Here is a 56431-nt window from a genome sequence, read left to right as displayed (position 1 = left end):
GGGCGATGCCGGAGCGGGTCGCGGGATTGGTGACGATTGCCGCCGCGCCGGATTTTACCGAGGATGGAATGTGGGCGGGATTCGATGCCGCGCAGCGGCGAATGCTGCTGGAGGACGGTCAGGTGGCGCTGCCTTCGGAATATGGCGAGCCCTATATTATCACGCGACGACTGATTGAGGAGGGGCGCGACAATCTGGTTATGCGCAGCCCGCTGCATTTGCCCTTTCCTGTTCGATTTCTGCAAGGCACCCGCGACGCAGATGTGGATATGTCGGTGGCCTTGCGGCTTTTGGACCATGCGTCGGGGCCGGATATCCGGTTGACGCTGGTCAAAGGGGCGGATCACCGGTTCTCGGACCCTGATTGTCTGGCGCTGATCGGGGCCTCGGTCGAGGACGTCTTGGCGCGGTCCGCTTTGGCAAGCCTTGGCTGAACCGCGCGGCCCTTGCTGTGGGGACGGATGTGGTGTCATGCTGCTGTCACTTGCGGTTTCATATGTGATCGGGTCAGAGGCAGGAGTGAATGATGAGCAGTGAACCGGTGGTGTTCTTGCCCGGGATGATGTGCGACGCGCGGCTTTTCGCGCCGCAATTGACCGCGTTGAGCCCCGATATGGCTGTGACCGTCGCTCCGATCACCGGTGGAGATCGTATTGAGGAGATCGCCTCGGACCTGCTCGATGTGCTGCCGCGACGCTTTGCCTTGGCGGGCCTGTCGATGGGGGGGATTGTGGCGATGGAAATCCTGCGCCGCGCACCGGACAGGGTGACACGCCTGGCGCTCATGGATACCAATTCCCTCGCCGAGACGCCGCAATCGGCCACGGCCTATGAGCCGTTCATCATCAAGCTCAAAACCGGGGCAATCGCAGAGGCGGCACAGATGCTCTTGCGGTCCGAGTATCTTGCATCGGGGCCACGGCGCGCCGAAGTGATGGCTGAGGTCGTGCGCATGGCCGAGGCCCTCGGCCCGGAGATCATCATCCGGCAGACCCGTGCCCTGCAAAGGCGGCGCGATTATCAGGCGGTGCTCAGGCGCTGTCAGGTTCCGGTTCTGGTGCTCTGCGGGGCTGAGGACGGGTTGACCCCAGTCAAGCGGCACAGGTTCATGGCCGATCTAATTCCCTACGCCAATCTGGTTGTGGTCGAGGGGGCCGGGCATTTGCCGGTGCTGGAGCAGCCAGACACGACCACAGCGGCCTTGCGTGGCTGGTTGCGGCAACCTCTGGTTCTGCAACGGCGAGTGGATGCGTGATGGGGCGGCACGACGGCGGGGGTGTCCCGCCGCCGCTTTGATCAACCGATAGCGCGTGCGTTCTTGTTCGCCGGATTGGGCTCCTTGCGCGCGTTTGCGTCGATAAAGTCAAGCACCAGCGGGCGGATGTTGTTGCGCCAAGAGCGACCGGCGAAGATGCCGTAATGACCAGCTTCGGGCTCCAGATAGCTGGCCTTGAGGTTGTCGGGCAGGCCGGTGCAAAGATCGAGAGCCGCGACGCATTGGCCAGGGGCCGAGATGTCATCCTTGCCGCCTTCGACCGTCTTGACCGCAACGCGCGTAATCTTGCCGAGATCCACCTTGTGTCCGTTCACGACAAAGCGGTTCTGTGCAATTTCCAGACCCTTGAAGATGCGTTCCACGGTCGAGAGGTAGAATTCGGCGGTCATATCCATGACGGCCAGATATTCATCATAGAATCGGTTATGGGCGTCATTGTCGCTTGCCTCACCGCGTGAGACACGCAGGATCTGGTCGGAAAAGGCCGAGGAATGGCGCTCGCCGTTCATCGACATGAAGGACGCGAGTTGCAGAAGGCCGGGATAGACCTGACGGCCAACACCTTTGTATTTGAAGCCGACGCGTTGGATCATCGTCTCTTCAAGCTGGCCCATCGTGACGCGGCGGCCAAAGTCGGTCACGTCAGTTGGGGTTGCATCGGGGTTGATCGGTCCGCCGATGAGCGTCAGCGTGCGCGGCTGTGCATCGGGGTCAAGTTCGGCCAGATAAGCGGTCGCGGCCAATGTCAAAGGCGCAGGCTGACAGACGGCGATCACGTTGATATCCGGGCCGAGCGCCTTCATGAAATCGACAAGATAGAGGGTGTAATCCTCGATATCGAATTTGCCCTCTGACACTGGAATATCCCGCGCGTTATGCCAATCGGTGATATAAACCTCACAATTGACGAGCAGAGACTTGACGGTCGAGCGCAGCAGCGTCGCGTAATGTCCCGACATCGGGGCAACAAGAAGAACCTTGCGCTTCTGCTCTTCGCGGCCAGAGATGTTGAAGTGAATGAGATCACCAAAGGGGCGGGACACGATGGTCTCGATGTTCACGAGATGGTCGCGCCCGTCCTCATGTGTGAACGTGCGGATGCCCCAATCGGGCTTCGACACCATGCGCTTGAAGCTGCGTTCCGTCACTTCGCCCCAAGCGGCCATCCATTGCAAAGCAGGATTTGGCACCAAACTGAAAAGCGGATAGGATGCGAGGGAGAGGGCGGAGGCACCCAGCCATTGATTGGTATTTCGGAGGGATTCCATCAGGTCGTATGTGGCCATGTAGCGCATGTTCGTCTCCTGTTCGGGCGCAAGGCCCGGTTTATTCGTCGCTCGGTCCCCTCCGGTTCGCGCGACGCTATGCTGCATAGCAGAAAATGTTAAGGGGAAATACTTAAAATGGCAACGCAAGACGATGTCGCAGGCGAAAACCTTGAAAAACTGAATGAGAACCTTGCCAAAGTCGAACATCTGTCGCAACGGCTGATCCAAGCACTTGCGGCGCGTAATCCTGCGAACCCGACTCTGAATGGACCCAATCAAGAGCTTTTTGCCAAGGCGGCGCAGTCCTATTGGGCCGAGGCGATTGAAAATCCCGGCAAGATCTATGAGCAGCAGTTGGAGTATTGGGGCAAGTCTGTGCGTCATTTCATGGAAGCACAGCAGGTCATGTTGCGCGGAGAGCCTGTGGCGGAAGAGGATGCGCCCGATCCGCTGGCGGGGGACAAGCGCTTTGCCAACCCTCTGTGGAACACCCATCCTTATTTCAAATATATCAAGCAGCAATACGCGCTGAACGCGCAGGCTATTGAGAATGCGGTGGGCGATGTCGAGGATTTGCCGCCCAAAGACAAGCGGCGTCTGGATTATTTCGCGCATCAGATCATCGACATGATGTCGCCCACGAATTTTCTGGGCACCAATCCTGATGCGCTCGAGCGGGCGGTGGCAACCGAGGGAGAGAGTCTCGTCAAAGGATTGGAGAACCTGATTGCCGATCTCGAGGCCAATCACGGCGAGTTGGTGGTGCGGCTGGCGGATGACAAGGCATTCGAATTGGGGGGCAATATCGCCACCACGCCGGGCGAGGTGGTGTACCGCAACCGGATGATGGAGCTCATTCAATACAGCCCCACAACCGAGCAGGTGCATGCGATCCCGCTCGTGATCTTTCCGCCGTGGATCAACAAATTCTACATTATGGATCTCAAGCCCGATAACAGCCTGATCAAATGGGTCGTGGATCAGGGCTATACGCTCTTTGTGGTCAGCTGGGTCAATGCCGATACCAGCCATGCCAATGTGGGAATGGAGGATTACATCGAAGAGGGTTTTCTGACCGCGATTCGCGAAGTCAAGGCGATCACCGGACAGGATCAGGTCAATACCGTTGGCTATTGTATCGCAGGCACGACGCTGCACATGACGCTGGCGCTGATGGCCAAGCGGGGAGACAAGTCGGTCAAATCCGCCACCTTCTTTACCGCGCTCACGGATTTCTCGGAGCAGGGGGAATTCACGCCGTTTCTTCAGGACGATTTCATCGACGGAATCGAAGAGGAGGTGACGCAGCAGGGGGTATTGCGGTCCTTTATCATGGGGCGCACCATGTCGTTCCTGCGCTCGCGCGATCTGATCTATCAACCTGCCGTGCGCAGCTACATGATGGGCGAAGCGCCGCCGGCGTTTGACCTGCTCTATTGGAACGGGGATGGCGCGAACCTGCCGGGGCGGATGACGGTGGAATATCTGCGCGGGCTCTGTCAGGGCAACAAGTTCGTGACCGATGGGTTTGATCTGTGTGGTGAGCGGCTGCATATCCGGGACGTCAAGATACCGCTGATGTCCGTGACCTGCGAGACTGACCATATCGCGGCTTGGAAAGACTGCTATCGCGGCTTTCAGCAGACGGGATCCAAGGATCGAACCTTTATCGTTTCGGAATCCGGGCATATCGCCGGGATCGTCAATCCTCCGACCAAGAAGAAGTATGGGCATTACACCAATGACGATCTGAGCGGTGATGCCGAGGCCTGGATGGCGGGCGCGCAGTATAGTCAGGGATCGTGGTGGCCGCGGTGGGAAACGTGGCTGGCCAAGCGATCCGGCAAGATGGTCGCGGCGCGGGAACCGGGCGATTCGGAGCATCCTGCACTGGCCCCGGCCCCTGGCACCTATGTGCGCAAGAAGGCAACCCTCTGATATTTAATGGCTTCTAGCCACGCCTATCTAAAAAATGCTGCAGTGCAGAAAAAACTTGAAATGCTGCAGCGCAGCATGTATATGTTGTTGCAGTTGCAGAAACGGCGGAACACCCCGCCAAAGCTAAGAGGACCGAACCAATGGCAAAAGCACAAGATTTCACCGCGATGTTCAAAGACGTCATGGGCACCTTCCCCGTCGACACCAAAGCGATGGAAGATGCATTCAAGAACCAAGCAACCCTGAGCGAGAAGCTCTCGGGTGTGGCTCTGACCGCAGCTGAAAAATCGGCTGAGATCTCGAACAAATGGACCAAAGACACGCTCGCCAAGCTGAGCGAAATGTCCAAAGCCAAGGCCGAGCCTGCTGACTATGCCAAAGCAATGACCGATTTCGCATCGGCCAATGCTGAAGTCGCCGCCGAGAACATGGCAGCCTTCGCCGAAGTGGCCAAGAAAGTTCAGATGGAAACCGTCGAACTGATGCTGGCTGCTGGCAAAACCATGCAGGAAGACGCCACCAAGGTTGTCAAGAAAGCCGCAGACGACGTGACCGCAGCGACCCAAAAGGCGACCGCAGCGGCCAAGTAAGGTTAGCAGAGCCATACCCTGATCCCCTCCCTTGAGGGGTATGGACTGCGAAGGGCGAGCCATGCGGCTCGCCCTTTCTTTTTGCTGCACTTGCGTCTAAGCTCTGCTGCAGCGCTGCATTATCCGGGAGGATACCCCTTGGCCGACTCCAAAAAACCGCTGTTGATCAAACGCTATGCCAGCCGGCGGCTCTATAATACCGAGACATCCGATTACGTAACGCTCGAGGATATCGCCGAATTCATCCGCGACGGGCGTGAAGTCCAGATCATCGACCTGAAATCCGGGGATGACCTGACGCGGCAATATCTGCTCCAGATCGTTGCGGAGCATGAGAGCCGGGGCGAGAGCGTGCTGCCGATCAATGTGCTCAATGACTTGGTGCGCAGCTACACCACCCAGGCGACCAGCATTGTGCCAGAGTTTCTGGCCGCCAGTTTCGATATGTTGCGCGACGGGCAATCCAAGATGCTTGAGAACATGACCAAGGCCAATCCGCTGGCCGCGATGCCCGGCATGGAGGCAATGCGCGCTCAGCAAGAGGCCTTTATGAAGGCGATGACCGGAGGGCTGAAAGGGATGGGCAGCACAGGTCCTCAGGGTGGCAAGCCTTCGGAGGCGAGTGACGAGGGTCTCGAAGAAATCAAGAAACAACTGGCAGAATTGCAGGACAAGCTGTCCAAAATGGGTAAGTAAGTTGGCATGGTCGAGAGCCCGGGGCGGATAACCCTCTGGGGCATCGAAGTGTTCATTGCCGCTGCTGATGAACGCTCGATCTCGGCCGCAGCACGGCGACTGGGGGCGAGCCCGTCTGCGGTCAGTCAGCAATTGACCAATCTCGAAGGGGCGGTAGGGGCCACGCTGTTGCAGCGCAACGCGCGGCCCATCCGCCTGACCCCGGCCGGTGAGATCATGCATCGCCGCGCCTTGGCGATTCTGAATGAAGCGGCGCAGGCGCGCGCTGAATTGGCAATGTCACATCTCTCGACCCTGACGCGGTTTCGGCTGGGCATGATCGAGGATCTGGAGGCGGATGTGACGCCACAGCTCTTGACCCATATGGCGGGGGAATTGAAAGGCTGTCAGTTCCTGCTGGAAACCGGGGCAAGCCATCATTTGTATGACCAGTTGGACGCACGGGCGCTTGATGTGATCGTGGCGGCGGAACTGGGCGGCGAGGCGGATTGGGTCGAAGTGCATCCCGTGTTGCGCGAAGGCTTTGCCGTGGTGGCGCCGCGTGGCGTGATCCGGCCCGAGCGGGACGTCCTGCGGCAATTGAAGCGCCTGCCCCTGATCCAGTATACGCAGCGGCATTACATGGGGCGGCTTATCTCTTCGCATCTCGCGCGGCAGAACCTGAGCATTCCGCACCGATTTGAGTTGGACAGCTATCATTCCATCCTCGCCCTTGTGGGGCAGGGGGCGGGGTGGTCGATCCTGACGCCGCTGGCTTTGATGCGGGCGCGGCGCTTTGCGGATCAGATCGACGTGTTCGAATTGCCGATGGCGCCGCTCACGCGCACGATCAGCGTGACGGCCCGCAAGGGGATATTGCAGGACATGCCCGCGACGCTGGCGGAAAAGCTGAAGCCCATTCTGCGTGATACGATCGTGACGCCCATCGTCGCCCGGCACCCGTTTCTGGCCGAAGGTATATCCCTATTCTGAAGACGTGCGGCGGTCACGAAAGAAGGTCTTGAGCAGGGTCTCGGACTCGGTCGCGGCGATGCCGTCATAGATCTCTGGCACATGGTGGCATTGCGGATGGCTGAAAACCCGCGCGCCCATGGCCACACCGCCCGATTTTGGATCGGCGGCCCCGTAGTAGAGCCGGTCAATGCGCGCCGATGCGATGGCGCTGGCGCACATCGCGCAGGGTTCCAACGTTACGTAAAGGTCATGGCCGGTGAGCCGTTCGGAGCCAAGCGCGGTGCAGGCGGCCCGGATTGCGAGGATTTCGGCATGGGCGGTGGGATCGCTGAGTTCGCGGGTCCGGTTGCCCGCGCGCGCCAAAATGACACCTGAGGGGGCGACGATGACCGCGCCCACGGGCACCTCGCCGCGCAGTGCGGCCGCGCGGGCCTCGTCCAAGGCGGTCTCCATGTGGCTGCGAAATGTCATGACCTGCTTTTGCAGATCGCAAGACGCTTTCGCAAGCCCCGCAATTGCGCTATGCGCGGCGCATGAACACGAAAACTCCAGAGGGCGAGCGGATCGCCAAGGTCATTGCCCGCGCCGGTATTGCAAGCCGTCGTGAGGCTGAACGCCTGATCGAAGCGGGGCGCGTCACCGTCAACGGTCAAAAGGTGTTGCGCGCGGCACTCAATGTCACGCCTGCGGATAAGGTCGTGGTCGATGGTCGTGCCCTCGATGCGCCCGAACCTGCGCGCCTGTGGCTCTACCACAAACCTACCGGTCTTGTGACGACGACGCGCGATGAGCAGGGGCGCAGCACGATCTATGACGATCTGCCCGAGGATATGCCGCGGGTCATGAGTGTCGGACGGCTCGACCTCAATTCCGAAGGGCTGTTGTTGCTGACCAATGATGGTGAGTTGAAGCGCAAATTGGAACTGCCCTCGACCGGCTGGCTGCGCCGTTATCGAGTGCGAGTGAATGGGCGCCCTACGGACGGCACCTTTGAGCCGTTGCGCAAGGGATTGGTCGTGGATGGTGAGGCATTTCAGCCAATGATGGTCACGCTTGACCGCCAGCAAGGCGCAAATGCCTGGATCACGGTCTCTATTCGCGAGGGCAAGAACCGCGAAATCCGCCGCGCGATGGAGGCGGTGGGGCTGGTGGTAAACCGGCTCATCAGGCTGTCCTATGGGCCGTTCCAATTGGGCCAGTTGAAGCCCGGTGCCGTGGAAGAGATCCGTCCCCGCGTGTTGCGTGATCAGTTGGGCATGAAGGAAGAACCCGAGGCCGAACAGCCCAAGCCCGCTCGCCCCAAACCACAGCGACGTCGGCGGTGAGTATTTTTCCAAGGTGACTGCGAAAGTCGTGTTGGTTGATCCGGATCAAGGAGGCTGCGGCCCCCGCTCCTTAGGGTCGGGAGCGAGCAATCAAGAAGGAGAGATCTGCGATGTCCCATACCCCCCATGAACTGTCGGAAGAGTTCCCGCAACTGGCCGACAAGATCAGCGAACTGAAGCGGACTGATACGCATTTTGCCAAACTGGCCGATGAATATCACGCGCTGAACCGCGCGGTGCATCGGGCCGAAACGCTGGTCGAGCCGGTCGAGGAACTGACCGAGGTCGAGATGCGCAAGCAGCGCGCGACGCTGAAAGATGAGCTATATCGGCTGCTGACGGCCTAAGGCCAATTGCAGGGAAAGTGGCGCGCAAGACGGTTGGACCGTCCTGCGCGGTTTACTTTTTAGCTCAGCCCCGTATCCCCGAAAACCGCGTTTGCCAGTCTTCGCGGGCCTCGTCGGTGATCTTGGAAAAGAGCACCTCGGGGACACTGAATGCGTGGCCGGGCGCAAGGATTTCGAGCGCTGCGGACGCTTCATCTGGCCAGTTGTCATCGTTGGTTTGCATCGCTGCCAGCATCGCGGCGGCGGCGTCGGGGATGAAGGGGCTGCTCAGCACGGCATAAAGGCGGATGAGGTTGAGTGCGAGGCGCGTCTGCATGGCGGCGCGCTCGGGGTCTTGCTTGAAGGTGGACCAGGGCGCGGCCTCTTGCAGGTATTCGTTGCCCTCGACCCAGATCGCGCGCAGGGCGGCCGCAGATTTGCGCACCTCCATCGCCTCCATATGGCCTTCATAGTCGCGGATGCGGCTTGTCAGGCGTGCGATCAGCGCCGTTTCCTGAGCGCCGTATGTGGCCCCCGACGGCACCGTTTCGCCGAATTTCGAGCGGCAGAATTTGGTCACGCGGGACACGAAATTGCCCAGAACGTCGGCCAGGTCCTTGTTCACCGAAGCCTGAAAATTCTCCCATGTGAACTCGCTGTCCGAGCTTTCGGGGGCGTGGCTCAGGAGCCACCAGCGCCAGTAATCGGCGGGCAGGATTTCAAGCGCCTGATCCATGAAGACGCCGCGCCCGCGCGAGGTGCTGAACTGACCGCCGTCGTAATTGAGGTAGTTGAAAGATTTGATGTAATCCACCAGCTTCCATGGCTCGCGCGAGCCCAAGATCGTAGCGGGAAAGCTGAGCGTGTGGAAGGGCACGTTGTCCTTGCCCATGAACTGGGTGTAGCGGACATCCTCTGCCCCCTTGTCGGTGCGCCACCAGCGTTCCCAATCCGTGCCCTTGCCCGCATCGACCCATTCCTGCGCGCAGGCGATGTATTCGATAGGGGCGTCGAACCAGACGTAGAACACCTTGCCCTCCATGCCCGGCCAATCCTCGTCGCCGCGCTTGACCGGGATGCCCCAGTCGAGATCGCGGGTGATCCCACGATCCTGCAAGCCGTCGCCGTCATTGAGCCATTTCTTGGCGATTGAGGTGGTGAGGATCGGCCAGTCGGTCTTGGAGTCGATCCATTTCTCAAGCTCATCCTTCATCTGCGACTGGCAGAGATAGAGATGCTTGGTCACGCGCATCTCGAGATCGGTCGCGCCGGAGATCACCGAGCGGGGGTTGATCAGATCGACCGGGTCAAGCTGCTTGGTGCAGTTGTCACATTGGTCGCCACGCGCCGAGTCGTAGCCGCAATTCGGGCAGGTGCCCTCGATATAGCGGTCGGGCAGGTAGCGTCCGTCGGTGGGGGAATACATTTGGGTTTCCGAGACTTCGCGGATCAGACCCTGATCGTGCAGGCGCTTTGCGAAATGCTGGGTCAGGCGGTGGTTCTGGGACGAGGAAGAGCGCCCGAAGTGATCAAAGCTGAGGCGAAAGCCGCGCGCGATTTCGGCCTGAACGGCGTGCATTTCCGCGCAGTACTCGGCCACAGGCTGACCCGCCTTGGCGGCGGCGAGTTCGGCGGGGGTGCCATGCTCGTCTGTGGCGCAGAGAAACAGCACCTCATGGCCGCGGGCGCGGCAGTAGCGGGCAAAGAGATCAGCCGGAAGCTGCGAGCCCACGAGATTGCCGAGATGCTTGATCCCGTTGATATAGGGGATCGCCGAAGTGATGAGATGCCGTGCCATATCGTGCCTGTTCCTTGACGGTTTGGCCTCGTTTAGCGTGGTTTTGCGGGCAGTTCTAGCGCTCGTTCTTGTCTTTGTCGCGACTGCGCCCGGTCAGGCGGCCAACCAGGAAGGAGGTGCGTGGCGACCAGACATAGGCGGTGCGACGTTCTGCAACCGGGCGCGCGCGCATGCGGTAAAGACCAAAAACGACGAGGAGGGCGTGGCCGGCGGCGATCATCACGAACATGGCGGGTGGGCCGTAAACTTCGATCAGGGTTGAGGCCATGAGCGGGGCGGCGATGGCGCCCACGGCGAAGAAGAACATGAGGGCGGCGGATAGCTCGACCCGTTCATGGGCCTCGGCGAAGTCATGGGCGTGGGCGGCGCTGACCGAGTAGATGGGAAAGGTGGTCATGCCAAAGAAGAAGGCGGTCATCAGGATGCCGAATGTGTCAAGATTTTCGGTCATGGCGGTTGCAACTGAGGAGAGGATGGCGGCGACCGAGAGTCCGATCAGAACCCAACGGCGGTCAAAGCGATCCGCGAGCCAGCCGACCGGGTATTGCGCCACGGCCCCCCCCAGAACGAAGACCGCCAGAAACCCGGCGATCTGATCCACGGCCAGGCCCACCTGTTGGCCGTAGAGTGGCCCGACCATGCGGAACGAGGCGCTGGAGAGGGCCGCGACCAGCACGCCCGCTGCCGCCAGAGGCGAGCAGGCGATGAGCAGCATGGGACGCAGGCGGGGGGCGTCGGGTGTTTCAGGCTCGCGCAGGCGCGACAGGGTAAGCGGTAGCAGAGCTGCGCAGCAAAGGAGCGCCAGCAGGTTGTAAGAGACGTAAGAGGCGGGTGCCAATACGGAAATCAGCAATTGCGCGGCCAAAGATGCGCCCATATCGACAACGCGGTAGATACCCATGGCGCGGCCGCGCGTCTCATTCGTGACCTTGGCCTGAAGCCACGCCTCGATCACCGTGTAGCAGCCCGCGACGCAAAGGCCAGAGGCCACGCGCATCAGCGCCCAAGCGTAGGGGTCGATCACCAGCATATGCGCCAAGAGGCCGATGGCCCCTGCGGCGGTAAAGGCCGCAAAGGCGCGGCTGTGCCCGATAGTGCCCATCAGGCGGGGGGCGAACCAGCAGCCGATGAAGAAGCCCACGAAATGCGCCGAGCCGAGGAGTCCGATCTGGGCCGTGGTGAAATCCAACGCCAGACCTGAGAGCGCATCAAGCGGGCCCACGCCGCCTGTCGAGAGTTGCAGGAGAACGACCGAGAGGAAGAGGGCGGCAAAGGAAATCATCAGGCGCATGGTGGGGCTACCATGGCAGGACGAGAGGAGGGGGACCAGATGTTTTCGACATCAAACGTCGGTTTCGGGCAAGGGTGTGCGATGCGGGGTTAAGGTATGGGAAATATGGGATTTTTGGGGTCGGTGTTGGGTCGGTGTTCTGGTGGTGCGGATTTGGGAGTGAGATGGGGTTAATGGGGGGCGCGGTGAGAGTGGGGCCACTTGGACGGACGCGTGTTTGATCTGCGGTTGAAGTCCATGCGAATGACAGCAATGCGTGGGAAGCGGATATGGCTTGTCGGCACCCGTCCCCCATCCGCCCGACACTCGCGGCCCAAAGCGGACTCTCGTTGTTGCTAGGTAGCTGCAATGCAGGTGTCTCTCACCCACTCCAGAGACCAGTGGGCCAATTCCAGAACATGCACTAGCTTTCAATCTAAACCACACAAGTACAATATCTCAGCGTATGCTAAGGGCCTTCAGAAGTCATGGATACGGATCAAGGTTCGCAGTTCATCCAAACAGCCTAGAAGAGCAAACAGCGGCATGAAATTTCAAACCGATACACCCTAGCGAATTTGTCCAAAGAGTTGGAACCATTTCATAATGACTAAATCTAAACCCAAAATTTGGAGCTCAAATTTTCTCGCTACCACGTATATGCTTCGGAAGACGAACATAAAGCTCAATATTGACGAGCCGACGAGCAGGGACTTTGTCGATATCCGTCTGCGATACGAAAGTGGCTCACCGATAGCGCCTAAAGACGTGCCAATCTATCCGGTGGCACTCTATTTTAAGTACCCGGACACTCCTGAAAGCTACAAAAAAAAGTGGCGCGACATTTTTCAGGTGCAACTTGGTCTGGTGGTCGTCTCAGGGCGCATGAAGGACCAGCTGCAAGAGTTCAATCTTTGCGAGACCAGCTTTCGCGAATTGCCACTTTTCGAGAACGATCAGAATACACCGCGCCCCGAAGGCCCATTCTTTTTGATGCATATCCTGCAATTCCAGGACGCCTTCGTTCCGGAACTCTCCGAAAATGTCGAAAAACTCAAAAACGTCGACAAATGGCGGCCTGCCATCACAAGCGATGTTTTGGCAGTCAATCCCGACGCAGTCGGAGACGCGGATTTATGGATGGATCACAGAATAGAAAACCGGGTGTTCTTCAGCGACCGGCTGCGGCAAGCCATCAAGGACGCCAAGTTTCGAACCTACGGGCTGAGCTTCAAGGCGTGCAAGGTCGTCGCTAACCCTTGAAGACTGCGTTCGTGGAAAGCGTTGCGCTTGGCACGACCGGCAGCATCGGGCTGAGAGCAGTCAGCCTTTGAAAAGAACCTATGCTCCCCCCTACCTCTCCACCTGCGCCACGATCCGTAGCCCGATCTCTGGGCCGACGAGGTTGGCATAGCCGCTTGCGCCGAAGCTGTGGCGGTTGAGGGTGCCGGTGAGGAGGATCGTGAGGTGAGAGAGGTCCTTGGGGTCGGTGCCGGGTTGGCGGTAGAGGCCGGCGGTGAGGGTGACGGGGTGGGTCACGCCGCGCACGGTCAGGAGGCCGGTGATCCGGGCCTCTTGCAGCGTGCCGGTGATCGCGGTCGAACGGAAGGTGATGGTGGGATGGCGTGCGGCGTCGAGCAGGTCTGGTCCTTTCATCGCCTCTGTGGCGAAGACAAAGCCCGCGCGAGTGCCGGTGGCGTCGAGGGTGACGTCGACCCGGCTCGCGCCGAGATTGCCCAGATCAATCCGCATATCCGCCGATGTGATCGGCATTGTGCCACGATTGTTGCCGATGGCGGCATCATAGGTGAAGCCCACGGTGGAGCGGGCCGTGTCGAGGCGGTAGGCCTCTGGTGCGGCGGTGGCCTGCGTGGTCATCAGGCAGAGAGCGAGGGCGATACGGCGGATCATAGCGTAGAATACGCGCGGCGCGGCCAAACGGATGTCACGTTTGCTTGAGCGCCCATGCGCCGGGCTGGCCGGTGAGGTGCCATGCGGCGGGGGGCGCTGTACGGGCGCGGCGGCGGGTGAGGTGCCAACAGCTGGCCTCGGGCGTATGGGCCGGGGCCATGTGCCAGCGGGTTTCCACGCCGGGTGCGCCGCCCTCGCCCGGCGTCAGGATCAGGCCCAGAGGGCGGTGAGGACCGCGCGCCGCCCCCTCTTCGGCGGCGAGATGCAGGCGGCGCACCGGGGTGAGGGCAGGTGGCTCTGGCAGGTCGGCGATGATGAGGGGGACGGTGCCGCTGCGCAGCGCCTCTTCCATGCACCACAAGAGATCCTCGCGCCGGTCGGGGGTGATGAAAATGAGGGTTTCCGGGCCGTTTTCGGTCCCGGTGAGGGGGCAGATGCCGTCGGAGTTGAGGTGATCTGAGGCCCATGCCGGGGCGATCCAGAGCACGGGGCCGCGCAGGGCGCCGATGAGGAGCATCGCAAAGCTGTGGCGGGCGGGGCCGGCGCATTCATGCAGGCGGGCAAAGGGCAGGTCGAGCGCGCCCAGAAAGCGGAGGGCGGGGCGGTGCGAGCTGCGGGTGAGAAGCGGAATCGTCATGGGGGGAGCATAGCGTGTTCGCTAAATGTTCTCAATTGGGGGTGCGGATAGCTATGATATCGCCCAGCATTTGTTTCCCGCGCGGTATTGTGCTTGGCGTCAACGTTGCTTGCAGGCAAAGCCGCCTCAGTGCAAAATCTCTTCCTCGCGCACGAACATATTGGCCCAGGCGCGTTCGATCAGTTCCGGGGTCATCTGGTAGGGGATGCTTTCGAAATTGCAGATCGAGATCATCTGGTCGATCAGGAAGACCGGCTGATAATTGGCGTAGACATTGTCGATCGTGGGGTATTTTTCCTTGATCAGATAGATCAGCGCAGCCTCATCCAGCGGCATGCCCTTTTTGCGGGCGACCATGGCGAAGATCTTGAGGAAGTCGGATTGGCAGGGGCCGTCGATCTTGATCTTGTAAAAGATCCGGCGCAGCGCGGCCTTATCGAAGATCGAGTTCGGGTGAAAGTTGGTCGAGAAAATCACCAGCGTGTCGAACGGCACCTCGAACTTCTCGCCTGATTGCAGGGCGAGAATATCTTTGGCCTCTTCGAGCGGAACGATCCAACGGTTGACGAGGGACTGCGGCGATTCCGCCTGACGGCCAAGGTCGTCGACGATAAAGATGCCGCCGGTGGATTTGAGTTGCAGCGGCGCCTGATAGGTGCGGGCGGTCGGGTTATAGACGAGATCGAGCATCGACAGGCTGAGTTCGCCGCCGGTGATCACGGTCGGGCGCTCGCAGCGGACATAGCGCGTGTCAAAGGTGCGTTTGCGGCGCAGGCTGCCGGGATCGTCCACTTCGACCTCGGCCGATGAATGCACGATGGGGTCATAGACGGTGATGACCTGCCCCGCATATTCGATGGCGCGGGGCACGTAGATCTTGTCGCCCATGGCGTCGCGGATACCGTTCGAGATCGAGGATTTGCCGTTGCCGGGCGGGCCATACATGAGGATCGAGCGACCGGCGCTGACCGCAGGGCCGAGGTGATCCAGCAGGGCGTTGGGCAGGACCAGATGCCCCATTGCATTGGTCAACTGTTCGCGGGTGATCTGGATGTTGCGGATCGACTGGCGCTTGACCTGTTCGCGGTAGACGGCAAGCGGCACTGGCATCGCGCCGAAATACTCTGACTGGCTGAGCGCATCGAGGGCGCGGGATTTGCCTGCGTCGGTGAGCTGATAGCCCATCTCGCCGCTCGAATTGGCGTTGAGCGTGCCGGTGGCCTCGATCAGCCTTTGCCCACGGGCCATGTCGATCAGTTCCTGTGTCACCGCGCGTGGCAGGCAGATCGCCTCGGCGATATCGGTGGCAAGGTCGAGGTTCTTGCGGAACATGGTCTTGAGCAGGACGTCGCGCATCATCACGACGGGCAATCGCATCTCTTCCAGCCGGGACGGGGGTGGGGGCGGCTGGACGCCGGTGCTGGCTTGCATGTTCATGAGGTCTGCCTGTGCTGGGTCGGACTGCTATTACGCAACCGTGACATGCAAAGGTGTAGAAATTAAGGAAAGGGTCGGGCAGCTCTGAGGCGTTCAACTGCCGAAGGCTGCGCCAAGGCCCAGATAGATCGCGAGCGTCCCGCCCAAGGCAAAGCCCATCGGGAATTTCTTGCCGGTGTTCCAACTCTGCCAATCGGGCGCCAGACGGCGCAAGGGGCTGTATTTTATGACGCGGTGCGTGACAAAGGCCCCGAGCAGCGTTGCTGCAAAGATCAGGCAGAGCGTGGCCGCATCGCCAAGCGCCACAAAGGGCGCGGCGGCGGCGATGAACTTGGCGTCCCCAGCACCCATCAGCCCGGCCGCATTCATCGCAATGCCCGCCACAAGCATGACCGCCAGATGTGCAAGCCGCCACGGATAGTCCGAGATGGGCAATGCAATCAGGCCGACGACGAGAAAGATGCCCACCAGTGTCAGCACGGCGGTGTTGGGGATTTTCATCCGGCTCAGATCGCTCCACGCAGCCCAGACGCAGACCGGCAGCACGAAGGGCAGGAACCAAAGCGCAGCCTGCGCAGTAATCTCGAGCGTCATCGAGCAGCCTTAGCTTGCCACATTCGTTTCAAGGGCGCGTAGGGAGCGCACGGCATCCTCGAAATGCTGCGGGTGGGTTTCGATGGCATCGCGCAGCAGACCTTCACCAATCGCGGTATCCCCCTGTTTGATCGCCGACAGGCCAAGGGTATAGAGAAGCTGCGCGCGCTCTGACTGGCTGACCGGCAGGACCGGCAGGGAATAGTTGCGCTGCGCACCGCGAGCGAGAACAAGGTTGTTCTTGGCGGTGAAGAGGGCCGGGTCCTGACGCACCGCATCGGTAAAGAGACGCTCTGCCCCGGCAAAGTCGCCACGGGTCAGTTTTGAATAGCCCCAGTTGTTCATCACGCTGGCGGGTTGCGTTGTCAGGCCGACGGCGGTCTCGTAAAAGCTGTCGGATTTTTTCCAATCCTGATTGCTGTCAGCGATCATCGCCTCAAGCCGATAGCGTTTGAAGGTCTCGTGGGTTGGGGGGATCGCGTCCAGCATCGTGTCTGCGCGTTCCCACTCGTTATTGCGGATCAGGGCATCGGCCAGATCGACGCGGTCTTCATCGGTGGCTTCCTTGTGGTCGCTGACCTTGGTCCAGGTGGCCACCGCCTCGGTGTTGCGTTTGGCACGCACGAGCGACTTTCCCAAACCTCTGAGAAGGTCGATGCGGTCCGGTTTCTCTCCGACGGCGCGTTGGAAATAGGCCACCGCCTCGTTTGGGTCGCTGGCGGTCAGCATCACATCGTTGAGATTGGTTTCGTCCACGACGTTGATGTCCTGAAACGCGCGGTCCACGTCATTGCCAGCGGATTTATCGCAGGCGGACAGGGCAAACGCGCCTGCCACGCACAGGGAAACAAGAATAGGGTGGCGCATTTTTTGCGTCCTTTTACTGCCTCAGCCTCGTCACGGTATCTTGCGGATCAGATAGTCGCCACTGCCCCGCCGTACCAATTTATAATCTTGCTCTTGCTCCACACCATAATCAGAATTTTCTGTTTTTGCGAGTGCTAAGCGCAAATTGTCGCGGATTGCGTCACTTTCGCCATTGTCGAGCGCATAGGCACGACGCAGGATCTGTTCTGCTTCAGGGTATTGCCCTTGTTCGACCAGCACGACGCCCAGATTGTTCCAGGTTTCCGGGGTGGCATCGGGCATTTCTATGGCCTCGCGCAACAGGCGTTCGGCAGTGCCAAGGCGACCGAGTGCAAGATTGGCGCTGCCCAGACCGGCCAGCACATCCGCTGTCATGCCATCTGAGACCGCGGCGCGGGTATAGGCCTTGTGGGCCAGTTCGTATTCGCCTGCATCCATCAGGCGATGACCGACGAGAAGGCCGTCAACGGCTTCACCGCCGGGGGCCACTCCGGGGGCGTATGGCCCCTCGGGGGCTGCCGGTGTCACGCACCCTGCCAGAGCGAGTGTGCCCGCCAAAAGTATCGCCGCTCGCCCTACCATTTCGCCCCATTTAATTAGCGGCCATGGCGAACAGTTTCATGATGCCCAGAACCGACGGCCCGACCAGAATGATCAGCAATGGCGGCACTGTAAGCATCATTGTAGCCAATGTCATCTTGGTCGGCAGCTTGTTGGCCTTTTCCTCGGCGCGCATGACGCGTTTGTCACGCATCTCGGCGGCATAGACGCGCAGCGCCTCGCCAATCGAGGTTCCGAAGGTCTGCGACTGGACCATGACGGTCACAAAGCTGGTGATATCCTGCACATCGCAGCGCTCGGCCATTTCGTTGAGAACCGACGGTTTGTCCCGCCCCGCCTTGATCTGAAGGGAAACGATCTCGAATTCCTCTGCCAACGCCGGGTAAGACGCGCGCATTTCACTGGCGACACGAATGATGGACTGATCCATGGATTGACCGGCCTCGATGCAGACGAGCATCATGTCGAGACTGTCGGGGAAACCATCCTGGATCTCTTCCTGCCGCTTCTGCTGGCGTTTGGTGATCCAATATTTGGGCATCATATAGCCGATACCGGCCGGCCCGAGGATGTACATCAGCGTTTCTTGTGTGCTGGTTTCGGTGCCCGATTTGAACAGGACGTAATAGATCACGCCCAGAATCAGCAAGCCGATGCCGAGTGCGAATTGCGCAAAGTGAAAGTATCGCACTGCGTCGCGATGCCGATACCCAGCCTGCATCAGCTTGAGGCGCATCTCACTCAGTTGCTTTTCGTTCTGCGGCTCTAGAAAGGTGGCGTAGCGGTCAAGTTTCTTGTTCTGCTTGCCGGCCCGCAAATTGGTTTTAACCCCGAGCGCCTCTTGAGTTCTCGCTTGTTTGAGCTTGTCCAGCGGGTCTTGTTTCTGCCGGAGCATCATCGGAATGGTGACGAGCACAAGCATCACCCCCAGCCCGCCGACCGCGATCAGAGGCCCGAACGGCCCGAGGGCGCCCGTGAGAATGTCATTGAGGGTTGCGAGAAATTCCATGATGTGTTCCTCAGACCTTGATGTTCACGAGGGCGCGCATGACGATCAGGTTCATCACCAGAAAGACACCGACGACCAGCACGGCGGGAATGAAGAAAGCATGTTCCATAGCCTCGTTGTAATAGTCGGGCTTGATCACTTGGATGCCGATGAGGGCCATGATGGGAAAGCCGGAGAGAAACTTGCCGGACCATTTCGCCTCGGCTGTGATGGCCTTGACCCGGCGGAACAGACGAAAGCGGGCGCGGATCACCTTGGCCAGACCGGCAAGGATTTCAGCCAGATTGCCGCCTGATTGCTGCTGAATAGTGACCGCCACGGCAAGAAAGCGCAGATCCTGCATATCGAGCCGTTCGGCCATTTCCTTGAGCGCCTCGCCCATGTCACGGCCATAGGCTGCCTCATCCGCGATGATGCCGAATTCGGTGGCAAGCGGATCGCCGACTTCGGTTGCGACAATGCCGATGGCGGATGAGAACGGATGCCCGACCCGCAGGGATCGCACCATGAGTTCGATGGCATCGGGCAGTTGTTCTTCGAGCAGCGCCATACGCTTGCTGGCCTTCATGCTGATCCAGGTAAAGATACCGCCCACGCCAATGCCGACGGACGCGATGGCGCGCACCGGGGCGGCAGTTTCGGTCCCGACCGATAGGCCGATAAAGGCCAGAACGCTGAGGGCAACCATCAACAGGATCAATTGCTTGGGCGTAAAGGCAATCGCCGCCTTTTGCGCCTTGTCCGACAGGATCGCATAGAGCGGCAGTCTGCGCGCCTTGAGATGCTGCTGCATCTCCTTGCGCAGTTTTTCCATCACCTCTTCGCGATTGCCCGATTTGTCGAGCATCTCGAGCCGTCGATTGACCCGGTTGTTGAGGCTGATCGAGCGGCCGAAGACTGTAAGGTAGATGCCTTCGACAAGGACGAGGACGCCCACGAAGATCAACGCATAGATGATCGGTTCGGCACTGATGGACATCTGCGTTACTCCGCTGCGATGGGTTCGTAGATATGTGTGGGCAGGTCATAGCCCCAAAGACGAAAGCGCTCGGAGAAATGCGAGCGGACGCCGGTTGCAGTGAAATGGCCGATGATTTTGTTCTCAGGGCTGAGACCCACCCGCTGAAAGCGGAAGATTTCCTGCATCGAGATCACGTCGCCCTCCATCCCGGTGATTTCGGTGATCGAGGTCATCCGGCGTGAGCCATCCTGAAGGCGGCTGGCCTGCACGATGAGGTTGACGGCGCTTGCGATCTGGCTGCGCACCGCCTTGAGCGGCATTTCGATGCCCGCCATGGCGACCATGTTTTCCATTCGGCTGATGCCGTCGCGCGGGTTGTTCGCGTGGATCGTGGTCATGGACCCGTCATGGCCTGTGTTCATGGCCTGCAACATGTCGATCACCTCTTCGCCGCGCGTTTCCCCGACGATGATACGGTCGGGGCGCATGCGGAGCGCGTTCTTGAGGCAGTCACGGGGGGAAACCTCGCCCTTGCCTTCGATGTTGGGCGGGCGGCTTTCCATCCGGCCCACATGGACCTGTTGCAGCTGCAATTCTGCGGTGTCCTCGATCGTGAGAATCCGCTCGGCGTTGTCGATAAAGGATGAGAGCGCGTTGAGCGTGGTCGTCTTACCGGAGCCTGTTCCCCCGGAAACGATCACGTTGAGGCGCGTGGCGACGGCGGCCTGAAGATAGGCGGCCATTTCCTCGGAAAAGGCGCCAAAGCGCACCAGATCGTCGATCCCGAGCTTGTCTTTCTTGAATTTACGGATTGATACGAGGCTGCCATCCACCGCGACCGGGGGCACCATCGCATTGAAACGCGATCCGTCGGCCAGACGGGCGTCAACATAGGGGTTGGATTCGTCCACGCGGCGTCCCACCGCCGACACGATCTTGTCGATGATGCGCAGGAGATGCTTTTCGTCTTTGAAAGTGACGTCGCTGAGTTCCAGTTTGCCCGCGCGTTCAATAAAGATCTGGTGTGGGCCATTGACGAGAATATCGTTGACCGTGTCATCCTTGAGAAGGGTTTCGAGCGGTCCGAGGCCCTTGACCTCGTCATAAAGCTCTTGCGTGAGCTGCGTGCGGTCTTCGCGGTTGAGAACGATGCCCTTTTCCTCAAGGATTTCGCCCGCAATCGAGCTGATTTCAGCGCGCAGATCGGATTCCGTCGCTGTATCGAGCGCCGCGAGGTTGAGGTGATCGAGCATCGCGCGGTGCAGTTCGATCTTGATTTCGCTGATCCGCTCTTTGCGCTTGCGCTCCTTGTCCATGCCGACAGGCTTTGCGGCCGCGACTTGGGTGGGTCTGCGAAAAGACTGTAGCGGGACCGCTTCGATTGATGCGGTTTTTGGGGCGGATGTGGGCACCGCAGCAGAGGGCGCCCGGCCGGGATCGGATTTCTTGTAACGGGAAAACATCTGTTTCTACCCTTGTTTTAGGCCGCTTCGGCGTCGCTCTTGCCAAGAGCATGCAAGGAGCTGGCCAGCTTGGCGATTTCGCGGCGCAATGGATTCTTGGCGGTACTCGAGGCCAGTGGCAAACCATGATCCGAGCTTTGACAAACGGCGCGCCCGCCGTCCGGCAACAAGATCTCGATCCGTATTTCGAGACTTTCCGCCATGCGTTTCACCCGGCTCTTGCCGTTCAAATCGGTGAATTTTGGAGAGCGGTTCAAACAATAACGCAGCTTGTCGACCGGCAGGTCTTCGGATTGCAGGGCCCGCTTGATCCGCAGGGCATTTTGTGCCGAGCGCATATCCAACTCAAGCGTCGTAAAGTAAACTTGCGCGGAATGCAGGACCGCTTCGGTCCACTGGACCAAAGACCCCGGCATATCAATGACGACATAGTCGAAATGCTTGCGGGCGAGGGCCAGCACCTTGTTCACATCCTCGGAGGAGATCATGTCGAGCGGCAGGACATCCGACGGGGCGGTCAAGACCCAGAGCTTTTCCTCGAAGGCGACCAACGCCTGCCGGAATATGTCGTCGTCCAGCGCCTCGGTATCTGACCACATTTCAAACACCACGTCACGGCGCGGCAGATCGAGATAGGTCGAGACAGAGCCGAATTGCAGGCTGAAATCCAACAGGCAAACGCGGGGGGGATTGGCTTTCTCGATATTGGCCAGTTCCCATGCGAGGTTGACAGCCAGCGTGGTGGCACCCGTGCCCCCTGCAAGACCCTGAACCGCAAAGATCACGCCGTCGCCTGCTGTCGGAGTGGCAAGCGCCGCATGTGTGAGCGCCGGGGCCAGGTGAACCGGCGCAGGGGCTGTCTGCAGCCGCTCAATCGCTGCCTGAAGTTCGCCTTCGGGAAGGGGGTAGGGGACAAATTCATCGGCACCCTGGCGCAGCAGTTGATGCAGCGCCGCAGGGGTCACGTCCTCGGCAATGAGAATGACTTTGACGCCCTTCTTGTTGGCAAGCCCGATGATTTCACCCAGCATGACCAGATCATCCTCGTCCGCCTCGTCAATCGCGACGGCGACGAATTCCAACGATTCCGCTTCTGGCTGGTTGAAAAAGGCCAAGGCCTCGGCAAACCCGAGATCGCCCCAGGCCTCGCCCATGGCGGCCTCCATATCCTCGATCAGCAGATCAAAATTCTGGACATCGCGGCTGATGGTGCAGGCGATGATCGGGCTTGGGTCTGATTGTTTTATAACACTACTCATCATTCGGTCCTGTTTTTGCCGTCGCTGTGCGAACGTTGCCGGACCCCTGTTGAACAAGGAAACGATGGCAATCTCACGGAGCGCTGTATGCGACGGAAACTTTTGGCTCTTGGGGAACATGCTCGGAAATATTGGCGACATTTGGGCCAAAAGATCGTAATTGTGCGATGTTCAGAGACAAAAAACCCGCCCAATTGGGGCGGGTTTGAGGTGGTCCGGGCTAAGCCGAACAGGGAGAAATCAAAATCCGCGAGCTATTCTTCGGATTGGGTCGAGCCGGACGTCTCGATCATCAGAAGTTCCGATCTCGGCACGGCGCTGTTGATGTATTCGCGGTACACAACTTGGGCGTATTTGCCATCCATGACAATCGGATGGGATTGGACAAAGCCCGACACCTCGGTGACGGTGCGCCGATTGCGGCGTTCGCGACCATCGGTCACGATCAAGGGCTGCGTTTCGCCAAAGGATGCGACCGCCTCGAGCCGGGCACGGCTTATGCCCTGACTGGAGAGAAAGGCGACAACCGCCTGAGCGCGCCGCATGCCGAGGGTCTTGTTGTAGCTGTCCGACCCGACGGCATCGGTATGACCATAAACGCGAAACCGCACTTCGGGGAATTGACGAATCCATCTGGCCTGTTCACGCAGCGTGTCGCGCGCGCCTGTGTCCAGTTCGGCCGAGTTGAAGGCGAAGTTGACGGTGCTCAATACCTCGCTGGCAAAGCGGTTCGCCAAATCGTAGGTATAGCTTCGCTCCCCCGTCATCACGAGGTGGTTATTCATCACCGCCTCTCCGAAATGGCTGCTATCCACATGTGCGCCCGCTTCGTTGAAATACGAGCGATAAACCTCGTCTTGTGGGGCACAGGCCGAAGCGGCGATCAGGCCGGCAAGTGCGAGAACATGTTTCATAGCCAGTCCCCTGCTCAATCCATCACATAGCCGTAGGATCCGGTGAAATCCTGCTTGGCCACCTCACCCACTGCGCCCCGGTCACTGACGCCATTGGCAACGCGACCATTCAGGAACAAATCTTTCTCCGACGGCAGTTTCACGCGATCTGTCGGCAAGGCAAGCGCCTCACCACGGGAGGGTGACACCAAATGCGCCGAGACGATGATCACGAGCTCGGTCTGCGAGCGCTGATAATCGGCACTTCGGAAGAGTGCGCCCAAGACCGGCACATCGCCCAGCCACGGAACCTGACCAGCATTGTCGCGGAAATCATCCTGCAAGAGACCGGCAATCGCAAAGCTCTCGCCGTCGCGCAGGGCCACAGTCGTGGACGTGTCGCGGCGGCGGAAAGCAGGGATCGAAAAACCGTCTGAAACCAAAGAATTGCTCGTATCAATCGAGGATACCGCTGCCGCCATCTCGAGGTTGATAATGCCGTCGTCCACGACGCGCGGCACGAAGTTCAGCTCGACACCGAAGGGTTTGAATTCGACGGTGGTGGTGTCGTTATCCTGAGCCACGGGCACCGGAAATTCGCCACCTGCAAGAAATTTGGCCTCTTGGCCCGACAACGCGGTCAGGTTCGGCTCTGCCAAGGTGCGCACAACGCCCTTGGTTTCCAGCGCCTCAAGCAGAATGCCAACCTCGACCGAGCCCACGTCAAAGCCGAAGTTAAAGACGCCGTTATTGTCATTCGCACCAGGAATTGTCCCCGCCGTCGACCCCAGCACGCCACCTAGCGTGTTAGTGGTGTTGGTGCCGCCGAAGACGCCGACCTGATTGGCCCCACGCGCGTCGATAGAGAGCGAGGTCGAGAGGGCCTTGGACACGCTGCGTTGCATTTCGGCAAAGCGAACCTTGAGCATCACCTGTTGTTTGCCGGAGACCGACATCAGGTTCGAGACACGTTCGGGTGCATAGCGCTCGGCGAGGTCCAGAGCGCGTTGCATGCGGGATGAGCTGGAGACTGTACCAGAAATCACGATACCGTCATTGGCGCTGCGCACCTCAATCGGTTCGCCCGGTAGAATTTGTTTCAGGCGTTCCTTGAACTCTTCTATATCCGTGCTGACATGCACGTCGATATTGGTGATGAGTTGTCCTGCGCCATCAAACAGGCTGAGAGTGGTGCGCCCCGGAGTCTTGCCCAAGACATAGATCGTCCGGTCTGACAGCGTTGAAAAATCAGCGATGGCAGGGTTTGCAATGCTCAATTCCGCGAAGGGTGAATCGCTCTCGACAACGACGGCCCTGTTCATCGCCACGCTGAGAACGCTGGACGTGCCGTTGCGAACGACCCGGATCGTCTCTGCCTGTGCAGGCTGTGGTACGTGGCCAGCAACACACGCCAGCCCAAAGAGAGCCGCGCATAAATATCTACGCAATTTCATGTGACCTGCCTTTCCGATCACGCCTCATTTTGTCGGGTCTTGTCGCCCGGATTTGTGCCACATTGCGGCAGTTCCGATTTTTTTTCAAGAATCAATGCAGTTTTGTGCATTTTTCTTATTTGTGTGACCAAATCCTACATGTACGAAAAAAAGGCACCCGCGAGCGGGTGCCAATGCCGAACGTCGCTGACCGGGTCAGTTCGTGCAGGGTCAGTTCGTGCAGGGAATGGGTGTCTCGATCACCTCTGCTCCACGCCGCGTGCGGATGGTGCAGGTTTCCGGGATCGCCTCCTGCTTGACGACCGCCTGTGCAGTGAGTCCGAGGAGCCGACGTTGGTCTACCTCGATGGACTGGGCCACCGTATCGTCCGACGCGCCGACCAGCGACAGCGACAGCCGCCCGGTGGATTGAGCTTGCGCCAATGCGGCAACTTGGTTGGGCGTGACCGCAACGGCCACTGTGCGGGCAACCACTGCCTCGGTCATATCCATGTCGGCGACCTGATCAACTGCGATCAGTTTCACGCCTGTGTCGATCAGCTTGGTGACTTCGCCCGTGGAATCTTCCTCAGTGCGCAGATTGCCCGCTCCGATGCTACCCGTCCAATAGATATCGACCGTGTCACCGGGGCGCAGGAAACCTGAAACGCCGCTGGTCACATCCACCTTGATGGCAAACGCCCGCATGCCGCGCTCCAATTGCGACGTTATACCGGCTTCTTCGCCGGGTTTTGTAACCTTGACCGCAAGGATGGGTTCGTTTTTCTCCATGCGACGCAGCGCTTTGCGCACGACGCTTGCCCCGCTGGGAAACAGCTCTTCCGTGGAGCTGAAGGCTCCTTCGGGTAGAGAGTCTTTGGGAAAGGCGATCAATCGCACGGCTTCTGTGGTGAGGGGCTCGCCGTATTTTATCAATTGGTTGGCCACATAGATGTCGACCGTTTCGATATTGGGCGCGCGCTGCTGACGCTCCAAGGCCAACTGCTGCTGATAGCCGTCGATGTAGGTCTTGGCCATATAGACCGCAAAACCCGCAAGGCCTAAGCCCAGCATTAGCACCAATCCGAAGACAATTCGCATGGCTATTCCTCTCCAGGTTATCTTTAGGAGAAACCGCTATGCGATCTCCTGTCTCGCACCATGCAATCACATACAAATGCGGCGGAAGTTTGGATGTATCGAGAACGTTTCGCGGCGCTCGGCGTTGGTGGCGTGTCTTTTGGAAGAGCAGAACGAAAAAACTCCAGAAGGATTACCCTTCCGGAGTTTGTCTCGCCAGTCGAAGATGGACTAGTTGCCGGTTCCGACAGTCACGTTGGAAACGGCAGTTGAAACGTCGCCGCCAAGAGATGTTGTCGCGTTCTGGATCGTTAAAATCGCGCCTACAGCCAGACCTACGACGGCAGCGGTGAGCACCACCCAATCGACAGTCACCGCCCCATCCTGGTCGAACGCAAATCGTCTCGCTATGTGTCGCATTCCAAAATTCGCCTTTCGGTACGGAAATTCCTGAACTTCGGCGTTTGGATGTTCTGAGTGTCTATACGCTTTAACCAAGGTTCTGAATTTCGCGCATGAGCGCTATGCGTGTTTAGGGCGACATGGCCGCAAATCGTGGATTTGCGGCCATGACCCTAACACGTTCGGGTCGTATTACGGTGTGGTTGTGGGAGCAGCTGCACCCGAACCGACGGTCTGGCCGGAGACGCCAGTTTCGATCGCGCTGGCCAGCGAGGTGATGCCGCTGTTGACCGATGCCACACCAGCGATGCCCAGGCCAACGACGGCTGCGGTCAGAACGACCCAGTCAACCGTTACGGCGCCGTCTTCGTCTTTCGAGAAGTTTTTGAAAAATTTGATCATTGTTGGTCCCTCCAAAGGATCAGTTGCTTGTGTTGTTACAGCCGCTTCAGTTTAGGACCCGATTTTTTTAATGGCCCGCTGCCGTCGTGGTGTGAAGCCATATAGCGGGTCAAATCAGGCGGGAATTTGGCGGCAATGGACCAATTTTCGAGTGACCTGAAGAAACTCCATGAAAAATCTTAAGATATTGAAAAACAACAGAAGAAAATCTGAAAAACGGTTTTTCCTCGGGTTTGAAGGGGGGATTGTGGCGCAATTGTGCGGTGCTCGCACCCTCAATCACGACAATACTGGCGTCGGAGGCGTATTTTTGCAATACTTGACACAATCAATCAGAGGCAGAGCAGCGCCCGCTATGAAAATTTTAAGTCTTTTGGTGTTTGCTGCGATTCTTGCAGGAACCGGCCCCGTTGTGGCGCAGGAGCCGCAACCCTTTGCTGACTTCACCTTCAAGCGGGAAAAGGCACCTGCGCCGGGGACACGACGCGGACCGCTCGTGCAGGTCACGCCTCAGGCCCCTGCGCCGCGTGTCAAAAAGAAGGACACACCTGCGCCTGTTACCCCTGACGTGCCCCGTAATGCGGCCTATGGGTGGTTCTGGGAACTTGTCCCCGCCGATCAGGAAACCGATCCGAACCTGCGCCTGCGAACCGCGATGGACCATCTGAGCAGGCCGCCCACTGGCAAATACGTCAGCGCGCCTCGGCTACAATCGGTGCAAGACATCGCCCGTTCGGAAGGTCGTCATATCCTCAGCGAGACCATCGGCACGCAAATCTCTCCTGCGTTGGTTCTGGCGGTGATCGCTGTCGAATCCTCTGGCCGGCCTGCGGCACTCAGCGGGGCAGGGGCGCAGGGGCTGATGCAGCTCATGCCGGATACGGCCCGTCGCTTTGGTGTGACCGACAGCCTGTCACCGGCCCAGAATATCCGGGGCGGGGTGGCCTATCTGGACTGGCTGATGACGGAGTTCAAAGGCGATGTGGTGCTGGCGCTTGCGGGGTATAATGCCGGCGAGAACGCCGTCAAACAGCACGGTGGCGTGCCGCCCTATACAGAGACCCGCGACTATATCCCCAAGGTGCTGGCCGCCTATGAGGTGGCGCGCGGGCTGTGCAAGACGCAGCCGGAATTGATCACCGATGCCTGCGCGCTCAATCTGGCGATGAAGTAAGGGCCGAACGACGCAAGCGCTCGGCCCTTGGATTTCAGTTGACGACGATCAGTTGACGATGGTCGCCTCGGTCGCGGCGCGCAATTCGTCTTCGGTGACGCCTTCGGCCAACTCAACAATCTTGAGACCGCCGTCGACCACGTCCAGAACGCCCAGGTTCGAGATGATCCGATTGACCACGCCCGTGCCGGTGAGCGGCAGGGTGCAGGATTTGAGCACTTTCGACTCGCCATGCTTGTTGGTGTGGTCCATGACCACGACCACTCGGCCCACGCCCGCCACGAGATCCATGGCACCGCCCATGCCCTTGACCAGCTTGCCGGGGATCATCCAGTTGGCGAGATCGCCATTCTCGGCCACTTCCATGGCCCCGAGGATCGCCATGGCGATCTTGCCCCCCCGGATCATGCCGAAACTCAGCGCGCTGTCGAAATAGCTGGTCTGCGGCACTTCGGTGATGGTCTGCTTGCCAGCATTGATCAGGTCCGGGTCTTCGGTGCCTGCAACTGGAAACGGACCCATGCCCAGCATGCCGTTTTCCGATTGCAGGGTAACGGTCACGCCTTCGGGGATGAAATTAGGCACCAGTGTCGGAATGCCGATCCCGAGGTTTACATAGGTGCCATCCTCAAGCTCTCGCGCCGCGCGTGCGGCCATCTGATTGCGATCCCAAGCCATTATGCTGCCCTCACGGTACGTTGTTCGATGCGTTTCTGATGTGTGCCTTGTACGAGGCGATGCACATAGATGCCCGGCAGGTGGATGGTGTCGGGGTCCAATTCGCCGGGTTGGACGATTTCCTCGACCTCCATGATGCAGATCTTGCCGCACATCGCGGCCGGCGGGTTGAAGTTGCGGGCGGTCTTGCGAAAGATCGCGTTGCCGGTGGTGTCGGCCTTCCACGCTTTGACGATCGAGAGGTCGGCAAAGATGCCCCGTTCGAGAATATAAGTCTCGCCGTTGAAGTCCTTGTGTTCCTTGCCCTCGGCCACCTGAGTGCCGACGCCTGTCTTGGTGTAAAAACCGGGGATGCCGCAGCCGCCAGCGCGCATACGTTCGGCCAAGGTGCCCTGCGGGTTGAATTCAAGTTCCAGCTCGCCCGAGAGATACTGGCGCATGAATTCGGCATTCTCGCCCACATAGGAGGACATCATTTTGCGCACTTGCCGGGTCTGCAGCAGGATGCCGATGCCAAAATCATCGACGCCTGCATTGTTGCTGGCAAAGGTCAGATCCTTGACGCCCGAGTCGCGAATGGCTGCCAAGAGCAATTCGGGAATGCCACAGAGCCCAAAGCCGCCCGCCGCGATCAGCATGCCATCCCGCAAGATCCCGTCAAGCGCCTCGGCGGCAGAGCCGTAAACCTTTTTCATTTGAAACTCCTCCAGACAGTTGTCGGCCCCGGTATGGGGCGCCTTGTGGGCACGAGTCAACGCACCCCTCTCCGCAACGACGCGGATTAAGGATTACTACGTAGACCCAGCTCTGTGTGGCGTGGGACTATTCGCCTGCGGCGGCCCGTTTGGCAGGGGCCTTTGCGCTGCTGGTTTTCTTCGCAGGAGCTTTTTTTGCCGGTGCCTTTTTTGTGGCCGGTTTCTTGGCGGATGCGGTTTTGGCGGCAGGTTTCTTGGCGGCGGTCTTGCGCCCCTTACCGGGTTTGGAGGCCTTGGCGGCAATGGCCTCGACGGCCATCTCCATCGTCACATCCTCCGGCTCGGTGCCTTTGGGCAGGGTCGCGTTGACCTTGTCCCATTTGATATAGGGACCATAGCGCCCCTCAAGGATCTGGATCGGGCCGCCATGTTCGGGGTGTTCGCCCATTTCGCGCAGCGCCTTGGCCGCAGCACGTCCGCGCCCACCGGGATTGGCGCGTTTGGCGGCCAAGAGTTCAACGGCGCGGTTCATGCCGATTTCGAACACATCATTCGGGTCTTTGAGATTGGCGTAGACCGGTTTGGCCTCTTCCGGCGATTGATGCATGAGATAGGGGCCAAAGCGCCCGAAATTGGCGGAAATCATGCCGCCTTCGGGGTGTTGGCCCACCTCACGCGGAAGGCTGAGCAGGGTGAGTGCCTTTTCCAGCGTCATCGCCTCGGCGCTCCAGCCTTTGGGCAGGCTGGCGCGGTCGGGTTTCTTGTTCTCTTCCGTCGCCTCGCCACGCTGCACATAGGGGCCAAAGCGGCCCGAGCGCAGCGAAATCTCAATGCCGTTCTCATCTTCGCCCAGAATCCGGTCGCCATTTTCCCCGGCATCCCCGCCGATGGGACGGGTGTAGCGGCATTCGGGGTAGTTGCCGCAGCCGACAAAGCCGCCCGAGCGCGAGGTTTTGAGATGCAACTGACCGGTGCCGCAGAGCGGGCACTGACGCGGGTCGCTGCCATCCTCGCGGGGGGGATAGAGTGTGGGGGCAAGGGCCGCGTCAAGCACAGTGAGCACCTCGGTGATGCGCAGCTCTGACGTTTCGGCAATCGCGGCGGAGAAATCGCGCCAGAACCGCGCCAGAATTTCCTTGTAATCCGCCTCGCCCGCGCTGACGCGGTCGAGATCCTCTTCGAGATTGGCGGTGAATTCGTAGCCCACGTATTTGCGGAAGAAATTGATCAGAAAGACCGTGACAATGCGGCCCTTATCCTCGGGGAAGAGACGGTTCTGTTCCTTTCGCACATATTCGCGGTCCTGAATCGTGGTCAGAACGCTGGCGTAGGTCGAGGGGCGGCCGATGCCCAATTCTTCCATCTTCTTGACCAGCGTCGCCTCGGTGTAGCGGGGCGGCGGTTGGGTGAAATGCTGAAGGCCAAGGATGGCTTCGTTGGGAGAGAGCACCGCGGCGGTCGACTCGGCCCCGTCGCTTGCCTTGGCAAACTCAGTCCGGAGCGAGGATTTGGCAAAGGCTGCGGGTTCGCCCTGCATGATCTGCGGCAGGCGGCGATCATCCTCGTCGCCGCTGACATCATCGCGACCTTCTTCGTAGACCTTAAGAAAGCCCTCAAAGAGCATCACCTGACCGGTGGCACGCAGTCCGACCTGTCCATCGTTGCTGCCGATCTCGACAGTGGTGCGCTCCATCCGTGCCGCCTCCATCTGACAGGCGAGGGTGCGCTTCCAGATGAGATCGTAGAGTTTGCGCTGATCCGCGTCAGAGGTTTTGATATGACCTGCGTCGCGGGTCATCTCTGTGGGGCGGATACATTCATGCGCCTCTTGGGCGTTCTTGGCCTTGTTCTTGTACATGCGCGGCGATTTTGGCAGGTATTCGGGGCCAAAGCGGTCCTTGATCGCGTCGCGCGCGGCCATCACGGCCTCGGGCGCCATGTCGATGCCGTCGGTCCGCATATAGGTGATGTATCCGGCCTCGTAGAGCCGTTGCGCGGCAGACATGCATTGCTTGGCACCCATGCCGAATTTGCGGCTGGCCTCTTGTTGCAAGGTCGAGGTCATGAAGGGGGCAGAGGGGTTGCGGCTGGCCGGTTTCGCCTCGACCGAGGTGACGGTGAGCGTGCGGGAGGTGATGGCTTGCACCGCCAATTCGGCCTGCGTGGCGTTCTCCAGATCGAATTTGTCGAGCTTCTTGCCCGCGAGCGAGACAAGCCGCGCCTCATAATCCTGTCCGCGTGGCGTGGTCAGCACGGCCTTGACGGACCAGTATTCGCGGGCGGTAAAGGCCTCGATCTCCATCTCGCGTTCGACGATGAGGCGCAGGCAGACCGACTGCACGCGCCCAGCCGAGCGCGCGCCGGGCAGTTTGCGCCAGAGCACCGGGCTTAGGTTGAAGCCGACGAGGTAATCCAGCGCGCGGCGGGCCAGATAGGCCTCGACCAGTGGCGCATCGACCTGACGGGGATTTTTCATCGCCTCGGTGACGGCGGATTTGGTGATCGCGTTGAACACCACGCGGCTGACGGGGGTGTCCTTGGTGATCGCCTTGCGCTTGCGCAGGGTTTCTTCAAGATGCCAGCTGATGGCCTCTCCTTCGCGGTCGGGGTCAGTGGCGAGGATCAGCGCGTTGTCGTCTTTAAGCGCATCGGCGATGGCCTTGACATGTTTTCGGCTGTCGACGCCGATTTCCCATGTCATCTCAAATCCGTGCTCTGTGTCGACAGAGCCATCTTTGGCAGGCAAGTCGCGGACGTGGCCATAGCTTGCCAGAACCGTGTATCCGTCGCCCAAATACTTGTTGATTGTCTTGGCTTTGGCGGGCGATTCTACAACGACAACGGGCATGGGCACTCCTTCCGACTCTGGTCGAGGCTTATGGCGGGGCACCATGTGGGCTGGCAAGGGGAATTGTCAATCTAGCCGTAAGGGTTGCAAAACCGCGACTTTATGACCCCGAACGGGGCTTTGCGGATCACGGGCGCTCAGAACCCTATCGACGATTCTCACCGTGCGAGCGCCAAGAGACCGCCCGGATGCCGGGTGATACGCCCGTCAAGTTCAAGGTCAAGCAGCGCCGGGGCAACTTTGTGCGCGGGAGTGGAGAGATCGCGGATCAGCTGATCCTCGGCCAAGGGAGAGGGTCCGAGACGGTTGAGGATCTGCGCGTGCAGGCTCGCCGTTTCGCGCAGGCTGCGCGGGGGGACAGGTGCGGCGTCGAGGGGCATCTCGGTCTGAGGGGCGGGAGCCGGTTTGAGGAGGGGGATCTGAGGCAGGGCGTCGATCACATCCTCTGCGTTGCGCACCAGAATGGCCCCGTCGCGGATGAGCATGTTGCAGCCACTGGCGCGGGCGTCAATCGGGTGGCCGGGCACGGCCATCACATCGCGCCCCTGATCGAGGGCGGTGCGCGCGGTGATCAGAGATCCGGATTTAGCGGCGGCCTCTACCACGACCACAGCCTGCGCCAAACCGCTGACCAGCCGGTTGCGGCTGGGGAAATGCCGGGCCTGCGGGATGAGGCCGATGGGCTGTTCCGAGAGGCGCAGGCCATTGGCGAGGATGTCGCTGGCCAATTTCGAGTTCTCCGCCGGATAGATCACATCGACCCCGCCCGCCATGATCGCGACAGTGCCACCGGTGAGACTGCCCAGATGGGCGGCGGTGTCGATGCCGCGCGCTAGGCCCGAGACAATGAGATAGCCACGGGCCGAGAGGTCAGCCGCGAGGGATTTAGCCATGCGGGTGCCAAGTGACGAGGCATTGCGCGCTCCCACCAGGGCGATCATGGGACGCGCGAGCAGCGCGGCATCGCCCATGATCCACAGAAGCGGCGGCGCATCCTGTATCTCTTGCAATCGGCTGGGAAATTCCGGATCTGAAGCGCAGATCAGGCGGGCCCCCGCGGCGCGCCCCGCGCGCAATTCCGCCTCGGCCACACCGATGGGGCAGGGGGTGTAATCCGCAACACCCGCCGCGCGCGCCACCTCTGGCAGGGCCGCAAGCGCCGCTTGCGCGCTGCCATGCGCGGCCATCAGGCGGTGAAAGGTGGCCGGACCAACCCGGCGAGAGCGCAAGAGGCGAAGCCACGACACCCGATCATCTTCCGTGGTGGGTGGGAGTGGGGGGTGAGTGGAAGGATGGGTATCTTCGGGCATCCGTGACCTCGCCTGCTTGCAAGATCATGGATAACGGTGAGAGGGTTAACGTGCGGTAAACCGCAATCGGGTGAGTCGCAGATTTTTCAGAAATTTCTCACAGTTTATTGATAATAAACACTAATTATTTTTACTTTTGAGGTTCTACACGGATCGGTCACGCGTCGGTGGAGGTGTTGGCTGCGTGTCGCGAGAGACGGTCGTGAGCGGAGCGCGCGATGCGGGCCGATGGATCTGCGGCAATCCACGCACCGCTGACGGCGCGTGATCTGACGCCTGCGTCAATGGTCAGGACCCTGACCCCCCCTCGTGCAGAGCAAACGAGCGTCACTTGAGCGATTGCGCGTAGGCCTCAAGCTGTGTTGCCACTGTTCCCCAGCCCTCATAGAAACCCATATCCTCGTGGCTCTGCCGCGCTTCGGATGACCGATGGCGCGCCGTGGCCGTGTATGTGGTTCCACCCTTTCCATCATCGGCAAACTCGACGATCGCCGTCATAAAGGGATCGGGGGCGGGCTTCCATCCTTCACTATAGGTGTCTGTGAACACCAATCGTTCGCCGTCGACCACGTCCAGAAAAACGCCCACGTTCTCCATCCGGTGGCCGTCGACATTCATTGTCGTGTTGAATTTGCCTCCAACCCTCAGGTCGATCTCGCATGCCTCGATCACATGCGGTCTTGGCACAAAGAAATTCTTGATATGCTCTGGCGTTGTCCAGCACTCCCAAAGCAGGGCTCGTGGTGCGTTGATCGTGCGCGTGAATGTCAGGTCGGTCTTGGGATCGAGGGTCATGTCTCTTTCTCCTGCATGAGGGTCGTTATGTAATCGTCAAAACGGTCGAGACGCCCTTCCCAGATCGCATTCTGTGCGCTCAGCCAATTTTGGGCTGGTGTGAATGCCTCCGGGGACAGCGCACAGATCCGTGTCCGCCCTTTTTTCCTTGAGGTGATAAGATTGGCCGCCTCGAGTTTTTTCAGGTGTTCCATGACGGACGGCAGCGCCATGTCATGCCCTGCGGCCAACGCGCTGACGGAGGCCTCGCCCCGCGCTAGACGCTGAAGGATCATGCGTCGCGTTGGATCGCCAAGCGCCGAAAAGCAGAGATCAAGGCTGGGTTCATACTTAGACATGTTCCTAAGTAACATCATGGGTGAGGGCCGTCAATGTAACTTAGCCATAAACCTAAGTATCGGGCGCGTTGCCAAACATCGACCGCACCGCGCCACATGATGTCCGACACATCCTCTGAGCCCTCGACCGAGCAGCCTTTGGGGTGCCGTTTCTCACGCAAATGGGCGCGGGTGCGCATTTTCAAACCTCTGATTATAAGTGATTTTTATGCTCGTTTTATGATGTCTGCGTGAACTTCACATGGCGGCTTTATGCCCATCCGGCGCAGATATCAGAAACGAAATGGTATCTGGAGGATTGATACATGGGCTTCGATCTCGTGCTCGGTGGCATCATTGCCGCAGCGCTTCTCGTTTATCTGCTGGCTGTGCTCTTGCGGCCCGAACGGTTCTGAGGGCGCAGCATGGCACTTCACCACAACACGTCGATCTTTTCATCCGGCCTTGTCGGTCCGGCGATGCGCGAGAGCGTCGTCAAGCTCGATCCGCGCCAGTTGATCCGCAACCCGGTGATGTTCACCACAGCCGTTGTCGCCCTGTTGGCGACGGTACTCCTGATCCGCACGCTGGCCTTTGGTGGCGATGCGGGTTTCGAGGCGCAGATCGTCTTCTGGCTCTGGCTGACGGTGCTCTTCGGCAACTTCGCCGAGGCGCTGGCAGAAGGGCGCGGCAAGGCGCAGGCGGCCTCATTGCGGTCGACCAAGGCGGAACTGAAAGGCAAGTGCCTCAAGGGCGACATCCAAAAGCGCGTATCAGCCAGCGATCTGCGCGCCGGTGACATCGTGCTGGTTGAGACCGGCGATCAGATCCCGGCGGACGGCGAGGTCATTGAGGGCGTCGCTTCGGTCAACGAGGCGGCGATCACCGGGGAATCCGCGCCCGTGATCCGCGAGGCGGGTGGCGACCGGTCTGCGGTCACGGCGGGCACGCGCGTGATCTCGGACTGGATCAAGGTCAAGGTGACGGCAGAGCCGGGCGAGGGATTCCTCGACCGGATGATCAGCCTTGTGGAAGGCGCGAGCCGCGCCAAGACACCGAATGAGGTCGCGCTGACGGTGCTGCTCACGGGGCTTACGCTGATCTTTCTGATTGCCGTCGGCACGCTGCCTGCCTTTGCCGCCTATGCGGGGGGTGCCATCCCGGTGCCGGTCCTTGTGGCGCTGTTCGTGGCGTTGATCCCCACGACAATCTCTGCGTTGCTGTCGGCGATCGGTATCGCGGGCATGGACCGGCTGATCCGCTTCAACGTCCTGGCCAAGTCGGGCCGCGCGGTCGAGGCGGCGGGCGACATTGACACGCTGCTGCTCGACAAGACCGGGACGATCACGCTGGGTGATCGGCAGGCGACCGAGTTTTTGCCACTGTCGGGCGTGCAGGAGGGTGACCTGATCGAGGCGGCGCGGCTGTCGTCGCTGGGGGATGAAACCCCCGAGGGCCGGTCGATCATCGAACTGGCGGGCAAGGGTGAGGCGGCCCCCGACGCTGCCGAAAGGGTGAGCTTCTCCGCACAGACACGGGTCAGCGGGATCGATATTGGCGAGCGCAAGATCCGCAAAGGCGCGGTGGACGCGATCCTGAACCTACATGACTTTGACCAAAGCGCTGTCACGCAGATGCGCAGCCTAACCGAACGGATCGCACGGGCGGGCGGCACGCCGCTGGCCGTGGCCGATGGCAACCGCCTGCTGGGGGCGATCAACCTGTCGGATATCGTCAAGGCGGGCATCAAGGAGCGCTTTGCCGAATTGCGCCGCATGGGCATCCGCACGGTGATGATCACCGGGGATAATCCGCTGACGGCGGCGGCCATTGCGGCCGAGTCCGGGGTTGATGACTTTCTGGCCGAGGCAACGCCCGAGGACAAGCTGGAGTTGATCCGCAAGGAACAGGCCGAGGGCAAGCTGGTCGCCATGTGCGGGGACGGCACCAACGACGCGCCGGCCCTTGCGCAGGCCGATGTGGGTGTTGCGATGAACACCGGCACGCAGGCCGCGCGCGAGGCTGGCAACATGGTCGATCTCGACAACAACCCGACAAAGCTGATCGAGGTGGTGGGCATCGGCAAGCAGCTTTTGATGACGCGCGGCGCGCTGACCACCTTTTCGATCTCGAATGACGTGGCCAAGTATTTCGCCATCCTTCCGGCGATTTTCGTGGTGCTTTATCCGGGCCTGGATGCGCTCAACGTCATGGGGCTTGCCAGCCCGCAAAGCGCGATCCTGTCGGCGATCATCTTCAACGCCGTCATCATCCCGTTGTTGGTGCCGCTGGCGCTGCGCGGCGTGACCTATCGACCGCAGAGCGCGGCCCGGCAACTTATCCGCAATCTTGGCCTCTACGGGCTTGGCGGCCTGATCGCGCCCTTTGTCGGGATCAAGCTGATCGACATGGTCGTGTCCGGCCTCGGCCTCGCGTGAAGGAGCACGCAGATGATCTTTCTCACCTATGCAATCGGGATTCTGATTTTTGCCGCCCTGATCGGCATCGTGACCCGGCTTTTCAAGGAGTGACCCCATGGACCATGTGCTTGTCATAGGGCTTATCATTGGTGGCACGGCGCTGCTGTCGCTGCCGCTGGGTGCCTGGATGAAACTGGCGATGGATCCCGCCTCTGGCGGGGCCACGCGCTGGACCACTCTCTTTGCCCGGATCGGCGGGACCTGCGAGGAGCAGGGCTGGAAACGCTATCTCGTGGCGATGCTGATCTTCAATGCGATCATGTTTACGGTGACCTTCGCGATCCTCGCGCTGCAACACTGGCTGCCGCTGAACCCCGATGGCAAGGGCAGTCTCGGTCCGACGCTGGTGTTCAACACGGCGGCTTCCTTTACCACCAACACCAACTTGCAGCACTATTCGGGCGAGGTCTCAATGAGCTATCTGAGCCAGCTTGCCGGAATGATGTGGCTGCAATTCGTATCGGCGGCGACCGGCATCGCGGCGCTGGCCGCGTTGGCCCGTGGCATTGCGGGCCGCGCGACGCTTGGCAACTTTCTGGTTGACGTGCAGCGCGCGAGCTTTCTTGTGCTGCTGCCCGTGGCGCTGGTCGTGGCGGTGCTGATGGTGCTGATGGGCGTGCCGATGACTTTGCAGGGCTCGGCGGTGGTCACCACGCTCGAAGGGGTGACACAGACCATCGCGCGTGGCCCGGTCGCGGCGTTTTTGACGATCAAGCAACTGGGCACCAATGGCGGCGGCTTCTTTGGGCCCAACGCCACGCATCCGCTGGAAAACCCGAGTTTCTGGACCAACGGGCTGGCGATGATCGCCATCATGCTGATCCCGATGGCCTGTGTCTGGATGTTCGGCGGGATTCTGCGCCGGAGGAAACACGCGGCTGTCATCTTTGCGGTGATGACGCTGTTCATCCTGGTCAAGATCACTGGCTCGGTCAGCTTTGAGACTGCGCCAACCCCGGCCTTTGCCGACTTGCCCGTCGCCGCGGATGTCGGCAACCTTGAAGGCAAGGAACTACGCTTTGGGGCCACGGGCGGGCCGCTCTGGGCGGTGCTGACCACGTCCACCTCGAACGGGTCAGTCGGTGCGATGCATGACAGCCTCAATCCGCTGACCGGGCTGATGCCGATGGCGGGCATGTGGCTCAACGCGACCTTTGGCGGCGTCGGCGTGGGCATGATCAACATGTTCCTCTACATCGTCGTCGCGGTCTTTGTCGCGGGGATGATGGTGGGGCGCACGCCGGAATATCTCGGTCACAGGATTGAGGCCAAGGAGGTGCGGCTCGCCGTTCTGGCACTCTTCGCGCACGCCGTCCTGATCCTCGGCGGCACGGCGCTCTTTGCCGCAACGTCGCTGGGCCAATCCACGGTGCAGGAGACGGGCGCGCACGGTTTCTCGGAGATCCTCTACGAGTTCACCTCGGCGGCGGCCAATAACGGCTCTGGCTTTGAGGGATTGGGCGACGGCACCTGGGCCTGGAACATCGCCACGGGCGTCGTGATGCTGCTCGGGCGGTTCCTGCCCATCATCCTGCCGCTCGCCATTGTTGGCAGCCTGATGACCAAGCGCCGCGCGGCGGAAAGTGTGGGCACGCTCGGGGTCGAGGATGCGACCTTCGGCATCATGCTGGGGATCACCATAGTGATCTTTGGCGCACTCACCTTTCTTCCGGCGGCGGCGCTTGGGCCGATTGCCGAACATTTCGCGCGGCCCTGAGCCGCGTCAAAGGAGACAGACCAATGAACGACATCATTTCAGGCCTTCGTGTCACAGCAGCGACCATGGCGATCTGCGTCGCAGGCTATACCGCCGTGATCCTCGGCTTTGCGCAGGTCGTCACACCGGCCACCGCCAACGGCTCGCTTATCCTGGGCGACGACGGCACCGCGCGGGGCAGCCGCCTGATCGCGCAGGGCTTCACCGCGCCGGGCTATGTCTGGCCGCGACCCTCTGCGGTGGCGTATGACGCGGCCGGCGCGGGCGGATCGAACCTGTCGCCTGCCAATCCGCTCTTGGCAGAGCGTGCGAGGGCGCTGATCGCGGCCTATGGCGGAAATACCACCCCGATCCCAGCCGATCTGGTGACGGCCTCGGGTGCGGGGCTTGATCCGCATATTTCGCGTGCGGGCGCGCTTTTTCAGGCGCCCCGCGTCGCGGCGGCGCGTGATGTGGCACCGGCTGCTGTCCGGGCGATCATCGACCGGCTGGCAGAACGGCCAGGTGGGGCATTCACGCCAGACCGCATCGTCAATGTGCTGGAGCTGAACATCGCGCTCGATGCTGAACTGGCACGTTCGTCCGACACGGAGTAAAACGGCCCCATGACAGATGACGCTCGCCCCTCGCCCGATGCCCTGCTGCGCGAAGCACAACGCGAGGGGCGTGGCACGCTCAAGATCTTTCTTGGCGCCGCCCCCGGCGTCGGGAAAACCTACGAAATGCTCCTTGAAGGGGCGGAAAAAATCGAGGCTGGTGCCGATGTCGTCATCGGCCTGGTCGAGACCCATGGCCGCGACGAGACCGAGGCGCTGGTTGCCCCGTTGCCGGTCATTCCCCGCAGAAAGATCGACTACAAGGGCCAGACCCTGACAGAGATGGACCTCGATGCGGTGCTGGAGCGGCGACCCAAGATTGTTCTCGTTGACGAACTGGCCCACACCAATGCGCCGGGAAGCCGACACCCCAAGCGGTGGCAGGATATCGAAGAGTTACGCGCTGCGGGCATCGACGTGATGACCACGGTGAACATCCAGCATGTCGAAAGCCTCAACGACGTGGTTGGCAGCTTTACCCATGTCCGGGTCCGCGAAACCGTGCCGGACAAGGTGTTCGAGGAGGCTGAAATCGAGCTGATCGACCTGCCGCCAGAGGATCTCATATCGCGTCTGGGCGATGGCAAGGTCTATGTGCCCGACCAGGCGCGCCACGCGCTCGATCACTTCTTTTCCAAGGGCAACCTGCTCGCGTTGCGCGAACTCGCGCTGCGCCATGCCGCGCAATATGTCGAAGCGCGCATTCAGGAACACAAGAGCGTCACCGGCAAGGATATCGGCTATGCCGGCGGACAGCGCATCCTTGTCGCGATCTCTCAGGAGGCAGGGGGCGAGCAGGTGATCCGCGCCGCAAAGCGTCTCGCTGATGCACTCAAGGCACCGCTCATCGCGCTCTATGTCGAGACACCGTCGGCGGAGCGGTTCGGTGACGCCGAGAAAACACAACTGGCTGGAAATCTGTCGCTGGCGGCGTCGCTCGGGGCCACGTTGCAATCGGTGCCTGCAACCTCTGTTCAGGATGCCATTCTGGCGCATTGCAGGGACGTGAGCGCCACGCAGCTTGTCTTGGGGAAATCGCGTCGACAGGGTGGTTGGTGGAGACGGCGCGATCCGATTGTTCAGGATATCCTTGACCGGACAACCGGCGTCGCCATCCACGTCATCCCCTTTGACGAGCAGGTGCGCGGGCGAGACTGGCGGAATTTTGTGCCGCGCGGAAGCTGGACCGGAGATGCCGTGGCCATCGGATCGGTCGCTGCGTTGACGCTGGCCGCCTTTCTGGCGCAGGGCTGGATCAGTCGCGGTCCGATTGACCTTCTCTATCTGTTGCCGGTGATCGTCAGCGCCAGTCTTTACGGATTTCGCGCCGGTCTGATCGCCGCGATTGCTGCCGGGATCGCCTATAACTTCTTCTTCCTTCCACCGTTCTACACCGTCATCATCTACGGACCTGCGAATATCATCACGGCTGTCTTGCTCGTGGTCGTCGCGATCATCACCGGGCAGCTTGCGGCACGCGCCCGCGCTGCCGCCGCTCTTGCCATGCGCAGCGCTCGTGAGAATGCGGGCCTTGCCCGGTTCGCCACACGGCTCGGGGCCGCAAGCAATACGCAAGAGACAGCGCAGCTCATCCGCGATGAATTGCGATCCTTGCTGGCGGTGCAGACCATCGTGCTGCACCCCTCCGCCGACGGCGTGACGATATCGGCTTTTGGTCAGACAAAGCCACAGCTGAGCCCGGTGGACCGTGCTGCGGCGGAATGGGTGATGGATCATGGCGAGGAGGCTGGCATCGGCACCAATACCCTCACCGCCAGCGCGTGGCAGTTCCGCCCGCTCAAGACCTCGCTCGGGACCCTGGCGGTCCTTGGGTTTCGTGGGCCACATGGCCGTGATCCCATCCCGACCGAGCGTGCGGCGCTGGCCGAAAGCCTGATTGATCAGGCCGCTCTTGCCCATGAGCGCCTGAAGCTGGAGGCCGACATGCGCGATATGGAGGTGGTCCGTCAGCGCGACAACCTGCGCGCGGCCCTTCTCGCCTCGCTCAGCCATGACCTGCGCACCCCGCTCACTGCCGTGACGGCAGCGGCCGAGGCGCTTTCGGCAACAGGCGATGAGGCCGAATTGGTCGAGACGGTGCGCAGCGAGGCGCGCAGGCTGAATCGCTTTCTGTCGGACCTGCTGGACCTGACCCGGATCGAGGAAGGCGCGGTCACGCCTGATCTTGTGCCCACGGATCTGACCGATGTGATCGCCTCTGCGCTGGGCGACCTGAGCAAAAGCCTGACTGGGCGAAAGGTGCTGACCTCGATCGACCCGAACCTGCCACTGGTGCGGGCCGACGCGGTTCTCCTCAACCATGCCTTGCTCAATCTGGTCGACAACGCGGCCAAGTATTCGCCGCAGGACGCACCGATCGAGATCATCGCGCGGATGGGGCGGCGCGGGCCGGTGATCGACGTGCTCGACAGCGGGCCCGGCATTCCACAGGGCAGCGAACAGCGGATCTTTGACCGCTTTGCGCGCGGCGAGACATCGGATCGCACCGGCGGCTCGGGGCTGGGCCTCGCCATCGTCAAGGGGTTCGCCGCAGCGATGGGCTTTACCGTCGAAGCGGCGCGGCGTCAGGGGGGCGGATCGCGCTTCACGATCCGCATCCCGTCGACCGCAATCATACAGGTTTCACTGGAGGATATCGCATGACCGGGCCAGTCCTGATCGTCGATGATGAAATGCCAATCCGGCGTCTTCTGCGCGTCGCGCTGGAGCGCAGCGGCTATGCAACCGTCGAGGCCGAGTGTGCCAAGGCCGCGCTTGCGGCGCTCAGGACGCCCCTGCCGCAACTCGTTCTGCTTGATCTCGGTTTGCCTGACCGCGACGGGCTCGAGCTGATCGGCGCGTTCCGCGAACAGGGCGTGCCGATCATCGTGTTGACCGCCCGCGATGCGTCGGCTGAGAAAGTCGCCGCCCTCGACCTTGGCGCGGATGACTATGTCACCAAACCGTTCGACAGCGAGGAATTGCTGGCGCGCATCCGGTCCTGCCTGCGTCGGACGGATCAAACGATGGGCCGCCTGCGCAAATTGACCGTCGGGCCGGTGCAGGTCGATCTCGACGCACATGCCGTGTCTAAGGCGGGCATCGAGGTAAAGTTAACCCCCAAGGAGTTCACGCTTCTGGCGGCGCTTGCCAGCCATCCCGGCAAGGTTCTCACCCATACCCATCTGCTGCGAGAGGTCTGGGGGCAGGCGCATACCGACCACGTCGAATATCTCCGGGTCACGGTGCGGTCGTTGCGAAAGAAGCTTGAGCAGGATCCGTCAAGCCCGGTTCTCATCCAGAACGAGCCCGGCGTCGGGTATCGGTTCCATGATCTCGGCGGTGCTGTGCCTGCACCCACGTAAAGCCGCCGCAAGACCTCTCTGACCGTCCAATGACTGCTCCGCGTTTGGCAAGGTGCCGTCACGATCAGGCAGTTTCAGGCCCAGACCGGTCGGCATGCAGATATAGCAACGCCAGCAGTCGGTGACCAAAGGGTCTTTTATCCTGAAAGATCCACCGCAGGTTTTTCAACTGTAGCGGCAGTGAAGCGATGCGGGATGGTCAATTCAGCCTGTGGGACTGCAATGGTGGTCTTATCTGCTTTCAAACACGCACCAGACGCAGTAGGCATCCCAATCTTTGAAGATTTGGGACACGTCATGGCGCAGAATGCCACCATCTATAAAGTTGAGTTATCGGTCTCTGACATGGATCGTCACTATTATGAGACCCATAAACTGACCATTGCCAAGCATCCCTCGGAGACCGAGGAGCGGCTGATGGTGCGCATCGTTGCGTTTGCGCTGAATGCCCATGAGCATTTGGAAATGACCAAGGGCCTATCAACGGATGACGAGCCGGACATATGGCAGAAAAGCCTCAGCGGTGAGCTTGATGTGTGGGTGGCCCTTGGGCTTCCCAGCGAAAAGGTGATGCGTCAATCCTGTAGCAAAGCCACCAAGGTGATTGTCTATCCCTATGGCGGCAGGACAGCCGAGATGTGGTGGGACAAGGTCAAGAACAGCACCACCCGTTTTGACAATCTTCAGGTGATAAGTTTTTCCGAGAAGGACACCGGCGACCTGGCAAAACTGGCAAGCCGCGCGATGAAGCTTCAGATCAATATTCAGGACGGCGATGTGATGGTCAGTGTTGGGGACAGTGTCGTTTATGTGACGCCGCTGAACTGGAAGACTGCGGCGTAAGTCACGGCCGCCCGGGCGCTACGTCGCCGAGCCGCCCACAGTCAGCCCACCGATAAGCACCCTCGGCTGGCCGACGCCCACTGGCACCCATTGGCCCTGTTTACCGCAATTGCCCATGCCGGGATCAAGCGCCATGTCAGTGCCCAAGCCGCGGATCTGCTGGAGCGCGGTTCGTGCAGGGGGGGAAATGTTTAGACGAAGGTGTAGGTTGCCAAGGTCTCCATCCGGTGGGGCGATACCCTGGCTCAGTCTGGAAGGGAGTTTTTGGCGGGGATGCGGATAGCGTGGGCTTTGGGGCGGTCTTTCCTCTTTAGGTTTCACCAGTCTTCCAGGGTGCCTCAACGCCATATTGCTCGTCCAGTTTTGTATGGTCAGTGTCATCCACGGGGCGGCTTCTCAGGCTCTGTGCGAAACGCAGGACATAGCCGTCCGGGTCCAAGATCATGAATTGACACCGCGTATCCATGCGGTCAGTCCTCCAGATATCTGCTTCGTATATATCCAGAAACGGCTTGGTTCCATGAGCCAAGACCGCCTCATACATTTTATCGACGTTCGGGACCATGAACTGAAAATTGACCCCTCGCCCATAGGGGTGATCCAATTGATCTGGCTGCCACGGCACCCAGTTCCCGTCCAACTTCCAGTGAGCGAGCATGATTTGTGCGCCGTGAAGTGTCAGATAGGCGTGGGGGTCGCCGCCTCTTTGTTGAGCGACCTCGAAGCCAAGGACATTGGTGTAAAACGCCATGGATACTTCGAAGTCCGAGCACCACAATTCCGGAACCAGAGGCGAGATTGCAAATGTCATTCTGTCCTCCAAAGAAGCACTCTTTCCTCTCACGGTGTCCCAAAGAAGATAGGGGTCAAGTAGAAATTGGTGTGACGACGGACACAGATCATTGTCACTGAGATGCGAACGGCAGTTCTGTCAGGGCAGTAGGTACGCGTGGAGAGTGCTGCAAACAGCCTGCTCCCGCCCGTTGTTGCAGGAGGTCGAGTTTGGTTTGGGTGTGAGGAGGCACGTGTTGACGCTTGCTCCAAACATCCCGCGCGGAGTCAAGGTGCCGCAGGCACCGCCGCGCAGCGGTCATGCCGAAGGCATGCCTCCGGCATGGTCCGCCCCACCGGGCGGGCGCTTTTGCAACGTCTCAACGCACTGACAACGGGGGAGTGGTTTGCAGGCATTAAGTGCCTGCCGAGTATGGTGCAGCGCCCACCCGGCGGACGGGCCCCGCGCGGCTTGTTGCTTGGGGTAACGTCACATCAAGCAATGCATGCGGGCCGTTCCCCCTAAGTCGCCGAGCCGCCCACCGTCAGCCCGCCGATCAGCACCGTCGGCTGGCCGACGCCCACCGGCACCCATTGGCCCTGTTTGCCGCAATTGCCCATGCCGGGATCAAGCGCCATGTCATTGCCCAAGCCGCGGATCTGCTGGAGCGCAGTTGCGCCATCGCCGATCAGGGTAGCGCCCTTGACCGGCGCACCCACCTTGCCGTCTTTGACGCGGTAGGCCTCGGTGCAGGAAAAGACGAATTTGCCGTTGGTGATATCGACCTGACCGCCGCCAAAGCCCACGGCATAGATGCCGTCCTTCAACTCGGCCACCAGGTCATCCGGCGTGGCCTCCCCGCCCATCATATAGGTGTTGGTCATGCGCGGCATTGGGGCATGGGCATAGCTCTCGCGGCGTCCGTTGCCGGTGGGGGCGACACCCATCAGGCGGGCGTTCTGACGGTCCTGCATATAGCCCACCAGAATGCCATCCTCGATCAGCACATTGCGGCCTGAGGGCGTGCCTTCGTCGTCGATGGTGATCGAGCCGCGCCGGTCGGGGATGGTGCCGTCGTCGAGCACGGTGACACCGGGGGCGGCAATGCGCTGGCCCATGAGACCGGCAAAGGCGGAAGAGCCCTTGCGGTTGAAATCGCCCTCAAGCCCGTGACCGATGGCCTCGTGCAGCAAAATGCCGGGCCAGCCGGGGCCAAGCACCACATCCATCATGCCCGCAGGGGCCGGTTCGGCCCTGAGATTGACCAACGCCACGCGCAGCGCCTCGCGGGTCTTGGCCTGCCAGTCGGCGGGGTCAAGAAGACCGTCCAGCCCGACGCGCCCGCCTCCACCGGCGCTGCCATTCTCGCGGCGGCCATTCTGTTCGACAATCACCGACACATTGACGCGGGTCATGGGGCGCGTATCGCTGACCTCGGTGCCATCGGGGCGCAGGATCACCACCTCTTGCAGGGAGGCGGCGATCGAGGCTGTGACCTGCACGACGCGGGGGTCGAGATCGCGGGCAAAGGCATCCATCTCGCGCAGGGTGTCGAGCTTGACCGGAAAGCTGGCCCCGGCGATGGGGTCGGCATCGGTGTAGAGGCGGCGATTCGTGCGCAAGGGACCGTCGGCAAGCGTGCCGCCGCCCGCGCCCACCGCGAGCCGTGCCGTTTCCACCGCGCGCTTGAGGGCCGCGTCGGTCACCTCGGAGGAATGGGCATAGCCCGTGACCTCGCCACGCACCGCGCGCAGGCCAAAGCCCTCGGAGGCGTCATAGGAGGCTGTCTTGACCCGGCCATCGTCGAACATCAGCCCCTCGGCGCGGCGGCGTTCGAGAAAAAGCTCGCCATCGTCGGCGCCCTCGGTGGCATCGCGCAGGCGCGAAAGGGCGGTTGCGCGGTCGAGCAGGGTCTCGAAGGGACGAAAAGATGTGTCGGTCATTGGGTTCTTTCTCTGCGGCGCGGTCTCGGACGGGCCTAAATTTGATTTAAATCAAAAAAGCGTCCGTTTGCCGCAATGGTCTTTCTTGTCGTTTCAGGCAGAATATGGTTTTAGACGACACCGAGACAATGGGATTCCGCCCGGTGGCGGGGTGTCCCTCGCAAAAAGACATGAACCGCTTCAACCGATCAGGGTGTAAAATGCGACTAACTTCCAGCCTTACGGCGGCTCTGACCGCCTTCTTCACCCTTCCTGCCATGGCTCAAGAGGGCCTCGAGATCGTAGGGAAACCTGTGCAGGGCAAGATGGGCTTTCAGCCAGCGGCGACCGAGCTTGCGCGGGATTTGCAATGGCTGGACGGAACGATCAACGTCATCATCATCGCCATCGTGCTGTTCGTGACTGCGCTGCTCGCGATTGTTGCGGTGCGGTACAGTCGGCGGGCGAATGCGAATCCGGCGACCTTTACCCATAATTCGCCGGTCGAAATCGCTTGGACGATCATCCCGATTGTGATCCTTGTGTTCATCGGCGCGTTCTCGCTGCCGATCCTGTTCAAGCAGCAAGAGATCCCTGAGGGTGAGATCAACATCAAGGTCACGGGTTATCAGTGGTACTGGGGCTATGAATACACCGACCACGATTTCGCCTTTGACAGCTATATGATCGGCGCACCGGCGACGGGCGGCGAGAACCGGATGAGCCCCGAGGTCGAGGCGCAATTGGTCGAGGCCGGGTTCAGCAAGGATGAGTTCCTGCTGGCGACCGATACCTCTGTTGTCGTTCCGATTGGCAAGACCGTGGTCATGACCGTGACCGGGGCCGATGTGATCCACAGCTGGGCCATGCCCGCCTTTGGCGTGAAGCAGGATGCGGTGCCGGGACGTCTGGCGCAGCTCTGGTTCAAGGCCGAGAAAGAGGGCATCTATTTCGGTCAGTGTTCGGAACTCTGCGGTCAGGCGCATGCCTATATGCCAATCACCGTCAAAGTGGTGAGCGAAGAGGCCTATGCCGAGTGGCTGGATGGGGCAATCGAGGAATATGCCGGAACGCCGCGCAGCGTTGACGTGGCGCAGGCTGACTAAGACGAGAGCGGTGCGCGGTCCCCGCGCACCCTATCCAGCAAGTCCGGGGTGCGCAGATCCTGCGCATCGTGGCGGGAGACCGAAATGAGCGATGCGAGCCTGAATACAGCCAGCCCCGTAAGCCACACCCAAGAGGGTGAGGCAGGCTTTGGCGATTTCTTTGCCCTGCTCAAGCCGCGCGTGATGACGCTGGTGGTGTTCACAGCACTGGTGGGCCTCTTGGCCGCGCCGGTGGGGGTGCATCCTGTGATCGGTTTTGCCGCAATCCTGTTCATTGCCGTGGGCGGGGGCGCCTCCGGCGCGCTCAACATGTGGTGGGAATCCGATATTGATGCGCTGATGAAGCGGACGCAGAAGCGGCCCATTCCGGCGGGCAAGGTCACGCGGGACGAGGCCTTTGCCTTTGGCATCACGCTGGCGGTGATGTCGGTTGTGATGCTGTGGCTGGCCACGAATGCGCTGGCCGCAGGCATCCTTGCCTTTACGATTTTCTTCTACGTGGTGATCTACACCATCGGGCTCAAACGCTGGACGCCACAGAATATCGTGATTGGCGGCGCGGCGGGCGCGTTTCCTCCCATGATCGGCTGGGCGGCGGCGACGGGCACGGTAAGTCTTGAATCGGTGCTGATGTTTGCGCTGATTTTCATGTGGACACCGCCGCATTTCTGGGCGCTGGCGCTGTTTATGCGCGGCGATTACGACACGGCGGGTGTTCCCATGCTGACCGTGACCCATGGGCGTCGCGCCACGCGGGTGCATATCCTTGTCTACACGGTGCTTTTGGCGGCGTTGGCGATTGGCGCTGCGTTCACAGGCATCGGCGGGCCGGTTTATCTGGCGGTTGCGGTGATCTTTAACGCGCTTTTCCTGCGGGACGCGATTGCGATCTGGCGGCGCGATGAGGATCAGGCGGAGGCGGATAATTACCGGGTTGAGAAGCGGGCGTTCCGGCTGTCGCTCTGGTATCTCTTTGCACATTTCACCGCCATTCTGGCCGAGGCGGCGCTGAGCGGTCTGGGCCTTGGGGGATGGACATGAGCTTTCGCGAGGAACATGAGCTGCACAAGCGCCGGTTTGGCCGCAATCTGGGCCTTGGTCTTGTGCTGGCAGGATTTGTGGCGCTGGTGTTCGGGATGACGATTGCCAAGGTCTCAAACGAAGATTTCGCGGTGCCCAAGATCGAACAGGGGGCGGACTGATGGCGTTGGACCCAAAGCTCAAGACGGTAACCCAAACCGTGGGTGTGGTTGTGCTGATGGGCGGCCTCGCTTGGGCCTCTGTGCCGTTTTATGACTGGTTTTGCCGTGTGACCGGCTTTGGCGGGGTCACGGGCGTATCGGAAGTGGCAAGCGACGATGTGCTGGACCAGACCGTCAAGATCCGGTTCGACGCCAGCAAGGAACGCGGCATGCCGTGGGAGTTCAAGCCGATGGAGCGCCAGATGGAGCTGCGCATCGGCGAGACCGGGCTGGCGTTTTACGAGGCGTATAACCCGACCGACCGTGTCGTGGCCGGATCGGCTAGCTATAACGTGACACCTTACGAGGCGGGCGGCTTTTTCACCAAGATCGACTGTTTCTGTTTCGAGCAACAGGTGCTACAGCCGGGTGAGCGGGTGCAGATGCCCGTGACCTTTTACGTTGACCCCGAGATTGTCAGCGACCGTGAAGGACAGTATGTCCACACGATCACGCTGTCCTATACGTTTCACGAGATTGACCTGCCCGAGGAGCAAGCCGCTCTTGAGCAGGGGACCAACAATGATAAAAACCTGAACTGAGCCTTCGACGAGGGATAAGATAAAGATGGCACACGAAAAGAACCACGATTACCACATTCTGCCCCCCTCCGTCTGGCCGCTGCTGGGCGCGCTGGCGGGGTTCGTTATGCTCTTCGGGGCTGTCCTGTTTTTCCATGACCACGGGCCCTGGATGCTGCTTGCTGGCGTCGTCGGCGTGATCTACGTCATGTTCGGCTGGTGGTCCGATGTTGTGAACGAGGGTCAAACCGGCGATCACACGCCCGTCGTGCGGATCGGCCTGCGGTACGGCTTCATCATGTTCATCATGTCCGAGGTGATGTTTTTCGCCGCGTGGTTCTGGAGCTTTTTCAAGCATGCCATGTACCCGATGGGTGAAAACTCACCGATGGTCGATGGGGTCTGGCCGCCCGCCGGGATCGAGACCTTTGATCCCTGGCACCTGCCGCTGATCAACACGCTGATCCTGCTCTGCTCGGGCTGTGCCGCCACTTGGGCACACCATGCGCTGGTGCATGAGAACAACCGGCAGGACGTCAAGCGTGGGCTGATCATTGCGATTGCACTGGGCGCGATCTTTACCGTGTTTCAGGTCTATGAATACAGCCACGCGGCCTTTGGCTTCTCCGGCAATATCTACGGTGCCAACTTCTTTATGGCGACCGGGTTTCACGGCGCGCATGTGGTGATCGGCACGATTTTCCTCTTTGTCTGCCTGCTTCGGGTGATGAAGGGGCATCTCACGCCCGAGCAGCATGTGGGCTTTGAGGCGGCTGCCTGGTACTGGCACTTTGTCGATGTGGTCTGGCTCTTCCTCTTTGCCGCAGTCTATATCTGGGGCAGCTAACCAGTGTTCTGAGAAAGATCAGTGCTCGGCCCGTCCGAGGATTTGAACCAAGAAGAAGATGCGGGGGGTTTCCTTTCCCCGCATTTTCCTTTTGAGAGTGAAACATGCGGAAAAGCATTCTGATCCCCCTGACCTTTGGCATCGCCGGTGTAGCGGTGCTGATTGGCTTGGGCAAATGGCAGGTGGATCGGTTGGCGTGGAAAGAGGGCGTGCTGGCCGATATCGAGGCGCATATCGCCGCGCCGCCGGTGGAATTGCCCGAGGCGGCGGACCCGACCGAGGATCGCTATCTGCCGGTCGCGGTGGCGGGCCAGATTGGCGACGCGGCGCTGCGGGTGCTGGTCAGCCAAAAGCAGATCGGTGCAGGATATCGGGTGATTTCGGCGCTGGAAACGGACGGGCGGCGGGTGCTGCTGGATCGTGGGTTCATCAAGGTGAGCGCCGATATTCCGACCCCGCCTGAGGGTGAGATCAACGTGTCGGGCAATCTGCACTGGCCCGATGAGCGGCTGAGTTCAACGCCGGAAAATGATGTGCCGGGCAACATCTGGTTTGCCCGCGACATCGCGCAGATGGCGGAGGTGCTGGAGACCGAGCCGGTGCTGATCGTTGCGCGCGCCCTGTCGGTGCCAGAGGTGGGCGTGTCGCCCTTGCCGGTAGACACCAGCGGCATTCCGAACGATCACCTCAGCTACGCGATCACATGGTTTTCGCTGGCCGCCATATGGGCCGCGATGACCGGGGTTTTCATCTGGCGCATGCGGCAGACAGAGAAAGGCAAGACGTGAAATACATCTCGACACGGGGCACGGCCCCCACGCTCAGCTTTGAAGAGGCGATGCTGACGGGGTTGGCGCGCGATGGCGGGCTCTATCTGCCCGAGAGCATTCCGCAGATGAGTGTTGATGATATCCGCGCGCTGGAGGGGGTGAGCTATGAGGAGGCCGCGTTCCGGGTGATGCGGCCCTTCATCGGCGATGCCTTTACCGACGAGGAATTTCGCGGGATCATCGCGCGGGCCTATGAGGGGTTTGGCCATGCCGCGCGGGCACCGTTGAAGCAGTTGGCACCGGGGCATTTCCTGCTCGAGCTTTTCCACGGCCCGACGCTGGCGTTCAAGGATTTCGCCATGCAGCTCATCGGGCAGATGTTCGAGTTTTCGCTCAAACGCTCGGGCAATCGGGTGAGCATCGTCGGCGCGACGAGCGGTGATACCGGGTCGGCGGCGATCGAGGCGTTTCGGGGCTTGGATGCGGTGGATGTGTTCATCCTCTATCCGCATGGCCGCGTATCAGAGGTGCAGCGGCGGCAGATGACGACGCCGGCTGAGAGCAATGTGCATGCGCTGGCGATTGACGGGCATTTCGACGACGCACAGGCGCGCGTCAAGGATATGTTCAACGATTTCGAGTTCCGCGACGGGGTGCGTTTGGCAGGGGTCAACAGCATCAACTGGGCGCGGGTTCTGGCGCAGGTGGTGTATTATTTCACCTCTGCCGTGAGCCTCGGCGCGCCCGACCGCAAGGTGAGTTTCACCGTGCCCACGGGCAATTTCGGCGACGTCTTTGCGGGCTATATCGCCAAGCGGATGGGGCTGCCGATTGACCGGCTGGTGGTGGCGACCAATCAGAACGATATTCTGCACCGCTGTCTGAGCACCGGCGACTATCGGCCCGATGGGGTTGCCCCCTCGATCAGCCCCTCGATGGATATTCAGGTGAGTTCCAACTTTGAACGCGCGCTCTTTTATGCCTATGGGCAGGATGGCGGCGCTGTGGCGCAGGTGATGGACGAGTTGAAGGCGGGCGGATTCACCGTGAGCCAGGGCGCGCTGGAGGCGCTGCGCGAGACATTCGATAGCGGGCGTTGTGACGAGGACGAGACCCGCGCCGCGATCCGGCGGACTTGGGCGGCGAGTGGCGAATTGCTCTGCCCACATTCCGCCGTGGGCGTGCATGTGGCAGAGGCAGAGCGTCGCGCGGGCGTGCCGATGATCACGCTGGCCACGGCGCATCCGGCCAAGTTCCCGGCGGCGGTGGAGGAGGCGAGCGGTATTCACCCCCCCTTGCCCGAGCGTATGGCGGACCTGTATGAGCGGGATGAGCGCGTGACGCGGGTCGCCAATGACCTCTACGCCATTGAAACATTGATCAAGGAACGGATTGCCCATTGAGTGTCCAACTGACCACCCTGCCCAACGGGTTTCGCATCGTCTCGGAATATATGCCCGGCCTGCAATCGGCGGCGATTGGCGTCTGGGTGCTGGCAGGCGCGCGCCATGAAGAGGCCAGCCAGAACGGCATCGCGCATTTTCTGGAGCATATGGCCTTCAAAGGGACCAAGCGACGCTCTGCCTTGCAGATTGCCGAGGCAATCGAGGATGTGGGCGGCTATATCAACGCCTACACCAGCCGCGAGGTCACGGCCTATTATGTCCGCGTGCTCAAGGAAGATGTACCGCTCGCGCTCGATGTGGTGGCGGATATCCTGCGCAATCCGGTGTTCGACCCGCGCGAGATCGAGGTGGAGCGCGGCGTGATCCTGCAAGAGATCGGGCAGGCGGCGGATACGCCGGACGACATCATTTTCGACTGGCTACAGGAAAAGGCCTATCCCGATCACCCGCTGGGACGCACCATTCTAGGGGCGGAAGAGCGCGTGCGCGGCTTTGACCGTCCCGATCTGGAGCGGTTCGTGGATCAGTATTACCGGCCCGGTCAGATGGTTCTGTCGGCGGCGGGAGCGGTGGATCATGACGCGCTGGTGCGTATGGCCGAAGGCATGTTTGGCGACATGATCCCAAGCGATGCGATTGAGCCGCCTGTCGCGCGGTTCGCGGGCGGCGAGACGCGGCACGTCAAGGATCTGGAGCAGGCGCATTTCGCGCTGGCGTTCGAGAGCCCGGATTACGCGCATCCCGATATCTATACCGCGCAGATCTATGCCTCTGCCCTGGGTGGGTCGATGTCGTCGCGGTTGTTTCAGGAGATCCGCGAGCGGCGGGGCCTCTGCTATTCGATCTATGCGCAGGCCGGGGCCTATTCCGACACCGGGATGATGACGATCTACGCAGGCACTTCGGCCGAGCAACTGGGCGATCTGGCAGGGATCACGGTCGATGAGATGAAGCGTGCCGCCGACGACATGAGCGTGGCCGAGGTCGAGCGGGCGCGGGCACAGATGAAGGCCGGGTTGCTGATGGGGCTGGAGAGCCCGAGCAACCGTGCCGAACGTCTGGCGCGCATGCTCCAGATCTGGGGCCGGGTGCCGGACCTGCCCGAGGTGGTGGAACGGATCGACGCGGTGACGCTGGCGGATGTCAAGCGGCTGGCCGAGAGCACAGTGGCGCGTGCCCCCTCTGCTTTGGCGCTCTATGGCCCGGTCGAGCAGGCCCCGACACTGGCCGCGCTTGATGCGAGGCGCGCTGCCTGATGATGCTCTTGCCGCGCCGCAAGCTCAGGATCGAGACAGAGCGTCTAACCTTGCGGCAGCCGGTGATCGGTGATTTTCGCAACTGGAGCAGTTTGCGGGCAGACAGTGCGGATTTCCTCACCCCGTGGGAGCCGCTCTGGGCTTCGGATCATCTGGCGCGCAAGGGGTTTTCCAATCGGGTCTGGTGGGCGCAACGCTCGATTGCCAGCGGCAGTGCAATGCCGCTCTTTTTGATCCGACGCGAGGATCAGGCGCTTTTGGGAGCAATCACTCTGGACAATATCCGGCGCGGACCGGCGCAGGCGGGCACGCTGGGTTATTGGATCGGACAGCCCTTTGCGCGGCAGGGCTATATGCAGGAGGCCATCGCAGGGGTGGTGCATCATGCCTTTGATCGGCTGGATCTGAGCCGGATCGAGGCGGCCTGTCTGCCGGAAAACCAAGCGTCGCGGGCGCTGCTGGAAAAATGCGGGTTCAAGTACGAGGGCGTCGCGCAAAGCTATTTGCAGATCAACGGGCGTTGGCGGACGCATGTGCTCTATGCCGCGTTGCGTGCGGATCGGCGGGGACGGACAGATGTCGGGTGATTTGACCTTGAGCCGGCGTTGGCCCCAATCATCAAAGCGCGGAATCAAGGTGCCATAGGCACCGCCGCGCGGCGCCCGACCGCCCCCCGGGCGGGTGCCTTTGCAACGTATCAACATACGTATAACGCGGGAGTGTTTTGCTGGTATAAAGTGCCATCCTTCACCGCTTCAGCGCCCTCCCGCGGACGGGCACCGCGCGGCTCATCGCACAGGTCCATCCGTCCCCTTCAGGCCAATAGCGGCTGATTTTTCAGCAGCGTCGATCCCGTCCCGCCGCGTATCGCCGCCAAACCCCTGACCGCGCGCCAATCCGTGCTATCTTCCCCTCCACAAAAGGGAGGAGTGCCGATGATCCGACTTGTCTTGTTTGTCCTGGTGCTGGCCGCACCCGCGACCGCGCAGGACCGCCGCCCGAGCCATTGCATCGCCTTGGCCGATGCGACGCCGGGGCTGGAATATCTGCACCGGGCCAGTTTCCGCGCGCCCTTGCCCGAGTATACCGTGCGGCTGCGCTATATCGCCCATGCCTCGTTTCTCATTCAGGCGGGCGGGTATAATGCGATCACAGATTTCACCGGATTTATTGGCAGTGCCGATCTGATCCCCGATATCGTCACCATGAACCATGCCCATGACACCCATTGGACCGCCTTTCCCGATCCGGCGATTCCGCATGTTCTGCCGGGGTGGGGCGCGTATGGCGAGGGGATCGAGCATCACCTTGATCTGGACACGCTCCTCGTGCGCAATGTCTCGACCGACATCCGCTCGGGCGGTGGGGTCGAGGCCAAGGGCAATTCGATTTTCGTGTTCGAGGCCGAGGGGCTCTGCATCGCCCATCTGGGCCATCTGCATCACGAGCCGTCGGATGATCAATATGCAGCACTTGGCCGGATGGATGTGGTGATGGCACCGGTCGATGGAGGGTTCACGATGAATATCGCGGATATGATGAGCGTGCTGAGGCGCGTGAAGGCCTCGATTGTCTTGCCGATGCATTGGTTTGGCGACAGCACGCTGGAGCGGTTTCTGGCGGGGATGGAGGGGGATTTCGCCATCGCGCGCCCCGGTGTGAGCGAGATTGAAGTCTCCTTGCGCACCCTGCCGGACCAACCCACGATTGTCGTCCTGCGCCCAGCGTGGCTGCGGGATAACGAATGAGGCTCAGGCCGGGTGGCGCAGGATGCGGGGCACCTTGAACTCAACCGTTTCCTGAGCGGTTTCGATCACCTCGACGGAGATACTGTGGTGGCGCGGGGAACACGAATTTGGGCTATTGGTTGGGGCGGTGGTGTGTGTCTGATGTGCGGACAAACCGAACACTGGCTGATTGTATGCCTGTGTCCGGTTTATTGTTCTACAGTTTATTTATGGAGTTTCCCCGATCGACGATCATGGCGCTACCGGTCACGAAAGACGCGTGATCAGAAAGCAAGAACAAAGCTGCGTTGGCGATTTCGGACGGCTCTGCCATGCGCTTGAGCGCGTGGAAACCGCGCACGACTTCATGAGACCCCGCGTCATCACCGGCCATGGGCGTCATCGTACCTCCCGGGAGGAGCGCGTTTACGCGGATGTTTTCAGGCCCGTGTTCTGCCGCCAGCACCTGCGTCATGCCGATGAGCCCGGCCTTGGAAGCGGCGTAGGCCCCCATACCAGGCAAACCGATTGTGTGTCCCACGAATGTGGACGTGAACACAATTGAACCACCACCGCGTTTACGCATCGCAGGGATCTGGAACTTGGCCGCATAGAACCCGCTATTCAGATTTACCGCCATCACTTTATGCCAGTTGCCGTCTGCCATGTCGGGGACCGGTCCCATTTCTCCAATGATACCTGCATTGTTGAAAGCGCTGTCGAGGCCGCCAAAGCGCGACTCGGCAAGCGCCACCAACTCTTCGGCGTAGCCCCCATCCTCGACGTTCCCCGCGAGAAAAGCCGCCTCGCCACCGTTGGCAGAAATGTCCTCTGTGATTTTCTCAAGCAGTTCTGCGCGGCGCGCTCCGAGAACCAGTTTCGCTCCTTCAGCTGCGAAAATTCTGGCGGCGGCGGCTCCAATGCCACTGCTCGCGCCAGTGATGATAATTGTCTTTCCGTTGAGAAGCATTCCCATCTCCATATGTTGAGGACTGGGAGATGCTTAGTAAGATTGAGGCTGCTGACCGACCCGTTTCTTGCGCAAATACCTCTGTCTGCTCCGAAAGGTCGCCATTCATTGCGGATGCAGCGTCGGTCACTCCCGGCTCAAAGCATGCGTAATTGGGCTGACCCTGAACTGAGGTCGAGCTCCCTGTAAGATCACAGGACATCTGTGAACAAGGGAGATTTCGAATGGAGTATTATGCTGGCTTGGACGTATCGTTGCGGTCCTGCGCGGTTTGTGTTGTCGACGGCAAAGGCACGGTTCTGTACGAGCGAGACCTGCCTTGCGAGATCGAAGAGATCGCGGGGTACCTGACTGCGCTTCCCGTTACGATCGAGCGTATCGGGTTTGAGTCCGGCACCTTGAGCCAGCATCTGTTCTACGGATTGAAGGCAGAAGGGTTCGACGTCGTGTGCATGGAAGCGCGCCAGGTGAGCGCCGCTTTGTCCGCTATGCGCAACAAAACGGATCGCAACGATGCTCGCGGCATCGCCCAGATCTTGCGGACGGGTTGGTTCAGCCCCGTTCACATGAAGAGCCGGGAGGCGCATGGGGTTCGGGCTCTTTTGAGCACGCGGAAGGCCTTGCTCAGCAAGACCATCGATCTGGCCAACGAGGTGCGCGGATTGCTGAAGATATTTGGCATCCGCCTGCCAAAGACGGTGAAGCATGGCAGCTTCGATGGCGTC

General features: G+C 60.6%; 55 protein-coding genes and 1 pseudogene (1 of these 56 cut by a window edge). 28 read left to right on the top strand and 28 right to left on the bottom strand.

The genetic code is table 11. The annotated features are described in order from the left end of the window. Positions 1 to 434, top strand: partial view of an alpha/beta hydrolase gene (locus VR71_RS00320; RefSeq protein ID WP_045680253.1) — the 3' portion only. 334 nt of this gene lie to the left of the window's left edge; 434 of the gene's 768 nt are visible here — the last part of the coding sequence; the start codon falls outside the window, past its left edge; the stop codon is at positions 432 to 434. 92 nt (positions 435 to 526) lie between these two features. After that, positions 527 to 1255 carry an alpha/beta fold hydrolase gene (locus VR71_RS00315; RefSeq protein ID WP_045680251.1) on the top strand — a complete coding sequence of 243 codons (729 nt, stop codon included), beginning with the start codon at positions 527 to 529 and terminating at the stop codon, positions 1253 to 1255. A 41-nt stretch (positions 1256 to 1296) separates the two neighbouring features. Here the strand turns inward: VR71_RS00315 and phaZ are convergent, their stop codons facing one another. Continuing rightward, positions 1297 to 2571 carry a polyhydroxyalkanoate depolymerase gene (gene phaZ, locus VR71_RS00310; protein WP_045680124.1) on the bottom strand — a complete coding sequence of 425 codons (1275 nt, stop codon included), beginning with the start codon at positions 2569 to 2571 and terminating at the stop codon, positions 1297 to 1299. Positions 2572 to 2679: 108 nt separating this feature from the next. Between phaZ and VR71_RS00305 the strand changes: the two genes are divergently transcribed. The 4 genes from VR71_RS00305 to VR71_RS00290 all read left to right on the top strand — a co-directional run bounded on the left by VR71_RS00305 (position 2680) and on the right by VR71_RS00290 (position 6740). Then, entirely contained in the window at positions 2680 to 4482 is a 1803-nt protein-coding gene (locus VR71_RS00305) for a class I poly(R)-hydroxyalkanoic acid synthase (protein WP_045680122.1), read from the top strand. A gap of 140 nt (positions 4483 to 4622) precedes the next feature. Next, complete coding sequence (locus tag VR71_RS00300) at positions 4623 to 5072, top strand: hypothetical protein (RefSeq protein ID WP_009815783.1); 450 nt, start codon at positions 4623 to 4625, stop codon at positions 5070 to 5072. A gap of 138 nt (positions 5073 to 5210) precedes the next feature. Further along, complete coding sequence (gene phaR, locus VR71_RS00295; RefSeq protein ID WP_009815782.1) at positions 5211 to 5768, top strand: polyhydroxyalkanoate synthesis repressor PhaR; 558 nt, start codon at positions 5211 to 5213, stop codon at positions 5766 to 5768. Between the two features lie 6 nt (positions 5769 to 5774). After that, positions 5775 to 6740 carry a LysR family transcriptional regulator gene (locus VR71_RS00290; protein ID WP_009815781.1) on the top strand — a complete coding sequence of 322 codons (966 nt, stop codon included), beginning with the start codon at positions 5775 to 5777 and terminating at the stop codon, positions 6738 to 6740. On the opposite strand, the gene VR71_RS00285 is transcribed toward VR71_RS00290, so the two are convergent. Next, positions 6732 to 7193 (bottom strand): nucleoside deaminase, encoded by a 462-nt coding sequence (locus VR71_RS00285; RefSeq protein WP_045680117.1) that lies wholly within the window; start codon positions 7191 to 7193, stop codon positions 6732 to 6734. The two genes, VR71_RS00290 and VR71_RS00285, sit on opposite strands and share 9 nt — an antisense overlap. Before the next feature lie 62 nt (positions 7194 to 7255). Here VR71_RS00285 and VR71_RS00280 point away from each other — a divergent pair, with 62 nt between their 5' ends. Together VR71_RS00280 and VR71_RS00275 are read left to right on the top strand one after the other, a co-directional pair. Then, entirely contained in the window at positions 7256 to 8047 is a 792-nt protein-coding gene (locus tag VR71_RS00280; RefSeq protein ID WP_040650276.1) for a pseudouridine synthase, read from the top strand. A gap of 110 nt (positions 8048 to 8157) precedes the next feature. Next, positions 8158 to 8394 (top strand): DUF465 domain-containing protein, encoded by a 237-nt coding sequence (locus VR71_RS00275; RefSeq protein WP_009815778.1) that lies wholly within the window; start codon positions 8158 to 8160, stop codon positions 8392 to 8394. A gap of 64 nt (positions 8395 to 8458) precedes the next feature. Here the strand turns inward: VR71_RS00275 and metG are convergent, their stop codons facing one another. Together metG and VR71_RS00265 are read right to left on the bottom strand one after the other, a co-directional pair. Then, positions 8459 to 10171 carry a methionine--tRNA ligase gene (gene metG / locus VR71_RS00270; RefSeq protein WP_045680115.1) on the bottom strand — a complete coding sequence of 571 codons (1713 nt, stop codon included), beginning with the start codon at positions 10169 to 10171 and terminating at the stop codon, positions 8459 to 8461. A gap of 55 nt (positions 10172 to 10226) precedes the next feature. Continuing rightward, positions 10227 to 11462 (bottom strand): MFS transporter, encoded by a 1236-nt coding sequence (locus VR71_RS00265; protein WP_045680113.1) that lies wholly within the window; start codon positions 11460 to 11462, stop codon positions 10227 to 10229. 747 nt (positions 11463 to 12209) lie between these two features. Between VR71_RS00265 and VR71_RS00260 the strand changes: the two genes are divergently transcribed. After that, complete coding sequence (locus tag VR71_RS00260) at positions 12210 to 12704, top strand: DUF1629 domain-containing protein (protein ID WP_296429647.1); 495 nt, start codon at positions 12210 to 12212, stop codon at positions 12702 to 12704. A 90-nt stretch (positions 12705 to 12794) separates the two neighbouring features. On the opposite strand, the gene VR71_RS00255 is transcribed toward VR71_RS00260, so the two are convergent. The 14 genes from VR71_RS00255 to VR71_RS00185 all read right to left on the bottom strand — a co-directional run bounded on the left by VR71_RS00255 (position 12795) and on the right by VR71_RS00185 (position 26350). Beyond that, the gene (locus VR71_RS00255) at positions 12795 to 13379 is read right to left on the bottom strand and encodes a YceI family protein (RefSeq protein WP_296429645.1); all 585 of its coding nucleotides are present in this window, start codon (positions 13377 to 13379) and stop codon (positions 12795 to 12797) included. Between the two features lie 7 nt (positions 13380 to 13386). Then, positions 13387 to 13989, bottom strand: a complete 603-nt coding sequence (locus VR71_RS00250; protein WP_045680107.1) for an ImuA family protein — start codon at positions 13987 to 13989, stop codon at positions 13387 to 13389. 126 nt (positions 13990 to 14115) lie between these two features. After that, entirely contained in the window at positions 14116 to 15426 is a 1311-nt protein-coding gene (locus VR71_RS00245; RefSeq protein WP_045680105.1) for an ATPase, read from the bottom strand. Between the two features lie 93 nt (positions 15427 to 15519). Next, positions 15520 to 16020 (bottom strand): prepilin peptidase, encoded by a 501-nt coding sequence (locus tag VR71_RS00240; protein ID WP_045680103.1) that lies wholly within the window; start codon positions 16018 to 16020, stop codon positions 15520 to 15522. Between the two features lie 9 nt (positions 16021 to 16029). Then, complete coding sequence (locus VR71_RS00235; protein ID WP_045680101.1) at positions 16030 to 16887, bottom strand: tetratricopeptide repeat protein; 858 nt, start codon at positions 16885 to 16887, stop codon at positions 16030 to 16032. 30 nt (positions 16888 to 16917) lie between these two features. Continuing rightward, the gene (locus VR71_RS00230; protein WP_040650274.1) at positions 16918 to 17469 is read right to left on the bottom strand and encodes a tetratricopeptide repeat protein; all 552 of its coding nucleotides are present in this window, start codon (positions 17467 to 17469) and stop codon (positions 16918 to 16920) included. A gap of 10 nt (positions 17470 to 17479) precedes the next feature. Then, a complete protein-coding gene (locus VR71_RS00225) occupies positions 17480 to 18457 on the bottom strand; it encodes a type II secretion system F family protein (RefSeq protein WP_045680099.1) in 978 nt (325 codons plus the stop codon). A gap of 10 nt (positions 18458 to 18467) precedes the next feature. Beyond that, a complete protein-coding gene (locus VR71_RS00220; RefSeq protein WP_009815768.1) occupies positions 18468 to 19436 on the bottom strand; it encodes a type II secretion system F family protein in 969 nt (322 codons plus the stop codon). A gap of 5 nt (positions 19437 to 19441) precedes the next feature. Beyond that, positions 19442 to 20881: a CpaF family protein gene (locus tag VR71_RS00215; protein ID WP_040650273.1), complete on the bottom strand. Its 1440-nt coding sequence runs from the start codon at positions 20879 to 20881 to the stop codon at positions 19442 to 19444. Between the two features lie 17 nt (positions 20882 to 20898). Then, complete coding sequence (locus tag VR71_RS00210) at positions 20899 to 22140, bottom strand: AAA family ATPase (RefSeq protein ID WP_040650845.1); 1242 nt, start codon at positions 22138 to 22140, stop codon at positions 20899 to 20901. A 254-nt stretch (positions 22141 to 22394) separates the two neighbouring features. Then, a complete protein-coding gene (locus VR71_RS00205; protein ID WP_045680096.1) occupies positions 22395 to 23054 on the bottom strand; it encodes an OmpA family protein in 660 nt (219 codons plus the stop codon). Positions 23055 to 23068: 14 nt separating this feature from the next. Then, the gene (locus VR71_RS00200) at positions 23069 to 24487 is read right to left on the bottom strand and encodes a type II and III secretion system protein family protein (RefSeq protein ID WP_040650271.1); all 1419 of its coding nucleotides are present in this window, start codon (positions 24485 to 24487) and stop codon (positions 23069 to 23071) included. A gap of 210 nt (positions 24488 to 24697) precedes the next feature. After that, complete coding sequence (gene cpaB / locus VR71_RS00195) at positions 24698 to 25567, bottom strand: Flp pilus assembly protein CpaB (protein WP_009815761.1); 870 nt, start codon at positions 25565 to 25567, stop codon at positions 24698 to 24700. A 573-nt stretch (positions 25568 to 26140) separates the two neighbouring features. Continuing rightward, the gene (locus tag VR71_RS00185; protein WP_045680092.1) at positions 26141 to 26350 is read right to left on the bottom strand and encodes a Flp family type IVb pilin; all 210 of its coding nucleotides are present in this window, start codon (positions 26348 to 26350) and stop codon (positions 26141 to 26143) included. A gap of 355 nt (positions 26351 to 26705) precedes the next feature. On the opposite strand from VR71_RS00185, the gene VR71_RS00180 reads away from it, so the two are divergent. Continuing rightward, positions 26706 to 27524: a lytic transglycosylase domain-containing protein gene (locus VR71_RS00180; protein ID WP_045680090.1), complete on the top strand. Its 819-nt coding sequence runs from the start codon at positions 26706 to 26708 to the stop codon at positions 27522 to 27524. Positions 27525 to 27572: 48 nt separating this feature from the next. Here the strand turns inward: VR71_RS00180 and VR71_RS00175 are convergent, their stop codons facing one another. From VR71_RS00175 to VR71_RS00150, 6 genes are all read right to left on the bottom strand, one after another. Next, positions 27573 to 28202, bottom strand: a complete 630-nt coding sequence (locus VR71_RS00175; RefSeq protein WP_009815758.1) for a 3-oxoacid CoA-transferase subunit B — start codon at positions 28200 to 28202, stop codon at positions 27573 to 27575. After that, positions 28202 to 28897 (bottom strand): CoA transferase subunit A, encoded by a 696-nt coding sequence (locus tag VR71_RS00170; RefSeq protein WP_045680088.1) that lies wholly within the window; start codon positions 28895 to 28897, stop codon positions 28202 to 28204. Before VR71_RS00170 ends, VR71_RS00175 begins: the two co-directional genes overlap by 1 nt. Positions 28898 to 29024: 127 nt before the next feature. Continuing rightward, positions 29025 to 31745 carry a type I DNA topoisomerase gene (gene topA, locus VR71_RS00165; protein ID WP_045680085.1) on the bottom strand — a complete coding sequence of 907 codons (2721 nt, stop codon included), beginning with the start codon at positions 31743 to 31745 and terminating at the stop codon, positions 29025 to 29027. A gap of 158 nt (positions 31746 to 31903) precedes the next feature. Further along, the gene (gene dprA, locus VR71_RS00160) at positions 31904 to 33055 is read right to left on the bottom strand and encodes a DNA-processing protein DprA (RefSeq protein WP_045680083.1); all 1152 of its coding nucleotides are present in this window, start codon (positions 33053 to 33055) and stop codon (positions 31904 to 31906) included. Positions 33056 to 33382: 327 nt separating this feature from the next. Further along, positions 33383 to 33850 (bottom strand): SRPBCC family protein, encoded by a 468-nt coding sequence (locus VR71_RS00155; protein WP_009815754.1) that lies wholly within the window; start codon positions 33848 to 33850, stop codon positions 33383 to 33385. Continuing rightward, positions 33847 to 34188 (bottom strand): helix-turn-helix transcriptional regulator, encoded by a 342-nt coding sequence (locus tag VR71_RS00150; protein ID WP_045680080.1) that lies wholly within the window; start codon positions 34186 to 34188, stop codon positions 33847 to 33849. Before VR71_RS00150 ends, VR71_RS00155 begins: the two co-directional genes overlap by 4 nt. Before the next feature lie 305 nt (positions 34189 to 34493). On the opposite strand from VR71_RS00150, the gene kdpF reads away from it, so the two are divergent. The 7 genes from kdpF to VR71_RS00115 all read left to right on the top strand — a co-directional run bounded on the left by kdpF (position 34494) and on the right by VR71_RS00115 (position 43168). Continuing rightward, the gene (gene kdpF, locus VR71_RS24450) at positions 34494 to 34583 is read left to right on the top strand and encodes a K(+)-transporting ATPase subunit F (protein WP_009815751.1); all 90 of its coding nucleotides are present in this window, start codon (positions 34494 to 34496) and stop codon (positions 34581 to 34583) included. Positions 34584 to 34592: 9 nt separating this feature from the next. Then, positions 34593 to 36605, top strand: a complete 2013-nt coding sequence (kdpB, locus tag VR71_RS00145) for a potassium-transporting ATPase subunit KdpB (RefSeq protein ID WP_045680078.1) — start codon at positions 34593 to 34595, stop codon at positions 36603 to 36605. Positions 36606 to 36702: 97 nt separating this feature from the next. Then, the gene (kdpA, locus tag VR71_RS00135; RefSeq protein WP_296429643.1) at positions 36703 to 38364 is read left to right on the top strand and encodes a potassium-transporting ATPase subunit KdpA; all 1662 of its coding nucleotides are present in this window, start codon (positions 36703 to 36705) and stop codon (positions 38362 to 38364) included. A 23-nt stretch (positions 38365 to 38387) separates the two neighbouring features. After that, entirely contained in the window at positions 38388 to 38960 is a 573-nt protein-coding gene (locus tag VR71_RS00130) for a potassium-transporting ATPase subunit C (RefSeq protein WP_009815747.1), read from the top strand. Positions 38961 to 38969: 9 nt separating this feature from the next. Beyond that, entirely contained in the window at positions 38970 to 41624 is a 2655-nt protein-coding gene (locus VR71_RS00125; RefSeq protein WP_009815746.1) for a sensor histidine kinase KdpD, read from the top strand. Further along, complete coding sequence (locus tag VR71_RS00120; protein ID WP_045680074.1) at positions 41621 to 42325, top strand: response regulator transcription factor; 705 nt, start codon at positions 41621 to 41623, stop codon at positions 42323 to 42325. Before VR71_RS00125 ends, VR71_RS00120 begins: the two co-directional genes overlap by 4 nt. 297 nt (positions 42326 to 42622) lie before the next feature. Next, a complete protein-coding gene (locus VR71_RS00115; protein WP_045680072.1) occupies positions 42623 to 43168 on the top strand; it encodes a YaeQ family protein in 546 nt (181 codons plus the stop codon). A gap of 18 nt (positions 43169 to 43186) precedes the next feature. Here VR71_RS00115 and tldD (VR71_RS24445) read toward each other — a convergent pair. The 3 genes and pseudogenes from tldD (VR71_RS24445) to tldD (VR71_RS00105) all read right to left on the bottom strand — a co-directional run. Further along, positions 43187 to 43339 (bottom strand): annotated as a pseudogene (gene tldD / locus VR71_RS24445) (metalloprotease TldD); the annotation flags it as partial. A 139-nt stretch (positions 43340 to 43478) separates the two neighbouring features. After that, entirely contained in the window at positions 43479 to 43979 is a 501-nt protein-coding gene (locus VR71_RS00110) for a VOC family protein (RefSeq protein ID WP_045680070.1), read from the bottom strand. A 482-nt stretch (positions 43980 to 44461) separates the two neighbouring features. Continuing rightward, a complete protein-coding gene (tldD, locus tag VR71_RS00105) occupies positions 44462 to 45883 on the bottom strand; it encodes a metalloprotease TldD (protein ID WP_009815743.1) in 1422 nt (473 codons plus the stop codon). 200 nt (positions 45884 to 46083) lie between these two features. Here tldD (VR71_RS00105) and coxB point away from each other — a divergent pair, with 200 nt between their 5' ends. The 10 genes from coxB (at position 46084) to VR71_RS00055 (ending at position 54757) form a co-directional block, all read left to right on the top strand. Next, a complete protein-coding gene (gene coxB, locus VR71_RS00100) occupies positions 46084 to 46968 on the top strand; it encodes a cytochrome c oxidase subunit II (RefSeq protein ID WP_040650270.1) in 885 nt (294 codons plus the stop codon). Between the two features lie 84 nt (positions 46969 to 47052). Continuing rightward, a complete protein-coding gene (gene cyoE, locus VR71_RS00095; protein ID WP_045680062.1) occupies positions 47053 to 48009 on the top strand; it encodes a heme o synthase in 957 nt (318 codons plus the stop codon). Beyond that, positions 48006 to 48170 (top strand): hypothetical protein, encoded by a 165-nt coding sequence (locus VR71_RS00090; protein ID WP_040650841.1) that lies wholly within the window; start codon positions 48006 to 48008, stop codon positions 48168 to 48170. The genes cyoE and VR71_RS00090 overlap by 4 nt, the downstream gene beginning before the upstream one ends. Next, entirely contained in the window at positions 48170 to 48751 is a 582-nt protein-coding gene (locus VR71_RS00085; protein ID WP_045680060.1) for a cytochrome c oxidase assembly protein, read from the top strand. The genes VR71_RS00090 and VR71_RS00085 overlap by 1 nt, the downstream gene beginning before the upstream one ends. Before the next feature lie 25 nt (positions 48752 to 48776). After that, complete coding sequence (locus VR71_RS00080) at positions 48777 to 49577, top strand: cytochrome c oxidase subunit 3 (protein ID WP_045680058.1); 801 nt, start codon at positions 48777 to 48779, stop codon at positions 49575 to 49577. Between the two features lie 104 nt (positions 49578 to 49681). Then, complete coding sequence (locus tag VR71_RS00075; protein ID WP_045680055.1) at positions 49682 to 50365, top strand: SURF1 family protein; 684 nt, start codon at positions 49682 to 49684, stop codon at positions 50363 to 50365. Further along, on the top strand, positions 50362 to 51750 hold the full coding sequence (gene thrC / locus VR71_RS00070; RefSeq protein ID WP_045680053.1) for a threonine synthase: 1389 nt from the start codon (positions 50362 to 50364) through the stop codon (positions 51748 to 51750). The genes VR71_RS00075 and thrC overlap by 4 nt, the downstream gene beginning before the upstream one ends. Continuing rightward, positions 51747 to 53009 carry a pitrilysin family protein gene (locus VR71_RS00065; RefSeq protein WP_045680052.1) on the top strand — a complete coding sequence of 421 codons (1263 nt, stop codon included), beginning with the start codon at positions 51747 to 51749 and terminating at the stop codon, positions 53007 to 53009. The genes thrC and VR71_RS00065 overlap by 4 nt, the downstream gene beginning before the upstream one ends. Before the next feature lie 2 nt (positions 53010 to 53011). After that, the gene (locus VR71_RS00060) at positions 53012 to 53596 is read left to right on the top strand and encodes a GNAT family protein (protein WP_198134906.1); all 585 of its coding nucleotides are present in this window, start codon (positions 53012 to 53014) and stop codon (positions 53594 to 53596) included. A gap of 348 nt (positions 53597 to 53944) precedes the next feature. Beyond that, the gene (locus VR71_RS00055) at positions 53945 to 54757 is read left to right on the top strand and encodes an MBL fold metallo-hydrolase (RefSeq protein WP_045680040.1); all 813 of its coding nucleotides are present in this window, start codon (positions 53945 to 53947) and stop codon (positions 54755 to 54757) included. Positions 54758 to 54953: 196 nt separating this feature from the next. On the opposite strand, the gene VR71_RS00050 is transcribed toward VR71_RS00055, so the two are convergent. Then, on the bottom strand, positions 54954 to 55706 hold the full coding sequence (locus VR71_RS00050; protein ID WP_045680221.1) for an SDR family oxidoreductase: 753 nt from the start codon (positions 55704 to 55706) through the stop codon (positions 54954 to 54956). Between the two features lie 224 nt (positions 55707 to 55930). Here VR71_RS00050 and VR71_RS00045 point away from each other — a divergent pair. Continuing rightward, a partial coding sequence (locus VR71_RS00045; RefSeq protein ID WP_045680219.1) for an IS110 family transposase occupies positions 55931 to 56431 on the top strand: 501 nt, incomplete at its 3' end.

This window comes from Roseovarius sp. BRH_c41, from assembly GCF_000961715.1.
Lineage (GTDB): Bacteria > Pseudomonadota > Alphaproteobacteria > Rhodobacterales > Rhodobacteraceae > Roseovarius.
Note: the sequence above shows the minus strand (reverse complement) of the source record. Positions and strands in the feature narration are given on the sequence as shown.

Excerpts from the sequence above, each read along its gene's own strand:
- tldD (WP_009815743.1), bottom strand. The coding sequence starts at position 45,883 with ATGACCGACACATCTTTTCGTCCCTTCGAGACCCTGCTCGACCGCGCA.
- topA (WP_045680085.1), bottom strand. The coding sequence starts at position 31,745 with ATGCCCGTTGTCGTTGTAGAATCGCCCGCCAAAGCCAAGACAATCAAC.
- VR71_RS00115 (WP_045680072.1), top strand. The coding sequence starts at position 42,623 with ATGGCGCAGAATGCCACCATCTATAAAGTTGAGTTATCGGTCTCTGAC.
- VR71_RS00265 (WP_045680113.1), bottom strand. The coding sequence starts at position 11,462 with ATGCGCCTGATGATTTCCTTTGCCGCCCTCTTCCTCTCGGTCGTTCTC.
- VR71_RS00220 (WP_009815768.1), bottom strand. The coding sequence starts at position 19,436 with ATGTCCATCAGTGCCGAACCGATCATCTATGCGTTGATCTTCGTGGGC.
- VR71_RS00170 (WP_045680088.1), bottom strand. The coding sequence starts at position 28,897 with ATGAAAAAGGTTTACGGCTCTGCCGCCGAGGCGCTTGACGGGATCTTG.
- VR71_RS00120 (WP_045680074.1), top strand. The coding sequence starts at position 41,621 with ATGACCGGGCCAGTCCTGATCGTCGATGATGAAATGCCAATCCGGCGT.
- VR71_RS00055 (WP_045680040.1), top strand. The coding sequence starts at position 53,945 with ATGATCCGACTTGTCTTGTTTGTCCTGGTGCTGGCCGCACCCGCGACC.
- VR71_RS00050 (WP_045680221.1), bottom strand. The coding sequence starts at position 55,706 with ATGCTTCTCAACGGAAAGACAATTATCATCACTGGCGCGAGCAGTGGC.
- VR71_RS00235 (WP_045680101.1), bottom strand. The coding sequence starts at position 16,887 with ATGCGCCACCCTATTCTTGTTTCCCTGTGCGTGGCAGGCGCGTTTGCC.
- VR71_RS00200 (WP_040650271.1), bottom strand. The coding sequence starts at position 24,487 with ATGAAATTGCGTAGATATTTATGCGCGGCTCTCTTTGGGCTGGCGTGT.
- VR71_RS00080 (WP_045680058.1), top strand. The coding sequence starts at position 48,777 with ATGGCACACGAAAAGAACCACGATTACCACATTCTGCCCCCCTCCGTC.
- VR71_RS00280 (WP_040650276.1), top strand. The coding sequence starts at position 7,256 with ATGAACACGAAAACTCCAGAGGGCGAGCGGATCGCCAAGGTCATTGCC.
- VR71_RS00060 (WP_198134906.1), top strand. The coding sequence starts at position 53,012 with ATGCTCTTGCCGCGCCGCAAGCTCAGGATCGAGACAGAGCGTCTAACC.
- coxB (WP_040650270.1), top strand. The coding sequence starts at position 46,084 with ATGCGACTAACTTCCAGCCTTACGGCGGCTCTGACCGCCTTCTTCACC.
- VR71_RS00205 (WP_045680096.1), bottom strand. The coding sequence starts at position 23,054 with ATGAAACATGTTCTCGCACTTGCCGGCCTGATCGCCGCTTCGGCCTGT.
- VR71_RS00290 (WP_009815781.1), top strand. The coding sequence starts at position 5,775 with ATGGTCGAGAGCCCGGGGCGGATAACCCTCTGGGGCATCGAAGTGTTC.
- VR71_RS00155 (WP_009815754.1), bottom strand. The coding sequence starts at position 33,850 with ATGACCCTCGATCCCAAGACCGACCTGACATTCACGCGCACGATCAAC.
- VR71_RS00125 (WP_009815746.1), top strand. The coding sequence starts at position 38,970 with ATGACAGATGACGCTCGCCCCTCGCCCGATGCCCTGCTGCGCGAAGCA.
- VR71_RS00305 (WP_045680122.1), top strand. The coding sequence starts at position 2,680 with ATGGCAACGCAAGACGATGTCGCAGGCGAAAACCTTGAAAAACTGAAT.
- VR71_RS00275 (WP_009815778.1), top strand. The coding sequence starts at position 8,158 with ATGTCCCATACCCCCCATGAACTGTCGGAAGAGTTCCCGCAACTGGCC.
- VR71_RS00090 (WP_040650841.1), top strand. The coding sequence starts at position 48,006 with ATGAGCTTTCGCGAGGAACATGAGCTGCACAAGCGCCGGTTTGGCCGC.
- VR71_RS00150 (WP_045680080.1), bottom strand. The coding sequence starts at position 34,188 with ATGTCTAAGTATGAACCCAGCCTTGATCTCTGCTTTTCGGCGCTTGGC.
- VR71_RS00225 (WP_045680099.1), bottom strand. The coding sequence starts at position 18,457 with ATGGAATTTCTCGCAACCCTCAATGACATTCTCACGGGCGCCCTCGGG.
- VR71_RS00215 (WP_040650273.1), bottom strand. The coding sequence starts at position 20,881 with ATGTTTTCCCGTTACAAGAAATCCGATCCCGGCCGGGCGCCCTCTGCT.
- VR71_RS00130 (WP_009815747.1), top strand. The coding sequence starts at position 38,388 with ATGAACGACATCATTTCAGGCCTTCGTGTCACAGCAGCGACCATGGCG.
- phaZ (WP_045680124.1), bottom strand. The coding sequence starts at position 2,571 with ATGCGCTACATGGCCACATACGACCTGATGGAATCCCTCCGAAATACC.
- VR71_RS00185 (WP_045680092.1), bottom strand. The coding sequence starts at position 26,350 with ATGATCAAATTTTTCAAAAACTTCTCGAAAGACGAAGACGGCGCCGTA.
- kdpB (WP_045680078.1), top strand. The coding sequence starts at position 34,593 with ATGGCACTTCACCACAACACGTCGATCTTTTCATCCGGCCTTGTCGGT.
- kdpA (WP_296429643.1), top strand. The coding sequence starts at position 36,703 with ATGGACCATGTGCTTGTCATAGGGCTTATCATTGGTGGCACGGCGCTG.
- VR71_RS00210 (WP_040650845.1), bottom strand. The coding sequence starts at position 22,140 with ATGAGTAGTGTTATAAAACAATCAGACCCAAGCCCGATCATCGCCTGC.
- VR71_RS00285 (WP_045680117.1), bottom strand. The coding sequence starts at position 7,193 with ATGACATTTCGCAGCCACATGGAGACCGCCTTGGACGAGGCCCGCGCG.
- VR71_RS00315 (WP_045680251.1), top strand. The coding sequence starts at position 527 with ATGAGCAGTGAACCGGTGGTGTTCTTGCCCGGGATGATGTGCGACGCG.
- VR71_RS00175 (WP_009815758.1), bottom strand. The coding sequence starts at position 28,202 with ATGGCTTGGGATCGCAATCAGATGGCCGCACGCGCGGCGCGAGAGCTT.
- VR71_RS00300 (WP_009815783.1), top strand. The coding sequence starts at position 4,623 with ATGGCAAAAGCACAAGATTTCACCGCGATGTTCAAAGACGTCATGGGC.
- VR71_RS00075 (WP_045680055.1), top strand. The coding sequence starts at position 49,682 with ATGCGGAAAAGCATTCTGATCCCCCTGACCTTTGGCATCGCCGGTGTA.
- VR71_RS00110 (WP_045680070.1), bottom strand. The coding sequence starts at position 43,979 with ATGACATTTGCAATCTCGCCTCTGGTTCCGGAATTGTGGTGCTCGGAC.
- dprA (WP_045680083.1), bottom strand. The coding sequence starts at position 33,055 with ATGCCCGAAGATACCCATCCTTCCACTCACCCCCCACTCCCACCCACC.
- VR71_RS00180 (WP_045680090.1), top strand. The coding sequence starts at position 26,706 with ATGAAAATTTTAAGTCTTTTGGTGTTTGCTGCGATTCTTGCAGGAACC.
- cyoE (WP_045680062.1), top strand. The coding sequence starts at position 47,053 with ATGAGCGATGCGAGCCTGAATACAGCCAGCCCCGTAAGCCACACCCAA.
- VR71_RS00085 (WP_045680060.1), top strand. The coding sequence starts at position 48,170 with ATGGCGTTGGACCCAAAGCTCAAGACGGTAACCCAAACCGTGGGTGTG.
- kdpF (WP_009815751.1), top strand. The coding sequence starts at position 34,494 with ATGGGCTTCGATCTCGTGCTCGGTGGCATCATTGCCGCAGCGCTTCTC.
- VR71_RS00230 (WP_040650274.1), bottom strand. The coding sequence starts at position 17,469 with ATGGTAGGGCGAGCGGCGATACTTTTGGCGGGCACACTCGCTCTGGCA.
- metG (WP_045680115.1), bottom strand. The coding sequence starts at position 10,171 with ATGGCACGGCATCTCATCACTTCGGCGATCCCCTATATCAACGGGATC.
- VR71_RS00240 (WP_045680103.1), bottom strand. The coding sequence starts at position 16,020 with ATGACGCTCGAGATTACTGCGCAGGCTGCGCTTTGGTTCCTGCCCTTC.
- VR71_RS00245 (WP_045680105.1), bottom strand. The coding sequence starts at position 15,426 with ATGAACATGCAAGCCAGCACCGGCGTCCAGCCGCCCCCACCCCCGTCC.
- cpaB (WP_009815761.1), bottom strand. The coding sequence starts at position 25,567 with ATGCGAATTGTCTTCGGATTGGTGCTAATGCTGGGCTTAGGCCTTGCG.
- VR71_RS00250 (WP_045680107.1), bottom strand. The coding sequence starts at position 13,989 with ATGACGATTCCGCTTCTCACCCGCAGCTCGCACCGCCCCGCCCTCCGC.